53 protein-coding genes and 2 riboswitches (1 of these 55 cut by a window edge) are annotated in these 56,695 nt (G+C 57.8%); of the genes, 28 read left to right on the forward strand and 25 right to left on the reverse strand.

Going from position 1 to position 56,695, the window contains the following annotated elements:
* Positions 1–115 precede the first annotated feature (115 nt).
* Positions 116–769, reverse strand: coding sequence for a hypothetical protein (locus tag QPL98_RS15870; protein ID WP_303293605.1), 654 nt, complete (start codon positions 767–769; stop codon positions 116–118).
* Positions 770–960: 191 nt separating this feature from the next.
* Here QPL98_RS15870 and QPL98_RS15875 point away from each other — a divergent pair, with 191 nt between their 5' ends.
* The 4 genes from QPL98_RS15875 to QPL98_RS15890 all read left to right on the forward strand — a co-directional run bounded on the left by QPL98_RS15875 (position 961) and on the right by QPL98_RS15890 (position 4,686).
* Positions 961–2,157, forward strand: a complete 1,197-nt coding sequence (locus QPL98_RS15875) for an acyl-CoA dehydrogenase family protein (RefSeq protein WP_199453724.1) — start codon at positions 961–963, stop codon at positions 2,155–2,157.
* A gap of 10 nt (positions 2,158–2,167) precedes the next feature.
* The gene (locus tag QPL98_RS15880; RefSeq protein WP_199453723.1) at positions 2,168–3,310 is read left to right on the forward strand and encodes an acyl-CoA dehydrogenase family protein; all 1,143 of its coding nucleotides are present in this window, start codon (positions 2,168–2,170) and stop codon (positions 3,308–3,310) included.
* A 126-nt stretch (positions 3,311–3,436) separates the two neighbouring features.
* Positions 3,437–4,198, forward strand: a complete 762-nt coding sequence (locus tag QPL98_RS15885) for a class II aldolase/adducin family protein (protein WP_199453721.1) — start codon at positions 3,437–3,439, stop codon at positions 4,196–4,198.
* A gap of 32 nt (positions 4,199–4,230) precedes the next feature.
* Positions 4,231–4,686, forward strand: coding sequence for a MaoC family dehydratase (locus tag QPL98_RS15890; RefSeq protein ID WP_058342383.1), 456 nt, complete (start codon positions 4,231–4,233; stop codon positions 4,684–4,686).
* 79 nt (positions 4,687–4,765) lie between these two features.
* Here QPL98_RS15890 and QPL98_RS15895 read toward each other — a convergent pair whose 3' ends face one another.
* From QPL98_RS15895 to QPL98_RS15925, 7 genes are all read right to left on the reverse strand, one after another.
* Positions 4,766–6,424 (reverse strand): long-chain fatty acid--CoA ligase, encoded by a 1,659-nt coding sequence (locus QPL98_RS15895; RefSeq protein WP_199453719.1) that lies wholly within the window; start codon positions 6,422–6,424, stop codon positions 4,766–4,768.
* 25 nt (positions 6,425–6,449) lie between these two features.
* On the reverse strand, positions 6,450–7,247 hold the full coding sequence (gene surE / locus QPL98_RS15900; protein ID WP_228285613.1) for a 5'/3'-nucleotidase SurE: 798 nt from the start codon (positions 7,245–7,247) through the stop codon (positions 6,450–6,452).
* Entirely contained in the window at positions 7,244–8,308 is a 1,065-nt protein-coding gene (locus QPL98_RS15905; RefSeq protein ID WP_199453717.1) for a phosphotransferase, read from the reverse strand. Before QPL98_RS15905 ends, surE begins: the two co-directional genes overlap by 4 nt.
* Positions 8,309–8,389: 81 nt before the next feature.
* Positions 8,390–9,157, reverse strand: a complete 768-nt coding sequence (locus QPL98_RS15910) for an SDR family NAD(P)-dependent oxidoreductase (RefSeq protein WP_031210154.1) — start codon at positions 9,155–9,157, stop codon at positions 8,390–8,392.
* Between the two features lie 34 nt (positions 9,158–9,191).
* The gene (locus QPL98_RS15915; protein WP_199453715.1) at positions 9,192–10,394 is read right to left on the reverse strand and encodes an acyl-CoA dehydrogenase family protein; all 1,203 of its coding nucleotides are present in this window, start codon (positions 10,392–10,394) and stop codon (positions 9,192–9,194) included.
* Positions 10,395–10,460: 66 nt separating this feature from the next.
* Positions 10,461–10,901, reverse strand: coding sequence for a PaaI family thioesterase (locus tag QPL98_RS15920; protein WP_199453713.1), 441 nt, complete (start codon positions 10,899–10,901; stop codon positions 10,461–10,463).
* Positions 10,901–11,695, reverse strand: coding sequence for an SDR family NAD(P)-dependent oxidoreductase (locus tag QPL98_RS15925; protein WP_199453711.1), 795 nt, complete (start codon positions 11,693–11,695; stop codon positions 10,901–10,903). Before QPL98_RS15925 ends, QPL98_RS15920 begins: the two co-directional genes overlap by 1 nt.
* Before the next feature lie 141 nt (positions 11,696–11,836).
* On the opposite strand from QPL98_RS15925, the gene QPL98_RS15930 reads away from it, so the two are divergent.
* Entirely contained in the window at positions 11,837–13,429 is a 1,593-nt protein-coding gene (locus tag QPL98_RS15930; RefSeq protein ID WP_199453709.1) for a class I adenylate-forming enzyme family protein, read from the forward strand.
* On the opposite strand, the gene QPL98_RS15935 is transcribed toward QPL98_RS15930, so the two are convergent.
* Positions 13,426–14,166: an enoyl-CoA hydratase/isomerase family protein gene (locus QPL98_RS15935; RefSeq protein ID WP_199453707.1), complete on the reverse strand. Its 741-nt coding sequence runs from the start codon at positions 14,164–14,166 to the stop codon at positions 13,426–13,428. The genes QPL98_RS15930 and QPL98_RS15935 overlap by 4 nt on opposite strands.
* 167 nt (positions 14,167–14,333) lie before the next feature.
* Between QPL98_RS15935 and dctP (QPL98_RS15940) the strand changes: the two genes are divergently transcribed.
* The 3 genes from dctP (QPL98_RS15940) to QPL98_RS15950 all read left to right on the forward strand — a co-directional run bounded on the left by dctP (QPL98_RS15940) (position 14,334) and on the right by QPL98_RS15950 (position 17,323).
* Positions 14,334–15,380, forward strand: coding sequence for a TRAP transporter substrate-binding protein DctP (gene dctP, locus QPL98_RS15940; RefSeq protein WP_199453705.1), 1,047 nt, complete (start codon positions 14,334–14,336; stop codon positions 15,378–15,380).
* 81 nt (positions 15,381–15,461) lie between these two features.
* A complete protein-coding gene (locus QPL98_RS15945; RefSeq protein ID WP_023008944.1) occupies positions 15,462–16,013 on the forward strand; it encodes a TRAP transporter small permease subunit in 552 nt (183 codons plus the stop codon).
* Positions 16,013–17,323 carry a TRAP transporter large permease subunit gene (locus QPL98_RS15950; RefSeq protein ID WP_199453703.1) on the forward strand — a complete coding sequence of 437 codons (1,311 nt, stop codon included), beginning with the start codon at positions 16,013–16,015 and terminating at the stop codon, positions 17,321–17,323. Before QPL98_RS15945 ends, QPL98_RS15950 begins: the two co-directional genes overlap by 1 nt.
* An 88-nt stretch (positions 17,324–17,411) precedes the next feature.
* Here the strand turns inward: QPL98_RS15950 and QPL98_RS15955 are convergent, their stop codons facing one another.
* The 5 genes from QPL98_RS15955 to rlmE all read right to left on the reverse strand — a co-directional run bounded on the left by QPL98_RS15955 (position 17,412) and on the right by rlmE (position 20,779).
* Entirely contained in the window at positions 17,412–17,555 is a 144-nt protein-coding gene (locus QPL98_RS15955; RefSeq protein ID WP_156509988.1) for a hypothetical protein, read from the reverse strand.
* Between the two features lie 39 nt (positions 17,556–17,594).
* Positions 17,595–17,750 carry a hypothetical protein gene (locus QPL98_RS15960; protein WP_199453701.1) on the reverse strand — a complete coding sequence of 52 codons (156 nt, stop codon included), beginning with the start codon at positions 17,748–17,750 and terminating at the stop codon, positions 17,595–17,597.
* A 597-nt stretch (positions 17,751–18,347) separates the two neighbouring features.
* Positions 18,348–19,064: an ABC transporter substrate-binding protein gene (locus tag QPL98_RS15965; RefSeq protein ID WP_199453699.1), complete on the reverse strand. Its 717-nt coding sequence runs from the start codon at positions 19,062–19,064 to the stop codon at positions 18,348–18,350.
* Positions 19,065–19,250: 186 nt separating this feature from the next.
* Complete coding sequence (locus QPL98_RS15970) at positions 19,251–19,850, reverse strand: trimeric intracellular cation channel family protein (RefSeq protein ID WP_206769654.1); 600 nt, start codon at positions 19,848–19,850, stop codon at positions 19,251–19,253.
* Between the two features lie 40 nt (positions 19,851–19,890).
* A riboswitch (glycine riboswitch) is annotated at positions 19,891–19,989 on the reverse strand.
* Positions 19,990–20,076: riboswitch (glycine riboswitch) on the reverse strand.
* An 82-nt stretch (positions 20,077–20,158) separates the two neighbouring features.
* Positions 20,159–20,779 carry a 23S rRNA (uridine(2552)-2'-O)-methyltransferase RlmE gene (rlmE, locus tag QPL98_RS15975; RefSeq protein ID WP_199453695.1) on the reverse strand — a complete coding sequence of 207 codons (621 nt, stop codon included), beginning with the start codon at positions 20,777–20,779 and terminating at the stop codon, positions 20,159–20,161.
* Positions 20,780–20,959: 180 nt separating this feature from the next.
* On the opposite strand from rlmE, the gene QPL98_RS15980 reads away from it, so the two are divergent.
* Both QPL98_RS15980 and ovoA read left to right on the forward strand, forming a co-directional pair.
* Positions 20,960–21,688 carry an RNA methyltransferase gene (locus QPL98_RS15980; RefSeq protein ID WP_303293606.1) on the forward strand — a complete coding sequence of 243 codons (729 nt, stop codon included), beginning with the start codon at positions 20,960–20,962 and terminating at the stop codon, positions 21,686–21,688.
* A gap of 105 nt (positions 21,689–21,793) precedes the next feature.
* Positions 21,794–23,944 (forward strand): 5-histidylcysteine sulfoxide synthase, encoded by a 2,151-nt coding sequence (gene ovoA / locus QPL98_RS15985; RefSeq protein ID WP_303293607.1) that lies wholly within the window; start codon positions 21,794–21,796, stop codon positions 23,942–23,944.
* 28 nt (positions 23,945–23,972) lie between these two features.
* Here the strand turns inward: ovoA and QPL98_RS15990 are convergent, their stop codons facing one another.
* Complete coding sequence (locus QPL98_RS15990; RefSeq protein ID WP_199453689.1) at positions 23,973–24,731, reverse strand: fructosamine kinase family protein; 759 nt, start codon at positions 24,729–24,731, stop codon at positions 23,973–23,975.
* Between the two features lie 103 nt (positions 24,732–24,834).
* Here QPL98_RS15990 and QPL98_RS15995 point away from each other — a divergent pair, with 103 nt between their 5' ends.
* Positions 24,835–25,830, forward strand: a complete 996-nt coding sequence (locus QPL98_RS15995) for a lipid A deacylase LpxR family protein (protein ID WP_303293608.1) — start codon at positions 24,835–24,837, stop codon at positions 25,828–25,830.
* Between the two features lie 4 nt (positions 25,831–25,834).
* Here the strand turns inward: QPL98_RS15995 and QPL98_RS16000 are convergent, their stop codons facing one another.
* Entirely contained in the window at positions 25,835–27,097 is a 1,263-nt protein-coding gene (locus tag QPL98_RS16000) for an FAD/NAD(P)-binding oxidoreductase (protein ID WP_303293609.1), read from the reverse strand.
* A 243-nt stretch (positions 27,098–27,340) separates the two neighbouring features.
* On the opposite strand from QPL98_RS16000, the gene QPL98_RS16005 reads away from it, so the two are divergent.
* On the forward strand, positions 27,341–27,802 hold the full coding sequence (locus tag QPL98_RS16005) for a hypothetical protein (protein ID WP_153739852.1): 462 nt from the start codon (positions 27,341–27,343) through the stop codon (positions 27,800–27,802).
* A gap of 62 nt (positions 27,803–27,864) precedes the next feature.
* Here the strand turns inward: QPL98_RS16005 and QPL98_RS16010 are convergent, their stop codons facing one another.
* A complete protein-coding gene (locus tag QPL98_RS16010; protein WP_153739851.1) occupies positions 27,865–28,425 on the reverse strand; it encodes a rhodanese-like domain-containing protein in 561 nt (186 codons plus the stop codon).
* A 246-nt stretch (positions 28,426–28,671) separates the two neighbouring features.
* On the opposite strand from QPL98_RS16010, the gene QPL98_RS16015 reads away from it, so the two are divergent.
* The 6 genes from QPL98_RS16015 to QPL98_RS16040 all read left to right on the forward strand — a co-directional run bounded on the left by QPL98_RS16015 (position 28,672) and on the right by QPL98_RS16040 (position 35,083).
* Positions 28,672–29,721, forward strand: coding sequence for a cytochrome-c peroxidase (locus QPL98_RS16015; RefSeq protein WP_153739850.1), 1,050 nt, complete (start codon positions 28,672–28,674; stop codon positions 29,719–29,721).
* A 162-nt stretch (positions 29,722–29,883) separates the two neighbouring features.
* On the forward strand, positions 29,884–30,621 hold the full coding sequence (nfsA, locus tag QPL98_RS16020) for an oxygen-insensitive NADPH nitroreductase (RefSeq protein ID WP_153739849.1): 738 nt from the start codon (positions 29,884–29,886) through the stop codon (positions 30,619–30,621).
* A gap of 106 nt (positions 30,622–30,727) precedes the next feature.
* On the forward strand, positions 30,728–32,242 hold the full coding sequence (gene mqo / locus QPL98_RS16025; RefSeq protein ID WP_199453683.1) for a malate dehydrogenase (quinone): 1,515 nt from the start codon (positions 30,728–30,730) through the stop codon (positions 32,240–32,242).
* Positions 32,239–33,396, forward strand: coding sequence for a Re/Si-specific NAD(P)(+) transhydrogenase subunit alpha (locus QPL98_RS16030; protein WP_113879529.1), 1,158 nt, complete (start codon positions 32,239–32,241; stop codon positions 33,394–33,396). The genes mqo and QPL98_RS16030 overlap by 4 nt, the downstream gene beginning before the upstream one ends.
* Entirely contained in the window at positions 33,396–33,683 is a 288-nt protein-coding gene (locus QPL98_RS16035) for an NAD(P) transhydrogenase subunit alpha (RefSeq protein ID WP_011783921.1), read from the forward strand. Before QPL98_RS16030 ends, QPL98_RS16035 begins: the two co-directional genes overlap by 1 nt.
* 2 nt (positions 33,684–33,685) lie before the next feature.
* Positions 33,686–35,083, forward strand: a complete 1,398-nt coding sequence (locus QPL98_RS16040) for an NAD(P)(+) transhydrogenase (Re/Si-specific) subunit beta (protein WP_153739847.1) — start codon at positions 33,686–33,688, stop codon at positions 35,081–35,083.
* Here QPL98_RS16040 and QPL98_RS16045 read toward each other — a convergent pair whose 3' ends face one another.
* The 4 genes from QPL98_RS16045 to QPL98_RS16060 form a co-directional block, all read right to left on the reverse strand.
* Positions 35,084–35,755: a lactate utilization protein C gene (locus QPL98_RS16045; RefSeq protein WP_113879531.1), complete on the reverse strand. Its 672-nt coding sequence runs from the start codon at positions 35,753–35,755 to the stop codon at positions 35,084–35,086.
* The gene (locus QPL98_RS16050) at positions 35,755–37,197 is read right to left on the reverse strand and encodes a LutB/LldF family L-lactate oxidation iron-sulfur protein (RefSeq protein WP_153739846.1); all 1,443 of its coding nucleotides are present in this window, start codon (positions 37,195–37,197) and stop codon (positions 35,755–35,757) included. Before QPL98_RS16050 ends, QPL98_RS16045 begins: the two co-directional genes overlap by 1 nt.
* Positions 37,194–38,021, reverse strand: a complete 828-nt coding sequence (locus QPL98_RS16055) for a (Fe-S)-binding protein (protein ID WP_153739845.1) — start codon at positions 38,019–38,021, stop codon at positions 37,194–37,196. The genes QPL98_RS16050 and QPL98_RS16055 overlap by 4 nt, the downstream gene beginning before the upstream one ends.
* A gap of 63 nt (positions 38,022–38,084) precedes the next feature.
* Positions 38,085–39,776, reverse strand: coding sequence for an L-lactate permease (locus tag QPL98_RS16060; protein WP_153739844.1), 1,692 nt, complete (start codon positions 39,774–39,776; stop codon positions 38,085–38,087).
* Positions 39,777–39,996: 220 nt separating this feature from the next.
* On the opposite strand from QPL98_RS16060, the gene QPL98_RS16065 reads away from it, so the two are divergent.
* The gene (locus QPL98_RS16065) at positions 39,997–40,782 is read left to right on the forward strand and encodes an FCD domain-containing protein (protein ID WP_153739843.1); all 786 of its coding nucleotides are present in this window, start codon (positions 39,997–39,999) and stop codon (positions 40,780–40,782) included.
* A 115-nt stretch (positions 40,783–40,897) separates the two neighbouring features.
* Here the strand turns inward: QPL98_RS16065 and QPL98_RS16070 are convergent, their stop codons facing one another.
* The 3 genes from QPL98_RS16070 to QPL98_RS16080 form a co-directional block, all read right to left on the reverse strand.
* On the reverse strand, positions 40,898–41,656 hold the full coding sequence (locus tag QPL98_RS16070) for a putative 4-mercaptohistidine N1-methyltransferase (RefSeq protein WP_014420283.1): 759 nt from the start codon (positions 41,654–41,656) through the stop codon (positions 40,898–40,900).
* The gene (locus QPL98_RS16075; protein ID WP_153739842.1) at positions 41,649–42,830 is read right to left on the reverse strand and encodes a mechanosensitive ion channel family protein; all 1,182 of its coding nucleotides are present in this window, start codon (positions 42,828–42,830) and stop codon (positions 41,649–41,651) included. The genes QPL98_RS16070 and QPL98_RS16075 overlap by 8 nt, the downstream gene beginning before the upstream one ends.
* Positions 42,831–42,923: 93 nt before the next feature.
* On the reverse strand, positions 42,924–43,472 hold the full coding sequence (locus QPL98_RS16080) for a glutathione peroxidase (protein ID WP_041654477.1): 549 nt from the start codon (positions 43,470–43,472) through the stop codon (positions 42,924–42,926).
* A 185-nt stretch (positions 43,473–43,657) separates the two neighbouring features.
* On the opposite strand from QPL98_RS16080, the gene QPL98_RS16085 reads away from it, so the two are divergent.
* From QPL98_RS16085 to QPL98_RS16125, 9 genes are all read left to right on the forward strand, one after another.
* The gene (locus QPL98_RS16085) at positions 43,658–46,132 is read left to right on the forward strand and encodes an ExeM/NucH family extracellular endonuclease (protein ID WP_303293613.1); all 2,475 of its coding nucleotides are present in this window, start codon (positions 43,658–43,660) and stop codon (positions 46,130–46,132) included.
* Positions 46,133–46,154: 22 nt separating this feature from the next.
* A complete protein-coding gene (gene nadN, locus QPL98_RS16090; RefSeq protein ID WP_303293610.1) occupies positions 46,155–47,978 on the forward strand; it encodes an NAD nucleotidase in 1,824 nt (607 codons plus the stop codon).
* 131 nt (positions 47,979–48,109) lie between these two features.
* Positions 48,110–49,129, forward strand: coding sequence for an LLM class flavin-dependent oxidoreductase (locus tag QPL98_RS16095; RefSeq protein WP_153739839.1), 1,020 nt, complete (start codon positions 48,110–48,112; stop codon positions 49,127–49,129).
* 13 nt (positions 49,130–49,142) lie between these two features.
* Positions 49,143–49,682 carry a YqiA/YcfP family alpha/beta fold hydrolase gene (locus QPL98_RS16100; RefSeq protein WP_303293611.1) on the forward strand — a complete coding sequence of 180 codons (540 nt, stop codon included), beginning with the start codon at positions 49,143–49,145 and terminating at the stop codon, positions 49,680–49,682.
* Between the two features lie 141 nt (positions 49,683–49,823).
* Positions 49,824–50,852, forward strand: coding sequence for a TRAP transporter substrate-binding protein DctP (dctP, locus tag QPL98_RS16105; protein WP_014420276.1), 1,029 nt, complete (start codon positions 49,824–49,826; stop codon positions 50,850–50,852).
* A gap of 106 nt (positions 50,853–50,958) precedes the next feature.
* Positions 50,959–51,552 (forward strand): TRAP transporter small permease, encoded by a 594-nt coding sequence (locus tag QPL98_RS16110; RefSeq protein ID WP_199453660.1) that lies wholly within the window; start codon positions 50,959–50,961, stop codon positions 51,550–51,552.
* A 36-nt stretch (positions 51,553–51,588) separates the two neighbouring features.
* The gene (locus QPL98_RS16115) at positions 51,589–52,875 is read left to right on the forward strand and encodes a TRAP transporter large permease (RefSeq protein ID WP_011783905.1); all 1,287 of its coding nucleotides are present in this window, start codon (positions 51,589–51,591) and stop codon (positions 52,873–52,875) included.
* Between the two features lie 30 nt (positions 52,876–52,905).
* A complete protein-coding gene (locus tag QPL98_RS16120) occupies positions 52,906–53,349 on the forward strand; it encodes a universal stress protein (protein WP_011783904.1) in 444 nt (147 codons plus the stop codon).
* A gap of 149 nt (positions 53,350–53,498) precedes the next feature.
* On the forward strand, positions 53,499–54,911 hold the full coding sequence (locus tag QPL98_RS16125) for a sodium:alanine symporter family protein (protein WP_153739835.1): 1,413 nt from the start codon (positions 53,499–53,501) through the stop codon (positions 54,909–54,911).
* Positions 54,912–54,913: 2 nt separating this feature from the next.
* Here QPL98_RS16125 and QPL98_RS16130 read toward each other — a convergent pair whose 3' ends face one another.
* A protein-coding gene (locus QPL98_RS16130) for a diguanylate cyclase (protein ID WP_303293612.1) crosses the window boundary here: on the reverse strand, positions 54,914–56,695 show its 3' portion. The gene runs 456 nt beyond the window's last position; 1,782 of the gene's 2,238 nt are visible here — the last part of the coding sequence; the start codon falls outside the window, past its right edge — the gene reads right to left on this strand; the stop codon is at positions 54,914–54,916.

Consider the following 56,695-nt stretch of genomic DNA (forward strand, 5'->3'; position numbering starts at 1 on the left):
TCGGTTGCTCCCGCTCTTTGCTTCCTGACCTCAAAGTCAGAATCTCACCCAGTTATCGCCTCTTGTTGGCGCAGAGGTGGGCTTGACGGGTATATTGGCGAGCGAAGTCACTGATTCAGGTGTTTGAGACAACTTCATTGCCGGGAGCATCAGCCGCGGTGTTGAAATCCATTTCGATGTACGTGGTCAAATCATGGCCGGCAACATCCTCGGTCTTGGTACCAATGCTGATACGAGATTCACGAGCAGAGAAGCCTGTTTTCCAGTCGCTTTCACCTTCATTGGCCGCCTTGGCAAGCGTCCGGGGCAAACCAATGGAGTAACCGTTGCTGATTCCATTACCGTTGGATCCGAAAATCACATCGGCCTTGATGAACCCGCCAAATGAAATCGTGGTGTCACCAATCTTGATGCCTTTGCCATCACGCAACAGATAACGGCTATCGTCCCGCGTTTCAGGGGCAGTCGACACAGCACCTTCCAGCTTTCCTTCCAGAACCTGGATGCGCTCACGCAGCTCTTCCAGTTCTGTGTTGCTCTGCGCCTGGGCAGTTACCGAGCCAAGCATCAGCAGAGGTGCACCAGCCAGGGCTACGGCACGGACCAGCGGATGGGTGGCAAAACGGGTTGTTGTTGTCATCTTGAAAAACCTCGCATCGGAGTTGGTTAGCGTCTTTATTGTTAAATCTACGGGACTGGCACATACCTTCCCGCAATAATTCCGCACAGCGGAACTATTGGTTGTTTGCATTTCATTATGCAGCACCATCTTCCACGCATCCGAATATAGATGAAGATTTTTATATCAACAAGTCCATTTATCTTTTTGCACGTCTACAACGGCGCATTTTTTTGACAGTTGATTCCGTTAGCATTGACATCCACCGTTTGGTTGATGGATCATGGAGCAATTCTGCTATGCGGTATACATTTTCGCTAAGAGCACGGTGAGGGTTACCTATGAACATGAATTACACAGCCGAGGAATTGGCTTTCCGCGACGAAGTTCGCGCATTTCTGAATGCCAAGCTGCCTGCGGACATCGCAGCTAAGGTGAAAGGCTTTCGCAAGCTGAGCAAGGAAGACCACCAGCGGTGGCAAAAAATTCTCAGCGAGCAAGGCTGGTACGCCACGCACTGGCCGGAACAGTACGGGGGTGTCAGCTGGACACCGGTCCAGAAGCACATCTGGGATGAAGAGTCCTGCCGTTACGGCGTGCCCCGCTCCATTCCCTTCGGCGTAAATATGGTGGCTCCGGTCATCATCAAGTTCGGCTCCGAAGAACAGAAGCAGCAATACCTCCCCCGGATTCTGAGCGGCGAAGACTGGTGGTGTCAGGGTTATTCCGAGCCAGGCGCGGGTTCTGACCTGGCTTCCCTGAAAACACGGGCTGTACGCGAAGGCGACCATTACATCGTTAGTGGCCAGAAGACCTGGACCACGCTGGGCCAGCACGCCAACATGATCTTCTGCCTGGTTCGCACCAACACAGAAGTGAAGGCGCAGGAAGGCATCTCATTCCTGTTGATCGACATGAATACCCCGGGCATCACCGTTCGTCCGATCATCACTCTGGACGGCGAGCACGAAGTTAATGAAGTCTTCTTTGAAGACGTGAAGGTTCCGGCCGAAAACCTGGTAGGTGAAGAAAATAAAGGCTGGACCTATGCCAAGTACCTGCTCACCTACGAGCGCACCGGCCTGGCCGGCATCGGCCTGTCCAAGGCAGCGCTGACACACCTCAAGCAGCTGGCCAGCCGTCGGGTGAAGAACGGCAAACCCCTGATTCAGGATCCGACCTTCAGCCAACGTATCGCGCAGGTCGAAATCGACCTGATGGCAGCAGCGATCAGCAACCTGAGAATTGTTGCCTCGGTAGAGGGCGGCGGCGTTCCGGGAGCGGAAAGTTCCATGCTGAAAGTGCGCGGCACCGAGATTCGCCAGGCCATCAACGACTTGGCACGCCGGGCGATCGGGCCTTACGCCATTCCGTTTGTTGAAGAAGAGATGGACCAGGCCTATGACGGCGAATTCCTGTCTGACCCGGATGCTGCTCCTCTGGCTGCCCATTACTTCAACAACCGCAAGCTGTCTATTTTCGGTGGATCAAACGAGATCCAGAAGAACATCGTTTCGAAAATGATTCTGGGACTTTAAGGAGGCGACCATGGATTTCCGACTCAACGAAGAGCAGCAAATGCTGCAGGACACCGTGGCTCGTCTGGTTCGCGGTGAATACAGCTTTGAAAAGCGGCTGGAATACAGCGAAACCGAACTTGGCTTCAGTGAAAGTTTCTGGAAGCAACTGGGCGAACTGGGCCTGATGGCTGTGCCATTCCCCGAGGAACTTGGCGGCTTTGGCGGCACCGGTGTTGAAGTTCAAAGCGTGATGACCGAGCTGGGCCGCGGCCTGTGCATCGAGCCGTACCTTCAGTCTGTGGTTCTGGGCGGCGGGCTGATTAGCCAGGCCGGCAATGAACAGCAGAAAGAACAGTGGCTGGCGGGCATTGCAACAGGCGAAACCCAGCTTGCCGTTGGCCTGCAGGAGCCCCAGAGCTTCTACAACACAAATGACGTAGAAACCACCGCCGAGAAAACCGACAGCGGCTATGTTCTTAACGGCCGCAAAGCGGTCGTAATCGGTGGTCATAGTGCCGACCTGCTGGTGGTTTCTGCTCGCACCTCTGGCAGCAGCCGTGATGCCTCTGGCATCAGCTTGTTTGTCATCGACGCCAACGCTGATGGCCTGGAGCGTCGCAGCTACCCGACTATTGACGGCGCCAAGGGCTGCGACCTGCTCCTGAACAATGTCAAGGTGGGTGCAGACGCTCTGCTGGGAAGCGAAGGCGAAGCGGCCGATGCTATTGAATACCAGGTTGGCCGTGCCATTTCCGCTCTGTGTGGTGAGGCGGTCGGCGTTATGGAAGTCGCCTGTGACCTGACCCTGGACTACCTCAAGCAGCGCAAGCAGTTTGGCGTGCCCATCGGTAAGTTCCAGGTACTTCAGCACCGGATGGCTGACATGATGTCCGAACTGGAGCAGGCTCGTTCAATGGCCATCCTTGCCGCCAGTGTGGCTGATGAGCCTCAGAGCGACGAGCGCCGTCGGGTAATTGCGGCCGCTAAAAACGTAATTAGTCGCAGCGCCCAGTTTATTTCCGAAAAGGGCGTTCAGTCACACGGCGGTATCGGCATGACCTGGGAATACAACTTTGCCCACTACGCCAAGCGCCTGGTGATGATCAACCACCAGCTGGGCGATGATGACTTCCATCTTGAGCGCTATGCCGCTCTGCTGGAAGCCAACTGATACTGAATCAGTGAACCTTGGGTCTGCCTCCACATTCAGTCAGGACCCTCTTTCGGGGTGGCCTATGCCACCCCTTTTTTATGCCTGGAATAACCTTGAGTAATAAATCTCTACGGAGGAACAATCATGACAAAAAACCATCCGGACGAAATGCAGGCTGATCTGAGAAAAGCCGAATGGAAAATAAGAACCGAACTGGCTGCCGCCTATAGACTGGTAGCCCTGTTTGGCTGGGACGACCTGGTGTTCACCCATCTGTCGGCCCGGGTGCCCGGCCCTGATCATCACTTTCTGATCAACCCCTACGGATTGCTGTTCCATGAAATGACTGCCTCATCCCTGGTGAAAGTCGACCAGAATGGCGAAGTCGTGGAAGCCGGCGGGCTGCGCAGGGTTAACCCGGCGGGGTTTACCATCCACAGCGCCGTACATATGGGGCGTGAAGATGCAGGAGCCGTCATGCACCTGCATGCAGCAGATGGTGTTGCAGTATCAGCCCACCGTGATGGCCTCCAGCCCCTGAGCCAGACCGCCATGCTGTGCCTTGAGCACCTGAGTTACCACGAATATGAAGGCGTAGCGCTCAACCTTGATGAGAGGGAGCGCCTGATCCGGGATCTGGGTAACAAATCCATGATGATCTTGCGAAACCACGGCATTCTGACCGTGGGCCACGATGTGCCCGAAACCTTCACTTACCTCTACTTCCTGATGAAGGCCTGCGAGATACAGGTAAAAGCGCAGAGTTGTGGCCCGGTATACATGCCAACCCAACAGGCTATCGACACCACGGCGGATCAATCAGGCTCACTCGGCAAGGCAGCAAAGCTTACCTGGCCCGCCCTTCTGAGACTGCTTGATGCCAGGTCTCCTGGCTACAACGTTTGAGCCCTTCATCAATCCACTATCAGGAAGGTCCTATGATTACTGTTGATATTAATGAACTGGCAGCCTATCAGGGCATGCTGATTGGCCACAGCCCCTGGGTAACCGTGAGCCAGGCCATGATAAACGCCTTTGCCGAAACCACCGGCGACCATCAGTGGATCCATGTGGATGTCGACCGGGCCAGCCGGGAGTCACCCTGGAAGAGCCCGGTAGCCCATGGCTACCTGACGGCATCACTGATCCCCAAGCTCAACAGCGAGGTCATCAAGGTGACCGGTACTTCAGCCACCATCAACTATGGCCTGAACAAGCTGCGTTTTCCGGCGGCGGTGAAGGCTGGCTCGGATATCCGGTCCCGGGTTGAGCTGGCATCCCTGAAGCAGGTGGATGATCACCGCCTGCTGGCCACCTACCAGACCGTGGTGGAAATAAGGAACGAAGACAAGCCAGCCTGCGTACTGGAAAATCTGGCCATGTACGTGGTCTGAGCCTTCCGGTCAGTGCAAAAAGGCGGCAAGCCCTGAGAGTGGGGGGGGGCCGCCTTCCTAACTTCCAGTGTTGTGCAGGCTACTTCTGCCACTCCTGCTCCTGAAGTGTCCGCCACATCAGCTTTCCGGTCGGTGATTTTGGCAACTCATCAACAAATTCAATGATGGTTGGTACCTTGTAGGCCGCCATTTGCTCCTTACACCAACTGATGATGTCATCCTTGGTTGTTGTGTTTTCAGCCTCAGGCGTTAGTACAATACAAGCCTTGACCGTTTCACCACGCTTGGGGTCCGGGGCAGAAATAATGCAAACTTCGTGGATGGATGGGTGACGGTACATCAACCCTTCTACCTCAGACGGCCAGACCTTGAAGCCAGACGCGTTGATCATGCGTTTGACCCGATCCACCATGAAAAAGTAACCATCTTCATCGTAGTAACCCAGATCGCCGGTGCGGAAGAAACGCTTACCATCGATTTCGACGAACGAGGCCTCGGTATCCACGGGTCGATTCCAGTAGCCCAGAGTGACCTGAGGCCCGCAGGACACGATCTCGCCGGTTTCTCCCACGCCTTTTTCTTCAAGTGTGTCGACATCGATAATCCGGCTGTCAACATCAAATACCGGAATCCCCAGGCATTGCGGTTTAGGGTTGTTACCGGGGTTGATGTGGGTAGCTGCCATGGTTTCAGACAAACCGTATCCTTCGATGTAATCAAGGCCTGTCAGCTTTTTGAGCTTTTCCGCCACCGCAACAGGCATCGCGGCACCACCACCCCCGATCATGTTCAGGCTGCTGATGTCGTAGTTACCCAGCTCCGGGTTTGACAGAAAATCCACCGCCATAGTGACGATATTGGTCCAGCCGGTGACCTTGTAGCGCTCAATCAGGCGCGCCGCGGTGGTTCTGTCCCAACGGGTCATGATGACGGAAGTGGCACCCGAGAAGATGGGGCCGTTCATGGAGCCCGTCATACCAGTTACATGGAAGAATGGCAGCGTGGAAAGCTGCACACCATCGGGCGTAGACAGGTTCCAGAATACCCGGTGCACGGCTGTCGCCATTACCGACCGGTGAGTGTGCATGCAGCCCTTGGGTGCCCCGGTGGTACCGGAGCTGTACGGAATAACGGCAAGGTCATCCGGGCCGGCAGTATGTTCACCGGGCTTGTGTCCGGCTTCCAGGGCCGCCTCCCAGGTAACCACTCCCGGTATATCTCTGGACCACGCGGGCGCAGCAACTTCAGCCGGCAACGTCAGGTCGGTTTCCGGGTTAATGTAGGTGTTGTAAGACGCAACAATCACTTGTTCCAGGTTGGTCTCACCAATCAACGGCGCGATGAAGCCCGCCAGTTCCTGGCCCGCCATGCACACCGTGGAGCCAGTATCCGAAATATAATGCTCAAGCTCCGCCGCGCGGTTCATGGGATTCACAGGAATAACCACGGCATCGGCCCGCAGGATGGCATAGTAGGAGATCACATACTGCGGGGAGTTCTGCATATAAAGCAGGACCCGGTCACCCTTCTTGACCCCCTGGGCCTGCAGGTAACCCGCCATAGTATCGACTTCTCGCTTAAGCCGGGCATAGGTCATGGGCGCATCGTAGAAAACGATGGCATTGTGGTCCGGATAGCGCAGTGCCGAGACTTCCAGGTTGGTGTACAGACTGGTTTTCGGCAGGGTCATGGTTTTGGGCAGATCTTTTGGCCAAACCTTGTAGTGGCGTGTAAACATATTCTTGTTCTCCCCCTGGGTTAATTCAGTCAACCGCTTGAGCGGACAAATCAAAATAATCAACAGCCCCGGGCAAGGGCTCGTCATGGCGTAACGGTGAAATGGCAACGGCTTTTTCACGAAGTACGGTCACATCCGCATCCGGCTCCACAATGTGGCGTGAGCTCCGGTCAAAACCAAGCCACCAGTAAGGCAGGCTGCGCGCATCACGGCCAGCGACCAGTGTTGGCTTCTGGATAGAGCCGTTGGACTGCCGACACCATCGGGCTGCGGTAATATCGGCCGCTTCACAGGCTGGAAAGTTCACATTCCACGCCAGAACCTGGCCGGAGCGGTAAAGTCTGCGAATGACAGCTTCAGCAAAGGTTTCCACCGGCGACCAGCGGACGTCGTCCCGGTTCAGGTAAGCCTGGCTCAGCGCAATGGCCGGAATGTTCATGTGGTGTGCACTCAGTACCGCACCAACGGTACCGGAGTACTGGACCGAATCACTGATGTTCGCACCACAATTCACACCGGATAGCACCAGGTCTGGCGGTGTTTCCCCGAACCACTCGGCCAGGGAATACAACACGCAATCGGCCGGCGTGCCAGACACCGAATAACGATTAGCCCCAACCTGATAAACCCGTAACGGACTGTGAATGGATATGCTCTGGCCAGCTCCGCTGCGATCATGTTCCGGCGCCACAACCCAAACCTCATCGGCCAACCGCCGGGCAATGGTTTCAAGGATCGCGATACCCGGCGCATTGATGCCGTCATCGTTGGTAATCAGAATTCGATTGGCAATCTTTCCGTGCATCATCGCTTCTCCGCTCATGGCTTCCGACCTTCACAAGCGATTTGCCAGCCAATATCCGCCAGCAGGCTGGCACGCTTGCCAACCTCCAGCGCATTGGCGTTGGCAGCATTGCCATCCAGAGCCCGCTTGTAAACGCCCTGAAGAATGGCCGCCAGCCGGAATAATGAGAACGACAGGAACACGTGCCAGTCATCGATACCGTCCCGGCCGGTTTGCGCGCAGTACCGTGCAATCGTTTCCTGCTCGCTTGGTATACCGAGCTCCTGCAGATCTTCGCCATTCAGGCCACGCATACCGGGCATATCAGCAGGCAGGTGGTATGGCAGGCAGTAATAGGCAAGGTCTGCCAGCGGATGCCCGAGAGTCGACAGCTCCCAATCCAGGATCGCGATTACTTCCGGGCGATCCGGTGCCAGCATCAGGTTGCCAAACCGGTAGTCACCGTGAGCAATTGAAGTCTCGTCCCTGGCCGGGAGGTTCTCCGGCAGCCAGGACATCAGCTTGTCCATGGCCGGCAGGTCATCCGTCCGGGATGCGAGATATTGCTTGCTCCAGCGAGCCACCTGACGGGACACATAACCCTCCGGGCGGCCGTAATCTGCCAGGCCAATAGCGTTGACATCCACAGAGTGCAAAGCTGCCAGCGTGTCGATGGCTGAGTGATGAGCCCTCATTCGCTCTTCACGCTCCAGCTCTTTGAGTGCTGAATGGGAGTGAATCCTGCCTTCCAGAAAATCCATCACGTAGAAGGGAGTGCCAATGACCTCACTGTCTTCACACAGTTCGCGAGCATTGGGTACCGGAACGGACGTGTGTTCAGCGAGCGCGCGCATAACGCGGTATTCCCGCTCCACCATGTGAGCCGAAGGCAGCGTCTTTCCCGGGGGCTTCTTCCGCAGTACATAACGCCTGTTGCCGGTATCCAGCAGAAAGGTGGGATTGGATTGCCCGCCCTGAAACTGCTTCACGTCCATCTGGTTACCGAATTCCGGCAATGCCTGCTGAAGCCAGTTGAGCAGGCGGGCTTCATCGAATTTGTGGGCTGGCAGAACCGCTACCAGCTCTGGAGTCATGCTCATGATTATCTCTTGTCGTTATGTTCTGGCTACCCCTGGCGCCAGACAGGTGCCCGGCGGCAGGGGTGTTCCGGTTTCCCGGTATCAGCAGATGGTTTCACCACCGTCGGCAACAATCACCTGCCCGGTAATGTAGGCACTGGCCGGGGTCGCCAGGAAAACAGCCAGGCCGGCAATATCGATCGGATCACCGATGCGCCGAAGCGGGGTTTTGTCTTCTGCCCGCTTTACGCGAACCGGGTCCTCCCAAAGCGCTTTGGCAAAATCGGTCTTGATCAGGCCCGGCGCAATGCTGTTCACACGGATACCCTTCGGCCCCCACTCAACGGCCAGGTTGCGCGCCAGGGCAGCTTCTGCCGCCTTGGACACACCGTAAGTGCCGATAGTGGTGTTGCCGCGAATACCGGCAATACTGGACAGCAGCACCACAGAACCTGAGCCCTTTTCGGCCATCTGTGGCAGCACCATATTGGTGAGCCAGAAGGTTCCCTTGACGTTGGTGTCCATGATCTTGTCCCAGGCGTCGTCGGTCATTTCCGCGGTCGGACCATACACCGGGTTGGTCGCGGCGTTGCAAACCAGAACGTCGATGGTGCCCCAGGCTTCGTTAGTTTTGTCGACCAGGTTTTGCAGGTCCTCCTTCTTACCGACGTGGCAAGCGATGGCCATGGCATCAAAGCCCTGGGCCCGCATTTCACTGGCAACCTGCTCACAGGCTTCAGCCTTACGGCTGGAGATCACAACCCGGGCGCCACAGCGGGCCATTTCTTCGGCAATGGCCCGGCCAATGCCCTTGGTGGACCCTGTGATAACAGCCACTTTCCCGGTCATATCAAATAATGGATTAGTCATTTCCGAATCCTTATTACTCTGGGTAACAGCTGTTTCAGCGGTACCGACGCAATTCAAGTTTGGCGACGGAATCCAGGTGAACCTCATCCGGGCCGTCTGCCAGGCGCAGGGTACGGACTTTCGCCCAGGCCGACGCCAGGAAGGTGTCCTGGCTGACGCCAGCACCACCGTGCACCTGTATTGCGCGGTCGATGACCTTCAGGGCCATGCTCGGGGCAATCACCTTGATCATGGCAATTTCCTGACGGGCCACTTTGTTGCCTACGGTATCCATCATATGGGCAGCCTTGAGGGTCATCAGGCGAGCTTGCTCGATGTCGATGCGACTACGGGCAATGTCTTTCCGGATGGAATCAAATTCGGACAGCGGGCGACCAAAGGCCTCACGGGCATTCGCGCGCTTGCACATCAGCTCCAGCGCACGCTCGGCGACACCGATGGTGCGCATGCAATGGTGGATACGGCCCGGCCCGAGGCGCCCTTGGGCGATTTCAAAGCCGCGACCTTCACCCAGCAGGATATTACTGACCGGTACACGCACGTTGTCGTAGTGAATCTCGGCGTGGCCGTGCGGCGCATGGTCATAACCGAATACCGTCAGCGGGCGAATCATTTTCACCCCGGGTGCATCCAGTGGCACCAGAATCATCGACTGCTGCTGGTGCTTGGGAGCGGTGGGATCGGTTTTGCCCATAACGATGGCAATCTTGCTGGTGGTGGTCATGGCACCTGAAGACCACCACTTACGACCGTTGATAACGTACTCGTCACCGTCCCGACGGATCTCGCAAGCAATGTTGGTTGCGTCAGAGGAAGCGACGTCCGGCTCTGTCATGGAAAAGCAGGAACGGATTTTTCCATCCAGAAGCGGCTTCAGCCACTGCTCCTGCTGCTCCGCGTTACCGTAACGGGCAATGGTTTCCATGTTGCCGGTGTCCGGCGCGGAGCAGTTGAATACTTCGGGAGCCATCTCGGAACGGCCCATAATCTCGCACAGATGTGCGTACTCGAAGTTTGTCAGCCCGGCACCCAGATCACTTTCTGGCAGGAACAGGTTCCACAGCCCGGCAGCCTTCGCTTTTTCTTTCAGCCCTTCAATGATCGGAACCGGTGCCCAGCGGTTCTCCGCGGTTGCCACCTGATGGTGATGCTTTTCTTCATTCGGGTAGATATAGGCATTCATGAACTCGGTTAATTCGGCCTGCAGTTTCTTGGCCTTGTCAGACAGCTCGAACATATCCGTTTCCTCTCTGTTCAGTTATTTGCGACTGCTACTAACGCCGGCAATCGCGTTAGCAGGCATTCAGACGGGAACGCCTTCAGGTTTCTCACTACCAGAACGAATCCGGAAAGTGCCCTCACCGATTGCAAGCAGGTTGCCCAGCTCGTCGTGAACTTCACCGGTACTGTTAAAAATCCTGCTTCCACCCGCGCGCTTACGACCGGTCACCCGGATTACGCCCCCGGTGCACTGCCCGGTAAACGTGGTGGTCAGCGAAAGCGTAATGGCTTTGCGCATGCGCCCGGGGTAGGGGCAGTAGGTGCCGGCTTCGGCCATGGCAATATCCAGCAGGGAGGTCAGTACTCCACCATGGATCACACCACCCAGATTCAGGTGATCCGCCTGGATTTCCAGCTCGATCACGGCTTCATTTTCTTCCCACGATACCTGCCGGTAGCCCAGCATGTTGTGAAAACCCGGCAAGTCTTTGCCACCGGTAATGTGCAGACTACTGTTGTTCATCAGACTTTCATTCCAGGCAGGTTGAGGGACGCTGTGTTGCCGCCATCAACGGCCAGGGCCTGACCGGTAATGTAACTGGCATCGTCACTGGCGAGAAAAAGGATGGCGGCAGCAATTTCCGCGGGATCGCCATAACGGCGCAACTCACAACGGGAGCCGAGCTTGTGGGCCTTTTCGTGTGCCCGGGCATAGTCAAAGACTGTCTGAGTCATACCGGTTTCAACCAGCCCGGGACAAACTGCGTTTACCCGCACGTTGTCCAGCCCCAGGTCACAGGCTGCGGTCATGGTCAGGTTGATCACGCCGGCCTTTGATGCGCTGTAGGCATTGCCTCCAGCCCCCGAACGAATACCGGCAACCGATGCGGTATTGACAATGCTGCCCTTCTTGCGGGCCTGCATGTGAGGTGCAACGTGCTTTATCGTCAGCATGGTTCCCAGCAGGTTTACAGCGAGCACTTTCTCCCACTCGTCACGACTGTTCTCGGTGACCGGCGGATGGGCTCCGGAAATACTGGCGATACCGGCGATATTGCACAGCACATCAATCTGGCCAAAGGTTTTCATGGTTTCGGCTACCAGGGCAGTTACCGCAGCCTCATCCGCAACATCTGCCACCCGACGCAGCACAGATACACCATCGGCCATCTGATTCTCGGTTTCGAGCAAGCCGCCCTCGGCGACATCAACAAGCACAACGGATGCCCCTTCGCGACCCAGCCTGAGTGCGGTTGCCCGCCCGATACCACTTCCGGCCCCGGTGACGATTGCCACTCGCTGAACAAATCGCCCCATGAAATTCTCCCTCGCTAACATGATTTATTTTTGTGTGTTCTATTTTGCTTTCCAGATAATTTGTCACGCACAACGGTTATGAGTCAATATAATTGGAAGTTAATTTCATCTAGCAAAACTACAACATCAAAGGATGACAAAATGAAAACGCAATTTGACGAAATGCCCGTATACGCTCCCACTGACTCCGGCGAAGCCATGGAGGCCATCGGTTTTCGTATTCAGGCCTTTGCCAGCGGACAAGGCGACAAGACCGCGATCATCGACGAAAAGGGAGCGCTCAGCTGGGCCGGTCTGCTGCATGAGGTCAACCGCATTGCCAACAAGCTGCGACAAACCGGCCTTAAAAAAGGCGACTGCGTTGCGGCCTTGTCGGAAAACAGCAGGGAAATGGTGGCCCTCTATCTGGGAACCCTGGTGGCGGGTGGCTGCATGGTGCCGCTTTCCGGTATGGCCAGCGGCGAATCCCTGGCTCTGATGATTCGTGACTGCGGCTCCAGGTTCCTGTTCGTTTCCCGTAAAAACCTCGATATCTGGGCCGAAGCCAGCCTCAGGGCCGGCCTGAATCACGATGAGGTGATCGGGCTGGACAACGATGCTGCCGGACAGCATTTAAAGGACTGGCTGGGCTCGATTCCCGCCGAGCCAGACCCGGCGCCGGTAACACTGAACGATCCGTTCAACATCATTTACAGTTCAGGCACGACCGGAACTCCCAAGGGCATACTCCACGACTACCGGTTCCGCCAGCGGCAAATGGTCAGGATGAGCCGGTTCGGGCTCAACGGTGAAGCCGTTAACCTTGTATCGACACCAATGTACTCCAACACCACCCTGGTATCGGTGCTACCGACCATTTTCTATGGCGGCACCCTCGTGCTGATGGCCAAGTTTGATGCCCGTCGCTTCCTTGAACTGGCAGAACAGCACAAAGTCACTCACGCCATGCTGGTGCCCGTGCAGTTTGAGCGCATATTGGCGGTTCCGGACTTCGACCAGTTTGACCTTTCAAGCTTCAAGCTCAAGCTCTGTACCAGTGCGCCGCTCCGGGCCCATGTGATCGCCGAAACCATGAAACGCTGGCCAGGCAATATCCGGGAGGTCTATGGCCTCACAGAAGGCGGCATTTCCACCAGCCTCGACTGCGCTGCCTATCCGGACAAATGGGATACCGTCGGAGTGCCCACCGAAGGGGCTGAAGTAAGGGTGGTCAGCGAAGATGGCAAGGAGCTGCCTCAGGGTGAGATCGGCGAGATTGTCGGGCGCGCGATTTCCATGATGCGGGGTTACGTAAACCGCCCGGAGCAGACCAGGGAGATGCTGTGGCAAAGCCCCGATGGACTTGCCTTTTATCGCAGCGGCGATATGGGCCGCATTGACGAAGACGGCTTTGTTCATATTCTCGACCGCAGGAAAGACATGATTATTTCCGGCGGTTTCAACATCTACGCCGTAGACCTGGAAAAAGTCGTCCTCAGCCATCCTGCGGTATCCGATGCTGCGGTTATCGGCATACCCAGCAGCCAATGGGGCGAAACTCCCCTCGCTCTGGTGGTAAAGAAATCCGGATGCCAGGAAACAGAAGAGGAAATCCGGGACTGGGCCAACCAGCATCTGGGCAAGACCCAGCGCCTCAGTGCCGTAGAGTTCCGGCAGGAACTGCCTCGCTCTACCATTGGCAAGGTCTTGAAGCGGGAGCTAAGAACGCCTTACTGGGATAACAGCGCCGGTTAACGGCGCTGCATGCGACTCAAAGCATTACGGCAGTCGTCGGAACGCAAGCGCTCACTGAACACACCGCGCTCCCGCTCCAATGCCTGCTGCACCTGGTCGCGCCATGGCGCCTTCATTAAACGCTTGCTGGCCCGCAATGCCTCTCGGGGCTTTTCTCCCAGCCTGCCCGCCAGGGCCAGGGCCGAATCCACAGCCTGTCCATCATCTACCACCCGGCTTACCAGGCCACATTCACCGGCCTGGGTGCCATCCAGGGTTTCACCAAGCAACAGCAATTCAGCAGCCATCCGGGAGCCAAGGTGCAATGGCATGGTCACAGTTGAAGCAGCCTCCGGCACCAATCCCAAATCGACAAAGGCAGTTTTGAACCTGGCCGAGCGCCCCGCAAATACGCTGTCGCAATGGAGCAACATAGTGGTGCCAATACCAATCGCCAACCCTTCCACCGCCGCTATCACCGGAGTATCACACGCCATCAATTCTTCAATGAATGCAAGGCCGGCAGAGGGTTTCGGGTTTTCGTCCGTAGCCCGCGCCCGGAAATCATCAAGATCGTTGCCGGCGGTAAACACACCTTCAGCACCCGAGATGACGATGGCATGCACATGCTGGTCAGAACTTGCCTCCCGCACATAACCTGCCAGCTGCTCATACATGTTTCGGTTCAGGGCGTTCTTTTTATCCGGACGATCTATGACAAGATGGATCGTTTTTTCTTGGCTATATTTCTTGATCATGTACATCTCCTGGGTGTCGCCCTCCCCCTCTGAAACAGGAGAAAAACGTCCTATTGCAAATGGCAAATCTTGTGATAAAGTCGAACAACAAAAGTTCACGGTGCAGTCTTATATTCTGCACTGCGAAACACGAGCAATGCAACTATAACAAATACTGGAGCAAACTTATGAGCTTCCTTGCCACATTCAGAAAAAACCTTACTACCTATGCATCCGCGTTAACACTGGGTGTATCCGCTGTTATCGCCAGCGCACCTGTATACGCTGAAAAAACCTACACCTGGAAGGTTCAGTCCCACTGGCCAGGCTCCAGCAGCTCCTACCAGGACAGCCTTGGTCGACTGAAGGATGTGATCGAAGAACGCTCTGAAGGCCGGATCAAGCTCCAGCTGTTTGAAGCAGGCGCCATGTTCAAGGCCACAGAAACCTTCAATGCCGTGAGTCGTGGCATTCTGGAAATGGGTACGATTTCTCCCGGTTATGCCCAGGACAAGATGACCCTGGCCGGCATTGCTTCTGGCCTGCCCTTCGCATTCCGAAACGTTTGGGAAGCCGCGTACTTCCACCAGAACATGGGCTTCGAACAAATGCTGCGGGATGAAGCCGCCAAGTCTGGCGTTTACTGGGCAACCGACAAGGTTTACCCGACCGAAATGGTTACCAGCAAACCCATCAACAGCTGGGAAGACTTCAAGGGGCTGAAAATCCGTTCCTCCGGTGCGCTTCAGAAGTTCCTGACCGAAGCCGGTGCTTCCGCTTCCTATATCCCGGGCAGTGAACTGTACACCGCACTGGATTCCGGCATTGTAGACGGCGCCCACTGGGGCGCTGCCCAGGGTGCTGCGAGCATGGGCCTGTATGATGTTGCCAAATACCACGTTCAGCCTGCGCTGAACATTGCCGGCACCGATGTCATCATCGTCAGTCAGAAGGCCTTGGACAAACTTCCGGAAGACCTGCAGCAGGTGGTGAAACAGGCTCTGGATGAGCAATTCTGGATCCGCACCAACCAGTATCTGTACAAAGAGCGTATCGCCCTGGCCAAAGCCGTTGCTGATCAAGGTGTTGAAGTAAACGTGATGCCTGAAGATGTTCAGCAGAAGCTTGCCCAGACAGCCCAGGGCATGTGGGATGAAGAAGCCAAGCGCAGCGATGAGGCCAAGAAGGCTCTGAGCCTGCTCAAGCAGTTCCTTGGCGAACTTGGCTACCTCTGATCCTAAACGCAACACCACAGGCCCTGATTAACCCCCGGGGCCTGTTTTCTCAGTTCACACCCAAGTCCCCCGGAGAGTGCCATGAGCGTAGTCAGCGCATTCATGAAAGGCGTCACCAGGCTCAACGAGTACGTTGGCCGATGTATAGCCCTGATCGTCTTTCCCATGTTTGTCTTTCTGATACTTGAAGTAGCTCTGCGCTATTTTTTCAATTCACCTTCGGTGTGGACAAATGAACTGACACAGCTGCTGTTCGGTGTATACGCAGTAATGTCTGGCGGATACATCATGGCCCACCGCGGGCACGTGAATGTCGATCTGCTGCACTCGACGCTTAAGCTGAGGGCCCAGGGCTTTGTCGACATTTTCACCTCTATTCTGTTTTTCATTTTCATGCTGGCGCTGGTCTGGTTCAGCTTTGACATGGCCTCTGAGTCGTTCGAAAGCCGGGAAACCTCCTTTTCTGCCTGGAACCCGCCTATCTGGCCAGCCAAGGGAGCCATCTTTGTTGCCTCTGTTTTGATGCTGCTGCAAGGCATTGTGAGGTTGCTGGAGGATATCGCCATCGCATTTAACCTGAGCTATTACGACCCCGCCGAGCGGAAAAGCCATTCTGAAGAAGGAGAAGCATAATGAGCATTGAAGTCATGACGCTTCTTTTCTTTGGTTCGCTGCTGTTTTTCCTGTTGCTTGGCCTGCCACTGGCATTTGTGCTGGGTGGTGTGTCTGTTGTTTTTCTTTATTTCACCTGGGGCTTTGACTCCTTCTACATGGTGGTTTCCCAGATCTGGGGCACCATGGAAAGCTTTACATTGGTGGCCATACCACTGTTTGTATTCATGGCAATGATTCTTGAACGCACAGGTGTTGCGCGAGACTTGTACCGCATGATGTATCTCTGGTTCGGCGGCCTCCGGGGCGGCCTGGCCATCGGTACTCTGGGTATTTGTGCGGTATTTGCAGCCATGGTGGGCATCAGCGGTGCGGCAGTGGTCGCTATGGGTGCGATCGCACTCCCCTCCATGCTCTCCCGGGGTTACGACAAGCAGATGGCACTCGGGGTTATCAATACCGGTGGCGGCTGGGGTGTTCTGATTCCGCCAAGTATCCTGATGATTCTGTATGCCCTGATTACGGGTGTATCCGTAGGCAAGATGTTTGCTGCAGGTGTTATGCCCGGCATTATGCTGATGGTACTCACCACCCTCTATATTGTTGTCCGCTGCGCCCTGCAGCCAGACCTGGCACCAGCGCTTCCTAAAGAAGACCGGGCATCCTGGCCTGAAAAGTTCCGCGCCCTGCGCTCTGTTCTCCTGCCGATCAGCGTGGTGGGAATGGTACTGGGCTCCATCATGGGCGGGCTCACCACACCGACAGAAGCCGCAGCCATAGGTGTCCTCGGTGCGCTGATTTCAGCAGCGGTCTACGGCGAGTTCAAATGGTCGGTACTGAATGAAGCCGCGATCCGTACACTCAAGCTGACCGGCCTAACGATGTGGATTTTGTTTTCGGCCCACGCATTCAGCTCCGCCTATCAGAGCATGGGCGCCCAGGCTCTGATAGAAAGCATCATGGCCATGATTCCAGGCGGAGCCTGGGGAACCGTCATTGCCATGATGATCATCATCTTCTTTCTGGGGATGGTTCTGGATCCTGTCGGCATCATGATGATCACTCTGCCGGTGTTTATCCCGATTATTACTGCCTTAGGCTTTGACCCAATCTGGTTCGGTATTCTGTTCGTGATCAACATGGAGATTGGTTACAAGACACCACCGTTTGGTTTCAACCTGTTCTACCTGAAAGGTGTAGTGCCTCCGTCGGTCACGATGAGCGATATCTACAAGTCGATCATACCGTTTGTGCTGGTAGAAATTGTTGGGATCATCCTGATCATGATCTTCCCGGAGATCGCAACCTGGTTGCCGGAATTACTCTTCTGAGATATCAAGAAGGCCTGAACGACCTCAGGCCTTCTTGCTTTTATTAATTGCAAATCGACCTGTCAGAGTCGCTCACAAGCAAAGGAACTTATTTGCCCGCTCCAATCCAGGGGTCTTCAAGTTGCCCTGCTCGCTGCAGCCAGTTCATAGACCGATGAACCCGCAGGCTGAGATTGGCGGGGCAGCCGCCTCGCTCATCGCGGTGGCACTGCTTGAGAGTGTCATAATTCATGGTTCGGTCTATCCGTTCATACAGTCCTGGTTTTCGGTTTCAATCCTTCACATATTCCCAAATCAGCTTCAACGCTTCTTCCATATGCTCAACCCGGTGGCTGCCACCCTCAAAGCTATAAACCGGAAAATAATCCCCAAGCGCCCCGACGGTGTCATTCCACGGAAGCAGTTCATCCCCCTGATCCAGCAGCAACAGCCCGCTGCCCCAGCGGGTGAAAGAATAGTAGCCAGAAACCACTTCGTCTGTCAGTTGATAGGCCTACCCTGATGATCGACATCCGGGCCTATCCAGGACGTGAAAGTGTGGGCAGAATCCGTCACAGGATTGATGGCGACAACCGGAATACCGGCTTCGGCTCACAGAATGCCCGCCAGCCATCTTCCCATCGACGTCCCAACCAGAAGATCCGGATTCACTTGCATCAGCTTAGCCAAGCTCTCTTCGATAACGTCTTCCGACCCTTGGGCTAATCAATGTCGTTATGAGGACACGACATACGCATTAGCTTGATGACGATATCTTGCTGTGTTCTTGAGCTCATAGTTTAGCCGGCCGTTGGTGCTGAAGAGTGCCCACCTTTTTGCTAGGTAGTACTGACACCATCGGGAATTACGGCTGGCTTCCGGGCTAAAAGAACGTGTCGAACTCAAGCAGCATAACTATGGAGTGGGCGCCCCAGCGATTGGCAGAGGTACAAACACAAGCTACGGTCGCTAAGCGGACATTCGGGTACGACGTTTGACAAAAAGCGTGAATGCCTGGCGAATGGACATTTGCCAGCCAACCTCTTCAGCGATCCGGCCGCGGCAGTTCAGGTAACATGGCCTCTACGTCAATCGAGTAGGTAGCGAAAAAATCTTCCGCCGCCTCAATGAGAGCTTTCTCGGTTTTGAGTATCCCAAGATAGACCGGCCATTCTGAGTCTATCAGTTCCGTGCTGTAACGCTCCGGATCAATGCCCCCCATCATTGTCAGAAACCGGAACTCCGTTTCGTTCATGACGATGTAATCGCAACGTTTGCGCAAAAACATTAGCAGCATCTGCTGTGTGTTGTATCCGTCATGGCGCACCAGCTGAGTCCCTATCCGCCGCTCGAGCTGGTCACTGTATACAAACCATCTACGAAGACAGATGCTTCCCGAGATATCATCGAAGGAATCCGTTGGCATGCCAGGCTGCGCGAACACCCGGTCGCGCCAGGTTAACACCGGCCCTACAGCGTGCATTTGGTCCGGCAAAGGCATCCAGTGCGGGCTGGCGAAAACCGCGTTGGCGAGTCCTCGTTGCAGGGCCCAGATCTGGCGTTTGCGGGCCATCGGGCGGAAGTCGGCTTCGATACCAGTCTCCATGGAGAAGTCTTTGATCACCTCGACCAAAACTCCCTCGCTGAGACCTTTGCCATAATAAAACGGCAGGAAGCCCTCGTCCGAACCCATAATCTGAAGGGTTTGGGAGGAAACCGGGAAGAACCAGAATGCCGTGATGATAAACAGGACTACTCTCATTCGGTCCTCGTTGGACTGATTAATCGGGCAAGGCCGTCGTTTGCCCGACTCTGCCTCGCCAGTTAAAGACAGTTTGGCTCGGATTCTGGCCAGATGCCATGAGAAAGTCGATATCGCGGCGAATCATCCCGGCGGTCGTGTCCGCATCTATTTAGTTAGGGATACTCCAGTTTTTTACACAGAAACCTATTCCCAGCGCGCCTGCGAATAGCTGAACACCGGCAGCGACAACTGCCAGCGGATGGCAGCCATGCGCAAGAGCAGGCCAACACTGAAGGCAGCCAGTAACGTGATGTTCTCGCTCAGGCCCTGGTTCAGCAGCTCCAGATAAAGCAATGCCACCACCAGAGAGACACTGGCATAGAGTTCGTGACGCAGAACCTGCGGCGTGCGGTTACAGAGGATGTCGCGGAGGATGCCGCCGAATATGCCGGTGGTAATGCCCGACATCACCACCACGATGGTGTCGTAACCCAGTTTCAGGGCGACATTGCAGCCAATCACGGTGAAGGCCACCAGCCCGATGGCGTCCAGTACCAGAAACAGCTGGTGCAGGTGGCGCATGAAGCGGGCAATGGCGATAGTGATCAGGCCACCGGTGATGGTCATGTAGATGTAGCGAGGGTGCTGGGTCCAGGTCACGGGAAAGTTACCCAGCAGGATGTCCCGAACGGTGCCGCCACCTAGGGCGGTCAGGAAGGCTATCAGGGCCACGCCGAACAGATCCATGTTCCTGCGCCCGGCGGCCAGCGCCCCGGACATGGCTTCCGCGGTAATGGCAATCATATAGATAGAGGTCAGCACACAGGTCTCCTGCGTTTCTGTGGCCTCTCCCCCTGTCCCTGATACCTGAGAGTTTACAGAGCCCGGCTCCGCTTGCCCCTTCGGTGGACTGTGTCGACAGTCTCTCTCCAGACGGCGTTATCGAATGCCCGCAGTACCTGTGCCTGAGCGTTTATGGGAGTTTGCGCCTTCGGCGGGGCCAGCCGGCCCACTCTCCTGCGGAAGGCGCGCATTATAGGCACACCTTCTGGCTACGTCGAGCGAGCAAAGCTGTGGGACTCCCCGACGCTGCCTGAACCGGCTTGCGCTCTTCAGCCCTTGAAACCCTTGGCCACCAGATACACCTCCCGGGACCTGGCCCGGGACGAATCCGGCTTGCGAACCACCACCTTATCGAAGGACTCGCGCACGGTTTTCACATACTCATCATAGCCTTCACCATGGAACACCTTGGCAACAAAACTGCCTTTGGGTTTGAGCACCTGGCAGGCCATATCCAGGGCCAGTTCCACCAGATACATGGAGGCCGCCTGGTCTGCGGCGTTTACGCCACTGATGTTGGGGGCCATATCCGAGATCACGACGTCGGCACGGGCCCCGTCCAGTATCGCCATGATCTGGTCGAAGACCTCCTGTTCGGTGAAGTCGCCCTGGATGAATTCGACGCCGGCAATCGGATCCATCGGTAAAATGTCAGACGCCACCACGCGGCCCTTGTGGCCCACCAGTTTCGCCGCCACCTGAGACCAGCCGCCCGGGGCCGAACCCAGGTCCACGACCAGGTCCGTGGGCTTGATCAGCCGATCCTTATTGTTGATTTCCAGCAGTTTGTAGCTGGCACGGGAACGATAGCCATCCTGTTGCGCCTGTTTTACAAAGGGGTCGTTTACGTGCTCTTCGAGCCATCGGTTACTGCTTTTCGAGCGTGCCATCGCCTGCCTTCTGTTCACTGCGGGAAAAACGGCATTGTACGCCGCCGCCAGTGACGCCGCAAAAACCAGCCACTTCCTGACAAGCCAGCCACGCACCCGTACAATAGCGACTGAACACATGCCTCATTCAAACCGTCATCGCCCGGCCCCGGCCGTGCCAGGCACCATGGAAAGCAAGCCGTGAAACTGGACGACATCAAAAAGCTGCATCAAAAGAAATACCGCCAATCGTTCGGACAGTTTCTGGTGGAAGGCGAGCATCTGGTACTGGAGCTGGAAAAAGCGGCGAAGCAGGTGCCCCACTGGCGCAACGCCCAACTGTACGTAACCAGCGCCCACGAGCACTGGCCCAGCCCCTGGCCCACGCACGTCATCAGCGACCGGCAGATGGCCCAGCTATCCGATACCAGAACGCCTCAGGGCATCCTTGCGGTGGTGCCACTGCCAGCGGCTGCCAGCGGCCAAACCGCTCCCAAGGAAAAAGCCATCTACCTCCACGAGGTGCAGGATCCCGGCAATCTGGGCACCATCCTGCGCACGCTGGCCTGGTTCGGTGGTTTCCGGTGCCTGCTAAGCCCTGGCAGCGTCGATCCATTCAATCCGAAGGTGGTGCGCGCCAGCATGGGCGCCATATTCCATGTACCGCTGGAAACCGAGGTTGACCTGAACACGCTGGGCCAACGATACGCCCGCATCGCCTGCCTGGACATCGGCGGCGACGCCATTACCACGCCCGAATTCCAGGCCCAGGACTGCTACCTGTTTGGCAATGAGGCCCGCGGCGTGCCGAAGCAAGTCCTGACTGAACTGGGTGCCCACGCCTACACCATCCCCGGTGCGGCCGCTATCGAGTCGCTGAACCTGGCCTCCGCGGTCAATATGGCGGTTTATGAGCTGAACCGCGTCTGAGTCCCCCGGATTAATTCCGGCCTTTACTTGCCAGTCGCTGAACCGGTTACCTATGGTGGAACGTAATCCCGTAGGACATCATTCACTGAAAGGATCGGTTCAGCCATGGAGTTCTCCAACCCGACTGCAATTCTCGAACGCCAACATGCCATCGGTTTAACCCGCACGCCCAATCTGGCCGAGGGAGCCCCGGACACCAAACGCCAGGAAATCGCGCGTTATTTCACAGACACCTTCGACACCTACACGCGCCTGTTCGATTGCCTGGCTGATGACTCCGGCTATTACCAGAAATCTATCCCGCTCCGGCATCCGCTCATTTTCTACCTTGGCCACACCGCCACCTTTTTTGTGAACAAACTGGTGCTGGCCAAGATCCTGAAAGAACGCATCAACCCCAACATGGAATCCATCTTCGCGGTGGGTGTGGATGAAATGAGCTGGGACGACCTGAACGACGATCACTACGACTGGCCCGCTGTCCAGGAAGTGCTGGACTACCGGGCACAGGTGCGCCAGACCGTGCTGGAGTTGATCGAAACCATGCCACTCTCGCTGCCAATTGACTGGGACAGTAACTGGTGGCCCATCGTGATGGGCATCGAACATGAGCGTATTCACCTTGAGACTTCCTCGGTGCTCATCCGCCAGCACGCGCTGGAACGCGTTCAACCGCAACCGGAATGGGCGCCCATCCGGGAAACCGGCGAGGCACCGGAAAACGAGTTGCTCACCGTTCCCGCTGGCAAGGTACACATTGGAAAACCCTACGACGATGCCTTTTACGGCTGGGACAATGAGTACGGCGAGCATCAGGCCGACGTCGCCGAGTTCAAGGCCAGCCAGTACCTGGCGAGCAACCAGGAATTTCTGGAATTTGTCGAGGCCGGCGGCTATCAACAAGACGAATACTGGAGCGAGGAGGGCCTGGCCTGGCGAAGCTTTGCCGCAGCTAAACACCCCACCTTCTGGCGCTGGCAGAATGGCTGGCAACTGCGCCTGATGACTGAAGAGGTGGAGATGCCCTGGGACTGGCCGGTTGAGGTCAACTATCACGAGGCCAAGGCGTTCTGTGAGTGGAAACGTGAGCAAACCGGCAAACCCATCCGCCTGCCCACGGAAGACGAGTGGTATCGCCTCTGTGACGAAGCCGGCGTCCGGGAAGTGGGTGAATCCCCGGCCAACGCCAACCTCCACCTGGACCATGGTGCATCGTCGTGTCCGGTAACGCGCTTTCGCCACGGCCAGTGGTTCGATGTGGTTGACAACGTCTGGCAGTGGACCGAAACGCCCACCTATCCGTTCGACAACTTCAAAGTGCATCCACTGTACGACGACTTCACCACACCCACGTTCGACGGCCAGCACAATCTGATCAAAGGCGGCTCCTGGATTTCCTGTGGCAACGAAGCAAGGCTGGCCTCCCGTTATGCCTTCCGTCGGCATTTCTTCCAGCATGCAGGCTTCCGCTACATCACCTCCGAGGCCCAGGCTGTTCAACCCAACGCCTACTACGAGAGCGACCGGCTACTCACTGAATACGCCGAGTTCCATTACGGCGACAGCTGGTTTGGCGTCGCCAATTTCCCGAAAACCATGGCGGCACTGGCCCTGGACGCTATGGCCGGCAAAAAGACCGGGAAAGCGCTGGATCTGGGCTGTGCCTGTGGCCGGGCAAGTTTTGAGCTGGCGCGCCAGTTTGACGAGGTTGAAGGTGTCGATTTCTCTGCCAACTTCATACGTCTGGGGGTGGAGATGGCCGAGCAGGGCGCCATCCGTTATTCACTGACCGAAGAAGGCGAACTGGTCAGCTACCACACCCGCACCCTGAAAGAACTGGATCTCGAAGATACCGCCGCCAAGGTGGCGTTCTATCAGGGCGATGCCTGCAACCTGAAGCCCCAGTATTCCGGTTATGACCTGGTATTGGCCGCCAATCTGATCGACCGCCTGTACCGGCCACGTCGTTTCCTGGAGTGCATCCACGATCGCATTAACGAAGGCGGGCTGCTGATTATTGCCTCCCCGTATACCTGGCTTGAAGAACACACCCCGAAAGAGGAATGGCTTGGCGGTTTCAAGAAGGATGGCGAAAATCACCGAACGCTAGACGGCATTCGAGAGTGCCTGGGAGAGCACTTCAGGATGGTGGGCGAGCCCCGGAAAGTGCCCTTCGTGATCCGCGAGACCGAGCACAAGTTCCAGCACACGCTGTCTGAAGTGACCGTGTGGGAACGCAAACCCGCCAGGAGCTGAGTGTGATGCCGGCGTTACCAGCTTCTGCTTACGAGGCTGGTAGCGCCGCCAAGGCCGACAGGCCACGCTCGCAACCACCCAGATACCCACCACCGAACAGGTTGTAGTGGTTGAGGTAGTGGTACAGGTTATAGATTTCACGCTTGGTGGCGTAGACCTCAGTGCGCGGGTATACGCGATCGTAGGCACGATAGAACGCCGCGCCGAAACCGCCAAACATCTCGGTCATGGCAAGGTCCGCCTCCCGGTCGCCCTGATACACCGCCGGGTCAATCAGCCAGGGGCCATTACGGTCAAACATCACGTTGCCGTTCCACAGATCGCCGTGCAGCAGGCTCGGATGTTCGCAATGCTGATCCAGCCAGTTGGCCAGGCGGGCACCACAGGTTTCCAGGGTGCGCTCGAACCTGGCTCGCACCCCGGCATCTGAGATCCGGCTGACCTGATACTTCAGCCGCTGCTCCAGAAAAAACCGGCCCCAGGAATCTGTCAGCGTATTGGGTTGAGGTGCCAGGCCAATGAAGTTGTCGCGGCGCCAGCCATATTGATCCCGAGCCAGCAGGTGCAACTGCGCCAGCCCCTCCCCCAACGCAGTGAGGCACTTGTCGTCGGGCGGTGCTGAGTCAATCCGCCTGAGGGTAAGTCGGTGCTGGTTCACCTCCATAACTTCCGGAATACGGAGTGCTTCAACCCCTGCCTGTTGCAACCCGTCCCGAAGAGATTCCAGACCCTCAGCTTCGCAGATCAGCGCATCGGCATAGCCCGTGGTATTGGTTTTAACGTGCATATTGACTCCTGATTAGCGCGGGTATGGATCTGTTTGCGCCATAAAACCGTAGCAGGATTCTGCTAAGATACTTTGCATCCTACCCTCACGGAGTCCATTCCCAGTGCCCATCCGAGCTCTTTTTGCCCGCATTAGCCTCTTACTCGTGCTAGCACCCGCTTCCGCCAATGCGGAACAGTTCAACCTTGCCTGGGACAACGATCTATTCACTGGCAGCGACCGGGGCTACACCAATGGCGTGCGCCTGTCTTACCTTACCAATACAGCCGAAGACTCCGGCGGAGGCTCAGCCCGACTTGCAAGGGCGGGCAGAGATAGTCTGTCATTTCTGCCCGGCGTCGGCGACGCCGACAACAACCATGCAATGAGTGTCAGTCTGCGTCAACTCATGGTGACACCGGCAGACATTAGCCAGGAAGAGCCTCAATTCAATGATATCCCCTACGCCGGTCATCTCTCCCTGAGCAGCACCCTCTGGAGCTGGAGTGCTGACAGTATTACGGGGTACGGCGCTCACATTGGCGTGGTTGGTCCTGAAAGCGGCGCCGAAGCCAGCCAGAAATGGGTACACAAAATCACCGGGAGCGAACGCCCCAAAGGATGGGACAACCAGCTAGGGACCGACGTGGTTGGCGGATTTCAGGCGGCCCACGGGCGCAAACTGTTGCAAGCGGGGCAACGCGGCGACCTTGAACAACAGTTTTCAGCGGTAGGCTCCGGCCTGCTGTCCAGTTTTCGAACCTCCGCGACCGTTGGCGTGATCTGGCGGATGGGCAGAAACCTTCCGGCCAATTTTATACCGGATTACGCCGGCAGCTCCTCTGCCATCGCGCTACCCGGCTCTTTCAGTGACGCGAAAAGCGCCTGGTCAGTATTCATAGGCCTGGGGGCGGAATACATTGCCTATTCTTATCTTGAGGACAATTCCGGGCCCTACCGGTTCAGTGAAGGCCCCCTGCTCGGCCAGTTAGGCCTGGGCGGCACCTGGCAGTGGGACAACCTGCAAGCGGCGCTGATTTTGCGGGCCACGACGGGGGAAGAACAGCGTAACCAGGATAACTTCAGCTTTGGCACGCTGTCATTCAGCTGGGCACTGTAAGCGCCTAGCCCTCCCGGACTTCAGGCTTCGCCAACCACTCACGCCCTTTGAGCATACCGTGCCAGTACAAAGTGGGCAGCTGCTTGGCCTTGAGCCACCAGGCAGCGCGGGTGGCTTTGGTGCCATCGTTCACCCACTGCGGGAAACTGGGCTGAAGCACACCGTTATAGCCAAATTCCGCCAGCACGATGCGGCCGTTCTCTACCGTCAGCGGGCAGGAGCCGTATCCGAGGTAAGCCGCAGGCAGGGGCTGATTCCGTAAACTTGCAATAAGGTTTTCCGCCACGACCGGCGCCTGCTTTCGAACGGCAGCGGCAGTTTTGGCATTACCGGTGCCGCTCACGTCGCCAAGTCCGAATATATTGGCAAAGGTTTTGTGTTGGAGCGTATCGTCCGCCAGATTCAGCCAGCCACCGTCATTGGCCAGAACGGACTCGCGGATGAAACCGGGCGCTCGCTGGGGCGGCACCGCGTGCAGCATATCAAAATCCAGTTCCCGATCCTGGCTGTTACCTTCAGCGTCCGTAAGCCGGAACGTGGCTTTGCGGGCGGGGCCGTTGACCGCCACCAGATTGCTCTGAAAGTTGACCTGAATACCGTATTTATCGATGTATTCCTGAAGTGCCGGGACATAAGCCGGTACACCGAACAGAACCGCTCCGGCATTATGAAATTGAATATCGAGCTGGCCAAGAACTCCGTTTCTGCGCCAATGGTCGGAAGACAGATACATCGCTTTCTGCGGCGCCCCGGCACATTTGATGGGCATGGGTGGCTGGCTGAACAGGGCCCTTCCCTTTTTCAGGGCCTGTACCGTTTGCCAGGTGTATTGCGCCATACCTTGACGGTAGTTGGACGTCACACCATTGGACCCAAGCGCCGATTCCAGGCCATCAATGGCAGACCAGTTCAGCTCCAGCCCCGGCGCCAGCACCAGTGTCTGATAGGAAATACTCGAACCGTCCGCCAGCCTTACCTGATTCTGCTCCGGCATTACGCCCGAAACCGCCTGCTGATACCAGGAGACAAAACCCGGCATCACCTGTGACATGGGCCGGGAGGTAACCTCCGGCTGAAAAACGCCGCCACCGACCATGGTCCAGCCTGGTTGATAGTGATGGGTCGCGGATGGTTCCAGGATCGCGATATCCAGACGGCGGTCCCGTTTGTGCAGGCTGGACGCCACCGAGATACCGGCAGCGCCGCCACCAACGATAACAACGCTGTGGTGCCGATCGGCCCCCGCCGGTTCTGTTCTGCTGTTCATGCCTCTACCCTCTTGTGTTTATTTGCACGGCATTTCATCTTGATACATATCAAATCCTAACACCATTTTAGATATATCGTTATATCATAAAGGAATATATCGCCGCGCAAGGTCTTCCTGTCTCATAGCGCGCAGGGTGGAGAAGAGCCCGGTGACAGACAGAACAGTGACATTGTCACTGAAGCTCCAATAGCCCCGCGTCTAGGATTGGCATGTGAACCATCAAAACTCAGGAGTGACCCAATGACGAATGCCATCAAGACTTTTGTACTGTCGCTGTTGTTCGCGGCTCCACTGACAGCCGTTGCGGAGAATCAAAAGGCGAACAACGGCAGTAAAGAAAACACCGTAGACGAGGTTCTGGTGATTCTTTCCAGCGACTCCCCGCAAACCCAGGGTATGGCGATGGTGCTGTCCAACACCATGGCCCAGAAAGGTGCCAAGGTGAATGTGCTTCTATGCGACGAAGCCGGCGCCCTGGCCCTGAAAACTTATGAGGCCAAGCCCCTGGCACCGAAAAACGTCACCCCGGGCCAGATGTTGCGCGGTTTGATGAAAGCCGGTGGTACGGTGAATGTGTGTGCGCTGTACCTGCCCAACAGCGAACACAGCAAAGAAGATTTGATGGAGGGTGTCGGCGTTGCAACCCCACCGTCGATGGCGAACCAGATGCTGGATCGCAAGACGAGGGTTTTTACTTTTTGACTGAAGTGATTGAATTTCTGTCCTGGAGCGGAGTGGCCGCTCCAGGCTGACAGCCGTGTTGGTCAGGTCCCTGATGCCGGGAAACGATAGATTTTCTCGGGGTTGGCCTTGGTCGACCAGGGCAGGCCAGAATTCTGCCAGCCGTTTTGCACACGGAATCCTTTCTTTTCGCCGTCCTTCACAGTACTGCCCTGGAAGCCGTTGTCGATGTACTTCACGTTGGTAAAGCCACGTTCCAGAAGGTAATCAGCACTGGGCTTGCCGCGGGCGGAACCGGAGCGGCACATGGTGATGATCAGGGAATCCCGCGTCAGTCCCTTTTCCTTCAGCGCGGCATCAACCTGGGCAACAAAATCCTCGTTGATATCCATGGCGAAGACACCTTTCTCATCGTTCCAGCGCGTACGATCCACCAGCTGGAACGGAATGTTTCGGTCCACCGCATCGGTAAAGCCGATGAACATGATTTCCACCGGATCCCGGACATCAATGAACAGCAGATGGTCACCTTGCTCCTGAACCGCGTCCCAGGTCTGCTCCGGAGTCACAGACAGTGCATCTTCCGCTTGGGCTGACATGGCAACCGTCAAAAAGAAAAGCACAGACACAACAATCGGTTTCATAACGCGTACTCCTGCCTACTTTTAAATTTCTTCTGAGTATAACTTTATAACCTAAATGAAAACGGGAGAGCACGGCTTTTCTGCGCGACGAAATGCCGCAGAAAGATCCAGAAATTGCAGACCGGAATCAAACTTGATGAACGTCAAGCTCAGAACCAACTCTCGCGTTTTTGCGATGAACCGCGCTGCCACTCTGTTACGTTGGAACCAGATGGATACCAAGTTGTTCTCAAAGGAGAAAGCGACATGATCAAGCATCCACTGGCAAAAGCACTCACCCTGAGCCTGGGCGTGGCAGCAGGCTCCGCCATGGCGGACAACCTGATGGAGCGGGCCAACAGCATGTTCGAGCCCATTCCCAAATACCCACCGGTGATTGATGGCAATGAACTCACTCAGGCCAAGGTTGAACTGGGCAAGATGCTGTTCTTTGAACCGCGCCTGTCTTCCAGCCATCTGATCAGCTGCAACACCTGCCACAACGTGGGACTGGGCGGTGATGACGAGCTCCCTACCTCTATCGGCCATGGCTGGCAGAAGGGTCCACGGAACTCGCCGACTGTGTTCAACGCCGTATTTAACGCAGCCCAGTTCTGGGATGGCCGTGCCGCCGACCTGGCCGAACAGGCCAAAGGGCCTGTACAGGCGGGTGTCGAGATGAGCAGTACGCCGGACCGGGTGGTGGCTACCCTGAAGAGTATGCCGGAGTACATCGAGCGCTTTGAGGACGCATTCCCGGGCCAGGAAAATCCAGTCACCTTCGACAATATGGCTGTTGCCATTGAAGCCTATGAAGCAACACTGATCACCCCGGAAGCACCTTTCGACAAATATCTGCGCGGCGACACCTCCGCGCTGAACGAGAGTGAGAAAGAAGGTCTGGCGCTGTTCATGGACCGCGGCTGTACCGCCTGCCACAGCGGTGTGAACCTCGGCGGTCAGAGCTACCATCCATTCGGGCTGGTTGCCAAGCCGGGTGCCGAGATCCTGCCAGAGGGCGATAAAGGCCGCTTCTCTGTCACCGAAACCGCGTCTGACGAGTATGTGTTCCGCGCCTCTCCGCTGCGTAACATCGAGCTGACCGCGCCCTATTTCCACTCTGGCGCCGTCTGGAGCCTGGAAGAAGCCGTTGCGGTGATGGGTACGGCCCAGCTGGGCACCGAGCTGAACGATGATGAAGTGAAATCCATTGTCGCCTTCCTCAAGACCCTGACCGGCAATGTTCCGGAAGTAACCTATCCGGTACTGCCACCAAGCACCGTCAATACGCCCAAGCCCGTGGACATGATCCCGTAAGTCACGGGCTCTGCATTCACCCTCGAAGGCGCGCTTTCCCGGCGCGCCTTTTTTGTTGAGGTTGGTCATACTATCCGGACAACTACCCACCTTTGTCCGCTTGTGCGGTTGCTGATGAGCAAGCTATCGTCTGTTTTCTTTCTTAGAGACAGGCTAGAGGCTATGAATCCGACCATTGAACTTCTGAAATCCCACCGCTCTATCCGCAAGTTCAAGGACCAGCAGATCCCACGGGAGTTGTTCGAAGAGCTGATTCGTGCCGGCCAGAGTGCCGCCACCTCCAATCACGTTCAGGCCTACTCCATCATCCATGTGGTCAACCCGGAGAACCGCCGTAAGATCGCCGAACTGGCCGGCGGCCAACCCTATGTCGCCAACAGTTCCGACTTCCTGGTCTTCTGTGCCGATATGAAACGGGCGACCGAAGCCGCTGAGCGGGCCGGTGCCGAGGTGATACGAGGTATGACCGAGCAACTGCTGGTTGCCACCATCGACACCGCCCTGATGGCACAGAATGTCGCCATTGCCGCGGAATCCGAGGGACTGGGACTGTGTTACATCGGAGGTATTCGTAACAACCCGCAGGACGTGAGCGAGATTCTGAAACTGCCGGAACATGTCTACCCGGTATTTGGCATGTGCCTCGGCTACCCCGATCAGAACCCGGAAGTTAAGCCCCGGCTGCCACTTTCCGCGATTCTGAAAGAAGACGCCTACACCGATGCCGATGACACCGCACTGGTGACCCGTTTCGACCAGACCATGAATCAGTATTACCAGGCCAGAAGCAGCAGCAACAAGGACACCACCTGGTCCGAACAGCTGAAGCCACTGTTTACCTCAAAACTGCGCCCGCACATAAAAGCATTCCTGAATGGTCGCGGCTTCGGCACTAAATAGATCGATTTTTTCGATGTATTTGCCTCAGTAAATACGATTCTTGCGGCAACCGCCTTAGACTAAAGTATGCCCCCTTTGTTCGTTTGCTACTGAAAGGGGCATACCCATGGCGGGCTTCGATACCGATATTCTTCTGATTGGCGGCGGCGTTATGAGCGTCACGCTGGCCTCTCTGATTCAGCAACTGGACAGCTCCCGGTCGATCACCCTGGTCGAACAGGGTCAGGAGCTGGCCGGAGAAAGCTCGGACGCCTGGAACAACGCCGGCACCGGTCACGCCGGTTATTGCGAACTCAACTACACCCCCGCCAACCCCGATGGCAGCGTTTCCGTAGAGCGGGCGCTCGCCATCAACGAGCGCTTCGAGCTCTCACTTCAGTACTGGAGCAGCCTGGTTGAGAAGGGGCTCCTGCCCGCACCGGCCAACTTCATTCGCCGGGTGCCACATCTGAGCTGGGTTGAGGGTGCCAGGGCCTGTGAATTTCTGAAAACCCGCCACAGAGCCCTCGAGGGCCAACCGCTGTTTCAGGAGATGGAGTTCAGCGATCAGCCAGACACCCTCGCTCGCTGGCTCCCGCTTATCCACGGTACCCGGCAAGCCTTTGAGCCGGTCGCAGCTACCCGCGTCGCCCACGGCAGTGACGTCAATTTTGGCGCACTGACGCGCCTGCTGGGGCGCTCCCTGGCCCAGCACGCCTGTGATATTCAGCTCCAGTGCCAGGTAACCGATATCAAGCGCGAAGCCGGCGGCTGGCGCGTGAGCCTGCATCACCTGGGCAGCGGCGAGAAACGCAGCATTACCAGCCGTTTTCTGTTCATTGGCGCGGGCGGAGCGGCCCTGTCATTGCTGCAGAAGACCGGTATTCCGGAAATTCGCGGCTACGGGGGGTTCCCGGTATCCGGCCTGTGGCTGGCCTGCGATAACGAAGACATGGCCCTGTCACACAACGCCAAGGTCTATAGCCAGGCACCGGTTGGCGCCCCACCCATGTCGGTGCCCCACCTGGACACCCGGTTTATCAATGGCAAGGCGGCGCTGCTCTTCGGCCCCTTCGCTGGCTTTACCACCCGCTTCCTCAAAAGCGGCGATCGATCGGACCTGATCCGCTCAGTTCGCAGCCACAACCTGCGGCCGCTGATCGACGTTGGCGTGCACAACTGGCCGCTGACCCGATACCTGATCAAAGAAGCTCTCAGCCCCAAATCGGCCCGCCTCGGCGAACTGGCGCGCTTTATGGAGGACCCGGATCCGGCTCAGTGGCAATTGGTGCGGGCCGGGCAGCGTGTTCAGGTTATCAAGCCAACGGCCTCGGGCCGGGGCAGTCTGGAATTCGGCACCGAGGTTTTGAGCACTGAGGACCGATCCCTGGCAGCCCTGCTGGGCGCTTCACCGGGCGCCTCCACCTGCGTCTCCGCAATGCTGGAGGTTATAGAACGTTGTTTCCCGGAACTGATTCAGGGCCAACCGCTGCAAACCCTGCAATCGCTGATTCCGAGCTACGGTCAATCGCTTCAGGCCAACCGCCAACTGCTAGCCGATGTCCGCCGCTACACCCTTAACACCCTGGGACTGAACACCGGGGCAGAACAAACTCAAACTGAACGGAGCCTGTACGCATGATGATAGGGATTCCCAGAGAACGACAAGACGGTGAAAACCGTGTGGCCATTATCCCATCCGGAGTTTCCACCCTGCTGGAGGCCGGCTACGAGGTGGTGGTCGAGAGTGGTGCTGGCAGTGCCGCCCATTTCACCGATGACGACTATCGCCACGCCGGGGCCATCATCGCCGACAATGCCGACGCTCTGTATCGTCAGGCCACAGTCATCCTCAAGGTTCGGGCGCCCTCATCAGAGGAAGCGCGACTGATTCAGCAAGACGCCACCCTGATCTGCCTGCTCGATCCCTGGTTCAACCAGCCGCTGCTGGAACAACTGGCCGGGCAAAACGTGCAGGCATTTGCCCTGGACCTGGTGCCCAGAACCACCCGGGCCCAGTCCATGGACGTGTTGAGTGCCATGGCGGGCATCAGCGGGTACCGCGCCGTCCTCAGCGGCGCCATGGCCCTGCCCCGTTACTTCCCCATGCTGATGACCGCCGCCGGCACCATTCATCCGGCCCGGGTACTGGTTATTGGCGCCGGTGTTGCAGGTCTGATGGCCATTGCCACCGCCCGCCGTCTGGGCGCAGTGGTCGAGGCCTACGACCTTCGCCCTGAGGTGAAAGAGCAGGTGGAGAGCCTGGGCGCCGATTTCATTGAAATCGAAGTGCCTGCATCCGATACCACCGGAGACAGCGGTTATGCCAAAGCGCAGAGCGAAGCGTTCTACACCGCCCAAAGACAGCAACTGGCAGACTGCGTCGCCCGCGCCGACCTGGTAATCACCACGGCGGCGGTACCCGGAAAACCGGCTCCCAAACTGATTGACCAGGAAATGATTCACCGAATGAAGAGCGGCTCGGTCATCGTGGATCTGGCGGCCGACAAAGGAGGTAACGTGGAAGGCACCGTTCTGAACCAGAAGGTGGATGTGGACGGCGTTACCCTGGTCGGCCATGCCAACCACCCCTCCCGCGTACCGGTGCACGCGTCCCAGCTGCTCACCCGCAACATTACCGCCTTTTTGCTCAACATGACCGAAGACGGTCGTGTGGTACCCAAGCTGGAGGACGAGATTGTTGCGGCCACACTGGTGGTCCAGCACGGCAGCGTCCGCCACAACGCCGAGACTCGAGACACTCCGCAAACTTCAACCCAAAAGGACACGGACTGATGGAACTGTTTGCACTCAGCTTTACCATTTTCATTCTGGCATTGTTCGTCGGGGTAGAACTGATCAACAAGGTTCCGCCCACCCTTCATACCCCATTGATGAGCGGCACCAATGCCATCTCCGGCATCGTAATCGTCGGCGCGATCATCAGTGCGGGCAGCACAGAGCTGTCGCCTAATGTCGCCGGCGTTCTGGGCTTTATCGCTGTCACCCTGGCCAGCATCAATATCGTAGCTGGCTTTCTGGTGACGGATCGCATGCTGAATATGTTCAAGCGGAAGGGATAACCATGTTTGCATTGATCAATCTGTCTTACCTTGCAGCTGCTGTCTGCTTCATTCTCGGCATCAAGGGCATGACCCGCCCAAAAACAGCGGTACGTGGCAACCAGCTGGCCGCCATCGGGATGCTGATTGCGGTCGTCGCCGCCCTGTTGCACCAGGAAATCATCAGCTACGCGGCCATCATCGCTGGTATGCTGCTGGGCGGCTCGATCGGCGTCTGGCTCGCAAAACGGACCGCAACCACGGAAATGCCGGAACTGGTGGCGAGCCTGAACGGTATCGGCGGGGGCGCCTCCGTTGCGGTGGCCGCCAGTACCTGGATGCATGCGGTTAACGCCACCGGTGCCGGAAGTAGTGGCTGGACCGCCGCTATTCTGGCCTCCATCGTCATCGGCTCAGTGACCCTGACCGGGTCGGTCGTAGCCGTTCTGAAACTCAAGGGGAATATTGGCGACAGCCGGAACAATCGCCTGTGGCACAGTGTCACGCTGGTTACTCTGATTGCCGCCGTGACCGGAGCGGTGCTGTTTGCCACCAGCGGCAGCACCAGCCCGCTGGCCCTCGCGGCCCTCGTAGGGCTCTGCCTGCTACTTGGCATTGGACTGGTCCAGCCTATCGGTGGTGCCGACATGCCGGTCGTCGTCGCCCTGCTTAACGCCTATTCCGGCCTGGCGGGTGCGGCCACCGGGTTCGTGCTGGGCAACCAGGGGTTGATCATTACCGGTTCCCTGGTGGGTGCCTCCGGCCTGATTCTGACCGCCATCATGTGCAAGGCCATGAACCGGTCCCTGCCCAACGTTCTGTTCGGCGGTGTACTGGGCGGATCAGACAGTACGGCGAGCCAGCAGGATGAAGGGGAGTTCTACGATGGCAAGGTGAAATACGCCACCCCTGACGATCTGGCCCTGTTGCTGGATGGTGCCCGCAAGGTGGTCATGGTGCCCGGATACGGCCTGGCGGTGGCTCAAGCCCAGCATGCGGTGAAAGAACTCGCCAACCAGCTTGAGGGCCGTGGTGCCAAGGTCAGTTACGCGATTCATCCGGTGGCAGGCCGGATGCCAGGGCACATGAACGTGCTGCTGGCCGAAGCTGAAATCCCTTATGACCAGTTGAAAGACATGGACGCCATTAACCCGGAACTGCCGCAGGCGGATGTAGCCATCGTGCTCGGCGCCAACGACGTGGTAAACCCGGCCGCCGCCGAAGACCCGAACTCGCCCATTTTTGGCATGCCGATCCTCGATGTGCACAAGGCGAAAACCGTGGTGGTGGTCAAGCGCAGCCTGTCCGCTGGCTTCGCCGGCATTCCCAACGGTCTGTTCATTCGCGACAACAGCCTGATGGTGAAGGGCGACGCCAAGGAAGTCCTGCAAGCCACCACCAGCGCGATCAAGGAACTCTGATCAGCCGTCCTCAAGGATGAGGACCACCAGCTCCTTGGGGCCATGGGCCCCATAGGCAAGCACCTGCTCGATGTCCGCCGTCTTGGACGGACCAGATACCAGCAACAGGTTCGTGGGCAGACCCGCGGACCAGTTGTGCTTCTGCATCATCCCATACAGGTTGTCTTCCACCTCACTGGCCTTGAGCAACGCGATATGCAACGGCGGCAGAAGACTCATCAGCCGCGGCTCGTGACGATCCGGCCACAGTACCAGTGAACCGGTGGCAGCAATCCCGCCCACCGTGCCCGTCACGCTGGCATCCACCTGCCAGAACAGCTCCTCCTTCCATTCCTCAATCGGACGGTCATAGACCAACAGCTCCGGTCTGGGCTCCGCACGCTGCCAGTGCTCCGCCAGCTGCTTGCCGTGCCCGGTACCCGGGGCATAAAGCACATTCTTCAGGCCGCGGCTCTCCAGCAATTCCTGAACCTTTGAGGGCCACTCCTCGGTCGTCAGCTGGTGGATTTCGGTGTGCACCGCTTCCATCAGAGAACGCAGGCGAGTAATCCGGTCCTCCGGCGCATACTGCCAGGGGCGGGTTACCAGACCCTCATCGAAATCGTCCGGCCGGGGCGTGGTGCCGGCCAGACCGGCACGGAGCTTGTTGAGAATATTGCTGCGGGCACTCATCACCGGTCTCCCTGATTCAAATGGGCTTTGGCCAGATCATGCAAAGACCGCCGGGCCGGTACCGGCGCCGAGTGGTTCTCGGTCCAGGGGCCGACGTTTTTCGGTGCAAGTTTGCCAAAACGGGTCGCGCCCCACAGGAACAGGCGGTAAAACACCGGCGCCGTATTCAGCCTGGCCCAGAAGCGCCAGATTGCCCGCTCCTTGCGGGAATACTTGGCGCCGCCATCTTTCACTTTCGGCTGTTCGGCGGGGTTCTTCACGTTTTCCTGGCGCAAGCGCTGCAGCATTTCCGGGATCGGAATCTTCACCGGACACACCTCACCACAGGCGCCACACAATGAAGACGCGCTGGGGTGGTCCGGTACCTTGTGCAACCCGACCATGTGCGGCGTAATAATCTTGCCGATCGGCCCCGGATAAACCTCACCGTAGGTGTGGCCACCCACACGGGTATAGACCGGGCAGTGGTTCATGCACGCACCGCAGCGGATACAGTTTAATGTCTGGCGCAGCTGGGCATCGGCGAAAGCACCACTGCGGCCATTGTCCAGCAGAACCAGATGCACTTCTTCCGGACCATCCAGCTCATCCGCCTTGCGCGGGCCGGAAATCATGTTCACGTAAGTAGTGATCGGCTGACCCAACGCGGAACGGGTCAGCAGCGACAACAGGGGCACCACGTCCCGCAGGTTCTCTACCACTTTTTCGATGCCGGTGACGGCAATGTGCACTGGCGGCGCCGTGGTGCTCATGCGGCCATTGCCTTCGTTCTCCACCAGCAGCAAGGTGCCGGTTTCGGCAATGGCGAAGTTGACGCCGGAGACCCCAACATCCGCTTCAAGGAATTTCTGGCGCAGGGTGCGGCGACCAATCTGGATCAGTTCGTTCACATCCTCGGTCTCATCCACGCCCAATTTGTCGTGGAACAGTCTGGAGACCTGAAAGCGGTTCTTGTGAATCGCCGGCATGATGATGTGGGAGGGCTTTTCGCCATCCAGCTGGACGATGTACTCACCCATGTCCGACTCCAGGCACTCGATGTGGCGTTCAGCCAGGTAGTCGTTCATTTCCATTTCTTCGCTGACCATGGATTTACCCTTCACCACCTGAGAGCCCTGCTTCGCCTCAATGATGGAGTGGACAATCCGGTTGGCCTCCTCGGTAGTCTCGGCCCAGTGAACCTTGACACCGTTATCGGTCAGCTTCGATTCCAGCTGCTCAAGCAAATCCGGCAACCGGGACAGCGCCCGGGCCTTGATATGGTTGCCGAGTTCCCGCAGTCCTTCACGCTCTTCCTCGTCCGGAAAAGCATCGGCCCGCTTTTTCATCAGCGAGTCCATGGCGACGCGGAAGTTGGTGCGCAGCTGGTCGTCAGCCAGGGCGCCCACCGCTCGGCCACGGAAGCTGTCGGTGAGTTCTTTAACCGGTATTCGCTGGCTCATGATTTCACCTCTCCACTCACCCGCTCCCACAGAAAGCTGGCCAGATGCCGGCCCCGGAACGTCTGTTTCTGTTTTTCCAGGGAGCCGTTGATGTTGAGCAGGCAGCCGCCATCAGCGGTTACCATTTCCGCTGCACCGGATTCCCGCAACGAACGGGTTTTATCGAGCACCATGGCCCCGGACACTTCCGGCATGCGCACAGAGAAGGTGCCACCAAAGCCGCAGCATTCGCTTTCATGATCGTGGTCCAGCCGCTCGACATTCGCCAGCTTGCCCAGCAACTCCCGCGCATGCAGGTGGGTGTTCATTTCCCTGCGGGCGGAACAGGAGGTGTGCAAGGCAATCTGTGTGGGCTGGCCGAGATCCTGCCAGTCCACCTTGCATACATGCAGCAGAAACTCGGTCAGCTCGAACGTTCGTTCAGCCAGATCTTCCACACGTTTAAGGGTATCTGGTTCTTCTGCAAAGACTTCCCGGTAATGCTGTCGGAACATACCGGCACAGGATCCGGACGGCACCACCACCGGCAAGCCGTTGTCGAGTAGATTGAGCTGTGCCCGCGCCACCTCCCGGGCCTCGTTCACGTAGCCGGAGGTCCAGGCAGGCTGACCGCAGCAGGATTGCTCGTGTGGAAAATGCACGCGAATGCCTTCCCGTTCCAGCAGGCGGATAGCATCCAGCCCGGCCTCGGGAAAGAACAAATCCACCACGCAGGTGCCGAACAAAATGACCTCGGCCGGCTTGGCCGGATACGTTCGTGGCCTGGAGCGCTCTGGAGCCACGCGGGTAGCATTGGGGGCGGCGTCGTAAAACAGCTCACTCATCAGTCATTGCCTCCGGGCGGTCCGGCCGGCAGCCGGCCACCCGTTGTGGTTATCCCAGTGTTTTCAGTTCAGTAACGGGTCCGTCAGCCCCAGGCCGTAGGCGGCCAGCAGCGCAATCGAACCGGTCATCACCAGGTAGTATAGGGTCGGCCACACCGTCTTGCGCAGTGTCTGACCTTCACGGCCCAGCAACCCGACCGTAGCAGATGCTGCCACCACGTTATGGATGGCCACCATATTGCCTGCCGCAGCACCCACGGCCTGCACCGCCACCATCAGTGCGGTGGACAAACCAAGGCTCTCGGCAACGCCAAACTGGAACTGGCTGAACATCATGTTGGAGACCGTGTTGGAACCGGCCAGGAACGCACCGAGCGCACCCACCGTGGGGGCCAGCAACGGGTAAATGCCGCCAACCGCATCGGCAGCCCAGGTGGCCATGGCCAGCGGCATGCTCGGCAGGTCCGACAGGTTAACGCCGGAGTTGATCAGTATCCGCACCATAGGCACGGTGAACAGCAGCACGAAACCGGCACTCAGCAGCACGCCACCGGATTCTTTCACCGCCGAATTCAGCGCTTTCAGGTTCATCCGGTGGATGAAGAAAGTTGCCAGCACTACCATCACCAGAATACCGCCCGGCAGGTAAAGTGGCTGGATCCCGGCATTAATACCTGCTTCTCCCAGGATGTTGGAGAACGACACGCCAACGCTGGTGAAAGCTTGCTTGATCGGTTCAACGGTGCGGCTCAGAACCAGTACCACGCCGACCAGCACGTAGGGTACCCACGCCCGGAAACCGCTCATCGGTTTGGCGGCGATGTCTTCCAGTTTCATCTCAATGCTGCCCAGCCACTCACTGGGCCAGTCTTTGCTGTCGGCAAAATCCCAGGTCCGCTTCGGAATCAGGAAGCCTTTTTTGGCGGCAGTGGTCACAATCGCCAGACCAATCAGGCCACCCAGCAGAGACGGGAACTCGGGCCCCAGAATCACCCCGGTCAGGGCGTAGGGCACAACAAACGCGATGCCGGCAAACAACGCAAATGGCAGGACCTCCAGCCCCTCTTTCCAGCTTTTGTTCTTGCCGAAGAAGCGGGTCATCATCGTCACCATCAGTACCGGCATAACGACACCGACAATGGCGTGGGTGATGGCCACTTCCGAGGTGATCAGCTGCAGGTAGGTATCCCAGTTGGAGCCCAGGGCTTCCAGTCGCTCGGTAATGCTGGCCCGATCCAGCCCCGTTGTCACCCCCACCACAATCGGGGTGCCCACGGCACCAAAGGATACCGGCGTGCTCTGCACCATCATGCCCAGCATGACCGCGGCCATGGCAGGAAAGCCCACCGCAACCAGCAAGGGCGCGGCGATGGCCGCCGGTGTACCGAAGCCAGACGCACCTTCAATAAAGCTGCCGAACAGCCAGACAATGATGATGGCCTGAATACGGCGATCCGGGGTGATGTTGGTAAAGCCAGCCCGAATCGTGGTGATGGCACCGGAATGTTTCAGGGTGTTCAGCAGCAATATCGCGCCGAAGATTATCCACAGCAGGCCAATCGTAATCACCAGCCCTTGCAGGGTGGAGGCGAGGATACGGTTCAGGGTCATATCCCAGGCGCCGTAGCCGATCAGCGCGGTGACCAGAAATACCACGGGCATGGCATGGCGGGCGGGCCAACGCATGCCAATCAGCAGCACTCCAGCCAGGAGAATGGGCGTAAACGCCAATAGGGCGAGCAATCCGGACGACATTATGTTCTCCAGGGTCTTGTTGTTGGATTCTGTTTTTGGATAATTGGTATTACCAATTTACAAACCTGTGCCGAGTACGTTATTTGAGCAGGCCTTGTGGTGTCAAAACCGCCCACTCATACATTAGTCGTATTGCCTTGAAGTTTTGTTGTAAAAACAAGCGTAGACGCAGGTAAGATTTATTGGTATGACCAATTTTTAGACACACAAGTGAGGCATCATGCCCATCAATCAGATTGCTCCCAAGCGGCTGGCCGACACCATTGTCGAGCAGCTGGAGACCATGATTCTGGAAGGAACCCTGGAGCCGGGGCAGCGCCTGCCGCCGGAACGGGTACTGGCGGAGCAATTCGGCGTATCCCGCCCGTCACTCAGAGAAGCCGTGCAGCGCCTGGCGGCCAAAGGCCTGCTGAAAAGCCGCCAGGGCGGCGGCAATTATGTGGCGGAGAATCTGGGAAGCAGCTTCAGCGACCCACTCATCCCGCTACTGGAAAAGCACCCGGAAGCACACCGGGATTTGCTCGAGTTCCGTCGCACACTGGAGGGCGACTGTGCCTTCTACGCGGCCCTGCGCGCCACGGAAGTGGATCTGGCACGGCTGGGCAAAGCCTGGGAAGAGCTCCACGCCTGCTACCAGAATTCCACTGCCCACAATCTGGAAGAAGAAGGGGCTGCCGATGCCCGCTTCCACATGGCTATTGCTGAAGCCAGTCACAACGTGGTGCTGCTGCACACCATGCGCAACCTGTTCAGCATGCTCAAGAACAACATTGTCACCAACATCGGTGGCATGTACTCCCGCGAGGTTCAGACCCGCCAGGGCCTGATGGACCAGCACCAGAAGCTGTATAACGCCATCGTTGAAGGCCGGGAAGAAGACGCCAGGGCCATCGCCGGGGAACACATACAGTTTGTGCAGCAAACCATATCGGAACGCAGCGAAACCGCGCGACGGCGTGAACGGGCGTTGAGAAGGGAAGGGAGCGGCGAACACCGGGCTCCATAAAAAAGCCGGGGCAAGCCCCGGCATAAGCAATCACACGATGCATCAACACAATGCATGTCGTCCTGATGAGCCTTCACACTAACCGGAAGAGATGACGCTTGTGTGACAGGGCACGCTAATCCGGCAACTTCTCCCAGATTGTGAGCTCCGAAAAACTGTGCTGGAACTTGTTGCGGGTCTCCCGGATCACGAAGGGCAGGCTCCGGGGCTCTGCCAGCAAGCGGAAACGGGGGGATAACGCCGCCTTGAGCCCATCCAGGGTGGTGAATGGCTCACCGTCTTTCAGGAAACCACCGAGCCAGTCCTGCCTGGGCGTGTACTCCTCCAGCCAGGTATAGGGTGAAGCAATCACCAGCAGCCCCAGCGCATTGATACGCTCATGGATCTGTTCCAGAAACAGGCATGGGTTGTAGAGACGGTCAATCAGGTTGCCGGCCAGCACCAGATCGTAGTCCCGGTAATCAGCGCCGAGATTGCAGGCATCGCCCTGATGGAACGCCACGCGGCGGGCAGCCTCAGTCAGACCCAGGGCTGCCAGTGACCGCTCCTGGTAGCTGACCAGCTCGCCCTCTTCGGGCCGCGCATACCGCGCAACCCCCTCCCGCACCACCTCACGGCATTTGCCGATAAAGGTTTCCGAATAATCGACCCCATCGACATGGTCAAACTGGCGGGCCAGCTCCAGCGAGGTACGTCCTACCGCACAACCGATATCCAACGCCCGGCAGGTGGCGCGGCCATCCAGCGCTCCAAGCGCGGCATCGGCCAGTTCTTTCGCGAAGTTGGCTTCACCATGCCAGCTTTCACCGAAGTGAAACTCCAGATACTGGGCCAGGGTGGTGTTGCTTTCGTAGTAGCCGGACGGCTCATTCATGATTGTCTCCTGGCGCCGACAGGCCTTTCCCTTGTTCCGTCGACCTTGGGTAAAACGGTTGTACCAACGGCGCAAGCCCTTTGGCATCATCTATGAACAGTTGCAGGTGCGGGAAAGGTATTTCAATGTCCGCTTCGTCCAGGGCCTCTTTAATCTTCTCAAGCACATCAGCCATAATTCTGGGCTGAACCTCCAGATTGTCCGGTGTAATCCAGATCTTGACCTCCAGATCGACTGAAGAGTTGCCCAGGGTCTTGACCACCACTCGCGGCTCCATACCCGGCCCCTGCAAGACTTCAGAGTGCGCCAGCAGAACCGGCATTATCACGTCCCGCGCTGCCCTGGCAGACTCCTTGTAGGCAATGCCAACTGGAATGTTCAGGCGCGTCGCCCCTTCGGCGCTGTAATTGATGATCTCCGAGGACGCCACGTTATCGTTCGGGATCATGGTAAAGATATTGTCCCGGGTACGCAGCCAGGTGGTCCGCAGGGCGATCTTCACCACCTTACCATCCTGGCCGTTGATGGTGACCCAATCGCCAATCCGGAAGGGGCGCTCAATCAGCAACGTAATACCCGCAATAAAGTTCGACAGCGTGGACTGGGCCGCAAACCCGACGGCAATCCCCACGATCCCCAGACCCGCGACGATGGAGACCACATCGAAACCGAACTGGGACAGCACCGTAACGGCCGCGAAGGTAACGGTGAGCACCGAGAACAGATTCTCGACCAATTGGCGGATAGAGGGTTCCAGACGGTAGCGATTCATCGTCTCCCGCAGCAGACGACCAATCGCCAGCCAGCCCACAAAAAAGCCCAACGCCATCAGGCCCGCCCTGGCCATGCCCTTCAACAGCTCCGGCGAGGCCTCGAATTGCGCCATAATCACCAGCAATCCGCCCAGCCCGAACAGATAACGGATGCCAGTGCGCAACTGACCAAACCAGGGCTTCGAGCTGCGTCGGCTGCCGACGACAAGGCGTACCAGGCTGATCAGAATGGCATAGACCAGCAACAGAATGCCGAGGTAGATCACCGAAATCAGCAGTTGACTGAGAACATGCCCGGCCAGGGCCACCCAATCGGTCTGTCCGCCCGCGAGAGCGTCCAGGGTAGCCGAGAGATTCTGTGCTATCTGGCTTCGTACGGATTCAAACAGGGCTTCTGCCATAGGGCATCCTTTTCCAAACACTGCATACTACACCCGGAGCGGTGAACAACCTTTGCCTTCAGAATAGACTGCTATCCGCAAACCGGCCGGGGATTACAGAACCGATTCCAGGGCCTGAATCAACCGGGCATCTTCGGGACGCACCTGGCTCGGGAAACGGGCTGCCACCTTACCCTCACGATCGATCACATACTTGGTGAAGTTCCAGCTTGGCGGCTGGCTCTGGCGATTGATTTCCTGAAACACCGGATTGGCCTGCTCACCGGTCACTGCGCTCGGCGCGATCATGGTAAAACTCACACCAAAGTTCACAAAACAGACCTTCGCGGCTTCTTCTTCGGAATCCGCCTCTTGCCGGAAGTCATCACTGGCAAATCCCACGACCGTCAGCCCCCGATCCTTGTACCGCTGGTGCAGGGCCTCCAGGCCTTCAAACTGACCGGTATAACCACAACGGCTGGCTGTGTTCACCACCAGCATCGGCTTGCCAGCAGCCACCTCGCACAGATTCACCGAATCCCGGGAGTGCAGTTTGCGCTGCTCGTGGTCCAGGAAATCCGGGCAATCCCGGGCAACGGCAGGCACCGTCAACCCTAGCAGTAAAAGCACACTCACACACTTCAAGACTGTCCAACGCATCATCGGCCCTCCTGTCGACAGATCCCCTGTATACGCACTGGATTACCAAACTGCTCAGGCGCGTTGTCCACATTGACACAAACCGGCAAAGCATCCTTCACAAAACTCTCATGTCATCGTCACACAGCACGGTCAGATTGTGGTGTCAAAACACACAACATAACCGAAACAAGGACAGTACCATGACGATGAAACCAACGCTGCTGGCAGCCGCCATCGGCGGCCTTCTGGCATCGACAACACAGGCATCGCTGGTCATCAGCGAGTATGTCGAAGGCTCCAGCAACAACAAAGCCATTGAACTGCTCAACACCGGCAATGCGGTGGTGGATCTTGCTCCCTGGGAGCTGCAGGTTTTCTTCAACGGCAGCGCCACCCCCGGGCAAACCTTCAACCTGGAGGGTTCGATTGCTCCGGGCAGCAACTTCGTTTTCGCGCATAGCGCTGCTGACCCGGCCATTCTCGCTGTGGCGGATCAAACCACCGGAGCCGGGCTGTTCAACGGTGATGACGCTGTCCTGCTCCTGAACGGCGGCACGGTTGCCGACAGTATCGGCCAGGTCGGCACAGACCCCGGCAGCTACTGGGGCTCCGGGGATACCCGCACTCAGGATCGCACTCTGCGCCGCCGTGCAGGCACCCTGGCCGATACCGATGCCTACGATGATTACGACCCGGCCACAGTCTTTGACGGCTTTCCCCAGAACAGCTTCGACGATCTCGGCGTCGCCGGCAACGATGACGATAACCCGGACCAGCCACCGACTGCGCCGGATCTGACCTGTGGTGCTCCCGCCACCCGCATTTCGGACATTCAGGGCGAAGGCGATATCAGCCCGGTTGCCGGCCAGCACGTGGTGATCGAAGCCGTAGTTACGGCCGCCTTCAACACCAACGATGGCCTTGGCGGCGTCTTTGTGGAGGAAGAAGCCTCAGACCGCGACGACAACCCTGCAACCTCCGAAGGCCTGTTTGTCTATGCGCCAACTCTGAACGCCGAGCCCGGCCAGCGCCTGCGGCTTGCCGGTGAAGTGACCGAATACGACGGCCTGACCGAATTGACCAACCTGAGCGGTACCGAAAACTGTGGTAATGCGGAGCTTCCACCGGCGGCGCAGATCTCCCTGCCCTGGGCCGATGCCACTGCTCCGGAAGCCTTTGAAGCCATGCGGGTACAATTCAGCGCGCCTCTTGTGGTGAACGACAACTACGACCTGGGCCGTTACGGCAGCCTGACCCTCGGGAGCGGTCGCCACTTTATCCCCACCAGTATCGCTGAGCCCGGAGCGGATGCCGCACTGGTGGCTGATCTGAATGCGCTGGACCGGATTATCCTGGACGACGCCAGTAACCGCCAGAACCCGGCCATCGTGCCCTACCCGACACCGCAACTGAGCGCCAGCCAGACCGTGCGCGCTGGCGACACCGTTCAGGATCTTGCCGGCGTTCTCGACTACCGTTTTTCGGAATGGCGTCTGCAGCCGACCGCGAGCCCGTCCTTCAGCCAGGCAAATGCACGTGTAACCGAGCCCGGCCTTGAGGATCGCGGTAACCTGGTGGTGGCTTCTTTCAACGTGCTGAACTTCTTCAACGGTGACGGCATGGGTGGCGGATTCCCGACGGCGCGGGGCGCAGACAACCCGGAAGAACTGGCCCGCCAGACCGAGAAGCTGGTCAGTGCCATGGTCGCCCTTGATGCCGACATCATCGGCCTGATGGAAATCGAGAATGACGGCTACGGCCAGACCAGTGCCATTGCCGAACTTGCCGGGGCCCTGGGTTCCCAATGGCAGTGGGTCGATCCCGGCCTGGCACAACTGGGCAATGATGACATTGCCGTTGGCCTGCTGTATCGCGCCGACCGTGTCGAGATCGTTGGCACCGCCGCCACTCTGAGCGCGGCTCCTTTTGATCAGTTGAACCGCCAGCCCCTGGCACAAACCTTTCGGCTGAAGGATTCAGACGATGGCGTCACCATTGCCGTCAACCACTTCAAGTCCAAAGGCTGCGGCAGTGCCGAAGGCAGCAACGCTGACCAGAACGATGGTCAGGGCTGCTGGAATCCAGTACGGACCCAGGCCGCCCAGGCGCTGGCATCCTGGCTGGCAGACGATGCCACCGGAACCGGCGAACCGGATGTGTTAATCATCGGCGATCTCAACGCCTACGCGAAAGAAGACCCCATTCGCGCCCTGGCCAGTGCCGGCTATACCGATCTACTGGCGGCCTACGTTGGCGAGCAGGCGTATTCCTACGTGTTCTATGGCCAGGCAGGCTACCTGGACCACGCTCTGGCCAATACCGCCCTGGCCGGCAAAATTGCCGATACCACCGTCTGGCCGATCAATGCCGATGAGCCCCGAGCCCTGGACTACAACACCGAGTTCAAGACGCCGGAGCAGCAGGCCAGCTTCTACGCACCGGACGCTTACCGGGCCTCTGACCATGACCCTGTGATCGTTGCCCTGAATCTCGATACCAGAACCCCCGCAGACCGCGCCGACCTGAACGGCGATGGCCGCGTTAACGGCCGGGACCTGTCCCGCCTGGTGCTGGCGATGCTGTTCGGCAAAGCCACAGCTCCGGCTTACGACATTGACGGTGACGGGCGCATTAACCATTACGACCTGATCGCCCTGATTCGCGTGCTGACCAGCCGCTAACCCCCACAACGGAGATAGAGTAATGATTCGGCAAGGACTCTGGCTGGCAATCCCGCTGATTGCCCTGACCGGCTGTAACAGTGATAACGACGACGCGCCCGCCACGGAAACCGAGCGCTTTACCGTTAACATCTTGCATATCAACGACCACCACTCCCATCTGGAAGCGGGCTCACAGTCCCTGGATATCGCTGGTGAAGAAACCGAATTCAGCGCCGGCGGCTTCCCCCGGGTGATCGCCAAGATCAACGAACGAACCGCCGAACTGGACAACGTGCTGAAACTGCATGCCGGAGATGCCATGACCGGCACCCTGTACTTCACCTCCTTCGAAGGTGAGGCCGATGCCGAGCTGATGAACCAGGTTTGTTTTGATGCCTTTGCACTGGGCAATCACGAGTTTGATCGTGGTGACGAAGGGCTGGTGAAATTCCTCGACTACCTGGCGGCAGGCAGCTGTAACACGACGGTTCTCGCGGCCAACGTCAAACCGGCCATCGGCACCCGTTTGGCCCCGGTGGCCCAGGACGATTACATCCAGCCGTACACCATCAAGAACATTGATGGCCAGCAGGTGGCCATCATCGGCATCGACATCGCCACCAAAACCCGCAACAGCTCAAGCCCGCTGGCAAGCACTGAGTTTCTGGACGAAACCGAAACCGCCCAGGCCATGATCGATGAGCTGAACGACCAGGGCATCGACAAGATCATCCTGCTGACCCACTACCAGTATGCCAACGATCTGGCACTGGCCGAGCGCCTGTCTGGAGTGGATGTCATTATCGGCGGAGATTCCCACACCCTGCTTGGCAACTTTGACGCCTACGGCCTGAGTGCCTCCGGCCCCTACCCCACCGAAGTGACCAATGCCGACGGCGACAAAGTGTGCGTGGCCCAGGCCTGGCAGTATTCGCGTGTGCTGGGTGAACTGAGCGTGACCTGGGAGAACAATGGCACTGTTTCCTCCTGCTCCGGAACGCCACACCTGCTCCTGGGCAACCCCATCATCCGTGATGACGGCACCGACGATGGCTACCAACCCCAAGGCGAGGAACTGGCCGCCATTCGGGCAGCCATCGAGGCGGACCCGCAACTCAGCCTTGTGACGGACGACCCGACCGGCGCTCAAACCCTGGCCACGTACGCCAACCAGTTGGACAGCTTCCGCAATCAGGTCATCGGTACCGCATCCGAGGACCTGTGCCTGGCCCGAATTCCCGGCCGGCCATACGGCGATGACACCTGCGCCAACGAAGACCCGAACCGTGGGGGGGATATCCCGAACCTGGTGGCTCAGGCCTTCCTGTTCCAGAGCAAGAATGCCGATGTTTCGATCCAGAACGCCGGCGGCGTTCGCACCGACATTCTGGCCGGCGATATCACCATTGGTGATGCCTACAACCTGCTGCCGTTTGCCAATACCCTTACCGATCTGACCATGACCGGAGCAGAAATCAGACAGGTGCTGAATGAAGCAGTGGATTTCGCCCACGTTGAAGGCGGCTCCACGGGTGCCTACCCCTATGCCGCCGGTCTGCGCTGGACCGTCGACATGACCAGGCCTGCTGGCGAACGCCTTTACGACATCGAAGTTCGGCCCCGGAGTGAAACCACCTGGCGCGCTCTGACCGACGCTGAAACCCTGAACGTCGTCACCAACAGCTTCACCGCGGCTGGCCGTGACGGCTACCTGACCTTCGGAACCGTCAGCGAGGATGGCCGAGCCACGGATACCTTTCTGGACTATGCCCAATCCTTCGTCGATTACGTCAAGGAAGAGGTAACCCTCAGCAAGCCCGTCCAGGGCGAGTACTCCACTCAGATGTACACGCCAGCACCGTAACGAGTGCTTGCAGGAGCATCCGGCACTAACGGATGCTCCTGCCCCTCCTGTCATTACCCTTGAAGAAACCGTCCGCTGGCGTCATTGTGAAACGCTGAACACCGTTGTTTCTTCACAGGTACCGGAACCCCATGTCCAGAACACCCGATTACTCCCTGCTCGAGCTGGCCTCCGTGCGCGAGGGCGACTCCGTAGCAACGACACTGGCCAACAGCGTGCGTTACGCCCAGCATGCGGAGGCACTTGGCTTCAAGCGTTTCTGGCTGGCAGAGCACCACAATATGGAAGGGATTTCCAGTTCCGCCACCTCGGTATTGGTGGGGCACATCGCTGGCAAAACCGGGAGTATCCGGGTGGGCTCCGGCGGTGTCATGCTGCCGAACCATCCACCGCTGGTGATTGCCGAGCAATTCGGCACCCTGGAATGTCTCTATCCGGGCCGAATCGATCTCGGCCTTGGCCGCGCGCCGGGCACCGATCCGGTCACCGCCCGGGCACTGCGACGGGATGGTCTGGGCGCCGAGCAATTCCCGGAAGACGTAGCCCGTCTGCAGAACCTGCTGGGACCGCTGCAACCGGGCCAACCGGTGAAGGCCATTCCCGGCGCCGGCACCAATGTCCCCATCTGGCTTCTGGGCTCCAGCCTGTACAGCGCTCAGCTGGCGGCAATGCGGGGCCTCCCTTATGCCTTCGCCGGCCACTTCGCACCGCGGCTCTACCGGGAAGCCCTGAAGGTCTATCGAGAGAACTTCGAGCCCTCGGAGCAGCTGCGACAGCCCTATGCCATGCTGGCCATTCCCGCTATCCCGGCGGCCTCAAAGGACGAAGCGCGCCATCTGGCCACCACCAGCTACCAGCGCATTCTGGCCCTGTTCCGCGGGCAGCCCCTGTGGATGCGACCGCCGGTCGAATCCATGGACGGGCTCTGGAATCCGGCCGAGGAGGCCGGGGTGCGGGACTTCCTGAAACTGCAGATCATGGGCAACAGCGAAGACCTGCGCCAGCAACTCGACGACCTGCTGGCCGACATTCAGGTAGACGAACTGATGTTTACCATTGATATTCACGACCCGGACAAACGCCGGCAGGCCCTGGATATCCTGGCCGAAACCCGTTCCCCGCAAACTGACTCCGACGCAACCATCAACTAGGCAGAACCTGATCATGGCGCAACCGGCATTCCATGTTTTTCTCTCCCACGGTCTGGAAAGTGGCCCCGGCAGTACCAAGATCCAGGCCCTGAAAACGGTGGCTGAAACGTTTTCAGGCGTTTATGCCGAGGCGGTGGATCATCGCAGCACTAAAGACCCTGCCGAACGCCTCGCGCAGATGCGACACGCCATGGCAGCTGTCGGTGCAAAGCCCGAACAGACCATCCTGGCAGGCTCCAGCATGGGCGGCTGGGTCTGCGCCCGGACCAGCGAACAGACGCCGGTCAGGGGCTGTTTTATGCTGGCACCGGCACTGGCGCTACCGGATTATCCGGAGTCCAACCCGGTGATCGGCGCCCGCCACGCTCGCATTATCCACGGCTGGAACGACGATGTGGTACCGGTAATGCCGGTTCTGGAGCTGGCCCGGAGGCAGCAGATTGAAGCCCTGGTCCTACCCGACGGACATCGGCTCGAAAACAGTGTCCAGCGGGTCGCAGAGGAGTTCAGAAGGTTCCTGTTCCTGTGTGTTGAAAACCCGAATCCATCCTGAATTCATGCACTTGCAATTTGGCTTAATCGGCTATTGGCGCGCAGGTTATTTCCCCCGTTTCCTTGCGAAAACCGCTTTGATTTGCCAGTCTTTAATAATGTAACAATGGATTAACGTAAAATAACGAGCGGAGACAACCCGATGAGCAGCACAAGTAAATTCAGGAAACTGGCTGGTATTTCAGCGCTGGCATTTGCCGGCCTGACCGCGGCAAATGCCGTGAATGCCGCCAACTGGCGCTACGCCCATGAAGAATACGAAGGCGACGTTCAGGACGTATTCGCATATAAGTTCAAGGAATACATTGAAGAGAATTCCGACCACACCCTGCAGATTTACCGTTTCGGTGAGCTGGGTGAGTCTGACGACATCATGGAACAGACCCAGGCCGGCATCCTGAACTTTGTAAACCAGTCTCCTGGCTTTACCGGCTCCCTGATCCCGGAAGCGCAGATCTTCTTTATTCCGTACCTCATGCCCACCGACATGGATACCGTGATCGAGTTCTTCCGCGAGAGTGAGGCCATCAATGAGGACTTCCCGGAGCTGTATTCTGAAAAAGGTCTTGAGCTGCTGAAGATGTACCCGGAAGGGGAAATGGTAGTGACCGTTGATGAGCCGGTGACCTCTCCGGAAGACTTCAACAACAAGAAGATCCGGGTAATGACCAACCCGCTTCTGTCCGAGACCTACTCTGCGTTTGGTGCCACCCCAACCCCGCTGCCATGGGGTGAAGTATACGGTGCGTTGCAGACCAACATGATCCAGGGTCAGGAGAACCCGATTTTCTGGATTGAGTCAGGTGGTCTGTATGAGGTTTCCCCGAACCTGGTATTCACCGGCCACGGCTGGTTCACCACCGCCATGATGGCGAACCAGAACTTCTACGAAGGCCTGTCTGATGAGGACAAGAAGCTGGTTCAGGATGCCGCTGATTACGCCTTCGAGGAAATCATCGTGCACATTGATGGTCTGGCGGACGAGGCCCTGGAAAAGATCCAGTCCAACAGCGACGAAGTTACCGTTACCCGTCTGACTGACGAACAGATCGAAGCCTTCAAGGCCCGCGCGCCACAGGTGGAAGAGAAGTTCATCGAAATGACCGGTGAGCGTGGTAAAGAGCTGCTGGAGCAGTTCAAGGAAGATCTGAAAGAAGTTCAGAACGACTGAACCTCGCCAAACGGTTGCCCCCGCTCCGGCGGGTGGCAACCCAGCTTTAACCCCGCCCCGCCGGGGATTCTTCCCGCCGGGAGCGACATGTTCTGGAGCAGAATCCATGTCCGAGAATTCCCCGGAGATCGAAGACGATACCGGTCACTATGAGTCCGGCTTGCCTGGCTTTCTGGGCACGATTGACGTCTGGATTTCAAAAATCGAAGCCCTCATGCTCGCCGCTGGCGTGATTCTGATGGCGGTAAACACCTGCGCCAATGTTATTGCCCGTTTCGTGTTCAGTGAGGGCCTGTTTTTCTCCGGTGAAATCAACCGGATTCTGATCATTCTGATTACCTTTGCCGGCATTGGCTACGCCGCCCGGCACGGCCGCCATATCCGCATGTCCGCCATGTACGATGCCTTCCCGACCAAGGGCCGTAAGGTACTGATGATCATCATCGCCCTGTTTACCTCCGTGGTCATGTTTTTCCTGTGCTATTACTCCTTTGAGTACATCCAGACCCTGTACAGCCGAGGTCGGATTTTGCCAGCGCTTGGTTTTGAGATTTGGTGGATTTACATCTGGGCCCCTGTCGGTTTCGCCATTACCGGCATCCAGTACCTGCTGACCGCCATCAAGAACTTCACCACCAAAGACGTGTACCTGTCGACGGGTGTGGTGGATGGCTACGCCGATACCGAAACCGAAGTCTGAAGCAGCGTGAACCCATAGGTTAAGGAAAGACACACCATGGCAACTATTATGATGATCGTCATGATCGGGCTGCTGCTTCTGGGCTTCCCGATGATGATTCCGCTAACCACTGCTGCCGTCATCGGCTTCGTTATGATGTTCGATGGCTTCGGGCAGATGGGCACATTCATCCAGCAGATGATGGGTGGCATCCGGCCAGCGTCGTTGATTGCGGTACCCATGTTCATTCTGGCGGCCGATATCATGACCCGGGGCCAGTCTGCGGACCGCCTGATCAATATGGTCATGGCCTTTATCGGCCACATCAAAGGTGGCCTCGCCATCAGTACCGCCACCTCATGCACCCTGTTCGGGGCGGTGTCTGGCTCAACCCAGGCCACCGTGGTCGCAGTGGGCTCACCGCTGCGCCCGAAAATGCTCAAGGCTGGCTACTCCGATCCCTTCACGCTGGCTCTGATTATCAACGCCAGTGATATCGCCTTCCTGATCCCTCCCAGCATCGGCATGATCATCTACGGGGTCATCTCGGAAACCTCCATTGCCGAACTGTTCATTGCGGGCATCGGCCCGGGCATCCTGATTTTGTTCATGTTCTCGATCTACTGCCTGATCTACGCCTACAAGAACGATGTTCCGACTGAAGCCAAGGCCAGCTGGAAAGAACGGGCGATGTCAGTCAGGGATGCCTCCTGGCCCCTGATGTTCCCGGTGATCATTGTCGGTGGTATCTACGGTGGTATTTTCAGCCCCACCGAGGCAGCTGCAGTCTGCGTGCTCTACGCCTTCTTGCTGGAATTTGTGGTCTTCCGGTCGCTGAAACTGAACGACATTTACAAGATTGCCAAATCCACCGGGCTGATCACGGCTGTGGTGTTCATTCTGGTGGCCGTGGGTAATGGCTTCTCCTGGATCATTTCCTTTGCCCAGATTCCCCAGGCCATCCTGGAAGCGGTGGGCGTCAACGAGGCCGGACCTGTGGGCGTGCTGATTGCCATCTGTGTGGCCTTCTTCATCGCCTGTATGTTCGTCGATCCCATCGTGGTTATCCTGGTGCTGACACCGATCTTTGCGCCCGCCATTCAGGCCACCGGGCTGGATCCGGTGCTTGTCGGTGTGCTGATTACCCTGCAGGTGGCCATCGGTTCTGCCACGCCACCCTTTGGCTGCGACATTTTCACCGCCATTGCCATCTTCAAACGGCCCTACATGGAAGTTATCCGGGGTACGCCTCCGTTCATATTCATGCTGGTGGCGGCTGCCGGCCTGATCATCGCCTTCCCGGATATTGCCCTGTTCCTGCGTGACATCGCGTTCAGGGACTAGATCCACAGCCACTGATCAAAGGAGAACAACATGTTTAAACGGATTCTGGCCGCTGTGGATGGTTCCAAAACCTCACTCAAGGCACTGGATAAAGCCATTGAACTGCAGAAACTGATCCCGGACGCCGAGATCTACATCCTCTGTGTGTACAAGCATCACAGCCTGTTTGAGGCGTCGTTGTCTATCGGAAGGCCCGACGACATGGACATCCCGGACAAGGTGCTGTCTGAGTATGCCAAAGGCGTAGTGAACCACGCCAAGGAGCTGGCCAAGGAGCATGGCGCCACCAAGGTACGCGGTTTCGTCAAAGCCGGCCGGCCCTCGAAGGTGATTGTGAAATTTGCCCAGGACAAGGAGGCCGACCTGATTGTAGTGGGCACCAAGGGCACCAACAGCGACAAGGATGGCACCTTTCTGGGCAGCGTCTCGCACCGGGTTGCCTCCCAGGCCAAGTGCCCGGTGCTGGTGGTCTGAACCGGCGAAACCCTCCCCGCAGTACCGCCGGACAGCATATTCCTTGCTGTCCGGCAATCACGGATTTCCGCAGTCTGCTTGATTTTTCACCGTGCTAGACTGCCTCGCCTCGGATTACTTCTCATTCACAAATCACAAGGCGTCTAGCCATGACTGCAATTGTTGATTTTCTCAACTCGATCCTCTGGGGCTATGTCCTCGTCTATGGCCTGCTTGCCGTCGGTGTATTCTTTACCATCCGTCTGGGCTTCCTTCAGTTCGTCAATTTCGGCGAAATGGTCCGCGCCATCCGTGGCTCCCGGGAAAGCGATGTACACGGGATTTCTCCGTTCCAGGCCCTGTGCACCAGCCTGGCTTCCCGGGTGGGTACCGGTAACCTTGCCGGGGTTGCGGTTGCCCTGTACCTGGGCGGCGCCGGTGCCATTTTCTGGATGTGGATGGTAGCCCTCGTCGGTATGGCCACCGGTTACGCTGAAAGCACTCTGGCCCAGCTGTACAAGGTTCGCGACGGCAAGGGCCAGTACCGGGGAGGCCCGGCGGTGTACATTGCCAAAGGCCTGAAAGCGCCCTGGGCCGCGGCCATTTTCGCGGTCTGCCTGATTATCTCCTTCGGCCTGGTTTTCAACGCCGTACAGGCCAACTCCATTGCCGATGCCATGCAGGGCGCCTTTGGTGCGCCCAAGCTGGGTGTCGGCGTGGTCATCGCGGCTTTTGCCGGCATTGTCATCTTTGGCGGTCTGCGCAAGATCGTTCGCTTCGCTGAGTTTGTCGTGCCGTTCATGGCCGGCGCCTACGTACTCCTGGCGCTGGGCGTGATGGCCCTGAACATTACCGAAGTCCCGGGCATTCTGGCGCTGATCGTAAAAAGTGCTTTTGGCCTGGAAGAGGCCGCCGGCGGCGCGGCAGGCTCCGTTACCGCTGCCATGCTGAATGGCATCAAGCGCGGCCTGTTCTCCAACGAAGCCGGTATGGGCTCGGCACCCAACATTGCCGCGACCGCAACCCCGGCTCCGCACCATCCCTCTTCACAGGGTCTGGTTCAGGCATTCGGTGTCTTTATCGATACCATCATTGTCTGTACGGCGACCGCCGTGATGATCCTGTTGGCAGGCGTTCTGGAGCCGGGTTCCGGTGTGACCGGCACCCAGTTGACCCAACAGGCCATGGAAGTACACCTGGGTGAGTTCGGGGGCTACTTTATCGCCATCGCGATTCTGTTCTTCGCCTTCACCTCCATTGTCGCCAACTACACCTACGCCGAGAACGCTTTGATCTACCTGCGCGGTGGCAACACTCTGGGCTTGACCCTGTTGCGGCTCGCTGCGCTGGGCATGGTGATCTGGGGTGGCTACGAAGCGGTGGTCACGGTATTCAATGCGGCGGACGCATCCATGGGGCTGATGGCCACCATCAACCTGATTGCTATCGTTCTGTTGTCCGGCACGGTTGTGAAACTGACCAAAGACTACCTGGCTCAGCGCAAGGAAGGCCTGGTGCCGCACTTCAAGTCCAAGGACTATCCTGAGCTGCACGAAAAGATCGACAGCAATATCTGGCATTGATGTCAGAGCGTGGCCGCAACTACTCGGTTGCGGCCCGCTTCCTTGGCCTGATAGAGCGCCTTGTCGGCGGCCCGGAACAGCTCGTCATACTCCGCGCAGTTTTCCGGCCAGCAGGCAATACCGGCTGAAATGGTCAGGCTGCCCAGGTTTTCATTCCGATGCTCCACCTGCTCGGCTGCAATGGCCGCCCGCAACTGCTCGGCCCGCTGACGGGCTTCCTCAAGGGATGCCCCCGGCATCAGCACCGCAAACTCCTCACCGCCGTAACGACATACGGTATCACTGCCGCGAAAGTAGGTACCGAGCACGTCACCGACCATTCTTAGCGCCTGATCGCCGGCCTCGTGGCCGTGGCAGTCATTGAACTGTTTGAAGTGGTCGATATCGAAGATCAGCAGGCAAAGCGGCCTGTCGGATCTGGCCGACACTTCCCGCTCATGGCGAAAGAGTTCATCAAAGTAGCGACGATTTTTCAGGCCGGTCAGACTGTCCTCATAGGAGAATCGTTGCAATTCAGCCCGCAAGGCCAGACCAGACAAGGTAATGCCAATTTTCTCAACCGACTGGTATACCCAGGCAATCACCCGTGCGATGCCATAGTCTTTCACCACTGGCGGCAGATCCGGGCGCTCCAGCATCAACACCCCTTCAGGCCGATTGCCGGAGCGGGCAGACTCTACCCGCAGGAAGAAACACATTTGAGCCGGTAAATCGTAGCTACGCACCGGCAGTACGGTTTCAGTCAGGGCAGAAAGATTCGACCCCAGTGACGCCGGGAACACGTCCTCCGGGGCGCTGCCCCAGTGAACCACGCGGTCGTAATGCCCATCGACGCCTCTTCGATAAAAGCAACCGGTCATGGGCAGGTAGAGTTCCGGCATGGCTCTTAACAGGGGCTCGAAGGCTTCCTCAATGCCGGCGCAATCCTGCAGGGCAGCAATGACATCCGCCAGCTTCTGGCTTTTCTTGCTTTCCAGTGCCAGCAACCGGGCCCGGGCAACTTCCCTTTCTGCCAGTGACTCAGCGCGGGCGGTGCGCTCCTGAACCTTCTGTTCCAGCCGGATGTTCAGTTGCTGGAGCTCTTTCTGGGTCTTGCCGTAGTGCCAGACCGAAATGCTGACCACCGCCAGCGAGAAACCCAGCGCGCCCCAGCTCACCGGCACCCGGCCCCAGGGCAGGAACCCGTGAGCAACGGCCATATCGACGATCAGCAGCACGGCCAGCACACCACAGGCCACCACCAGCACCTGCTGCTCCCGGAACAGCACGCAGAAGCGAGGCAATACAGCCCCAGCCATCAACACCAGGGAGACCAGAAGCAACACATCAAACACCGGGAAGGTCGACGAAAGGTCGACCGCGCCGACCAACGCCAGGGCCAGGGCGCTCACCGCCAATCCAAGATGAATCCACACCAGCCAGCTGATCAGCGCCGGGCGCGCAGCGCCCAGCCATTGCCGCAACAACAAGGCCAACGCCATAGGAATCAGGTAGTAAGAGCCGGCCGCGAGGTAGTCCCACAACAAAGGTTTGTAAGCAATCAACAAGCTCGCCTGGCTCTCAGCCAACAGCATCACCGAGGTCAGGAATGAAAACAGAGCAATGCTGGCGAAACTGCGCTGGCCCCTTTGGATTACGGCGAACACCAGAGCCAGAAAAGCTATCAGAGCCGACAATGCCGAGACTACCAGTTCCTCAGCAGATCCCCCGAGGAGGTATACCGTCAGATCGGCATGATCGGTAATCCCGACCTCCCCCCATAACCCTATGTCGGTGTAATTCGA

The sequence above is a fragment of the Marinobacter sp. ST-43 genome (genome assembly GCF_030541085.1).
GTDB lineage: Bacteria > Pseudomonadota > Gammaproteobacteria > Pseudomonadales > Oleiphilaceae > Marinobacter > Marinobacter nauticus.

What these genes read in the sequence shown, in the direction of transcription:
- QPL98_RS15870 (WP_303293605.1), bottom strand. Translation starts at nt 769, where the DNA reads ATGGTGCTGCATAATGAAATGCAAACAACCAATAGTTCCGCTGTGCGG.
- QPL98_RS15875 (WP_199453724.1), top strand. Translation starts at nt 961, where the DNA reads ATGAACATGAATTACACAGCCGAGGAATTGGCTTTCCGCGACGAAGTT.
- QPL98_RS15880 (WP_199453723.1), top strand. Translation starts at nt 2,168, where the DNA reads ATGGATTTCCGACTCAACGAAGAGCAGCAAATGCTGCAGGACACCGTG.
- QPL98_RS15885 (WP_199453721.1), top strand. Translation starts at nt 3,437, where the DNA reads ATGACAAAAAACCATCCGGACGAAATGCAGGCTGATCTGAGAAAAGCC.
- QPL98_RS15890 (WP_058342383.1), top strand. Translation starts at nt 4,231, where the DNA reads ATGATTACTGTTGATATTAATGAACTGGCAGCCTATCAGGGCATGCTG.
- QPL98_RS15895 (WP_199453719.1), bottom strand. Translation starts at nt 6,424, where the DNA reads ATGTTTACACGCCACTACAAGGTTTGGCCAAAAGATCTGCCCAAAACC.
- surE (WP_228285613.1), bottom strand. Translation starts at nt 7,247, where the DNA reads ATGAGCGGAGAAGCGATGATGCACGGAAAGATTGCCAATCGAATTCTG.
- QPL98_RS15905 (WP_199453717.1), bottom strand. Translation starts at nt 8,308, where the DNA reads ATGAGCATGACTCCAGAGCTGGTAGCGGTTCTGCCAGCCCACAAATTC.
- QPL98_RS15910 (WP_031210154.1), bottom strand. Translation starts at nt 9,157, where the DNA reads ATGACTAATCCATTATTTGATATGACCGGGAAAGTGGCTGTTATCACA.
- QPL98_RS15915 (WP_199453715.1), bottom strand. Translation starts at nt 10,394, where the DNA reads ATGTTCGAGCTGTCTGACAAGGCCAAGAAACTGCAGGCCGAATTAACC.
- QPL98_RS15920 (WP_199453713.1), bottom strand. Translation starts at nt 10,901, where the DNA reads ATGAACAACAGTAGTCTGCACATTACCGGTGGCAAAGACTTGCCGGGT.
- QPL98_RS15925 (WP_199453711.1), bottom strand. Translation starts at nt 11,695, where the DNA reads ATGGGGCGATTTGTTCAGCGAGTGGCAATCGTCACCGGGGCCGGAAGT.
- QPL98_RS15930 (WP_199453709.1), top strand. Translation starts at nt 11,837, where the DNA reads ATGAAAACGCAATTTGACGAAATGCCCGTATACGCTCCCACTGACTCC.
- QPL98_RS15935 (WP_199453707.1), bottom strand. Translation starts at nt 14,166, where the DNA reads ATGATCAAGAAATATAGCCAAGAAAAAACGATCCATCTTGTCATAGAT.
- dctP (WP_199453705.1), top strand. Translation starts at nt 14,334, where the DNA reads ATGAGCTTCCTTGCCACATTCAGAAAAAACCTTACTACCTATGCATCC.
- QPL98_RS15945 (WP_023008944.1), top strand. Translation starts at nt 15,462, where the DNA reads ATGAGCGTAGTCAGCGCATTCATGAAAGGCGTCACCAGGCTCAACGAG.
- QPL98_RS15950 (WP_199453703.1), top strand. Translation starts at nt 16,013, where the DNA reads ATGAGCATTGAAGTCATGACGCTTCTTTTCTTTGGTTCGCTGCTGTTT.
- QPL98_RS15955 (WP_156509988.1), bottom strand. Translation starts at nt 17,555, where the DNA reads ATGAATTATGACACTCTCAAGCAGTGCCACCGCGATGAGCGAGGCGGC.
- QPL98_RS15965 (WP_199453699.1), bottom strand. Translation starts at nt 19,064, where the DNA reads ATGAGAGTAGTCCTGTTTATCATCACGGCATTCTGGTTCTTCCCGGTT.
- QPL98_RS15970 (WP_206769654.1), bottom strand. Translation starts at nt 19,850, where the DNA reads ATGATTGCCATTACCGCGGAAGCCATGTCCGGGGCGCTGGCCGCCGGG.
- rlmE (WP_199453695.1), bottom strand. Translation starts at nt 20,779, where the DNA reads ATGGCACGCTCGAAAAGCAGTAACCGATGGCTCGAAGAGCACGTAAAC.
- ovoA (WP_303293607.1), top strand. Translation starts at nt 21,794, where the DNA reads ATGGAGTTCTCCAACCCGACTGCAATTCTCGAACGCCAACATGCCATC.
- QPL98_RS15990 (WP_199453689.1), bottom strand. Translation starts at nt 24,731, where the DNA reads ATGCACGTTAAAACCAATACCACGGGCTATGCCGATGCGCTGATCTGC.
- QPL98_RS16000 (WP_303293609.1), bottom strand. Translation starts at nt 27,097, where the DNA reads ATGAACAGCAGAACAGAACCGGCGGGGGCCGATCGGCACCACAGCGTT.
- QPL98_RS16005 (WP_153739852.1), top strand. Translation starts at nt 27,341, where the DNA reads ATGACGAATGCCATCAAGACTTTTGTACTGTCGCTGTTGTTCGCGGCT.
- QPL98_RS16010 (WP_153739851.1), bottom strand. Translation starts at nt 28,425, where the DNA reads ATGAAACCGATTGTTGTGTCTGTGCTTTTCTTTTTGACGGTTGCCATG.
- QPL98_RS16015 (WP_153739850.1), top strand. Translation starts at nt 28,672, where the DNA reads ATGATCAAGCATCCACTGGCAAAAGCACTCACCCTGAGCCTGGGCGTG.
- nfsA (WP_153739849.1), top strand. Translation starts at nt 29,884, where the DNA reads ATGAATCCGACCATTGAACTTCTGAAATCCCACCGCTCTATCCGCAAG.
- mqo (WP_199453683.1), top strand. Translation starts at nt 30,728, where the DNA reads ATGGCGGGCTTCGATACCGATATTCTTCTGATTGGCGGCGGCGTTATG.
- QPL98_RS16030 (WP_113879529.1), top strand. Translation starts at nt 32,239, where the DNA reads ATGATGATAGGGATTCCCAGAGAACGACAAGACGGTGAAAACCGTGTG.
- QPL98_RS16035 (WP_011783921.1), top strand. Translation starts at nt 33,396, where the DNA reads ATGGAACTGTTTGCACTCAGCTTTACCATTTTCATTCTGGCATTGTTC.
- QPL98_RS16040 (WP_153739847.1), top strand. Translation starts at nt 33,686, where the DNA reads ATGTTTGCATTGATCAATCTGTCTTACCTTGCAGCTGCTGTCTGCTTC.
- QPL98_RS16045 (WP_113879531.1), bottom strand. Translation starts at nt 35,755, where the DNA reads ATGAGTGCCCGCAGCAATATTCTCAACAAGCTCCGTGCCGGTCTGGCC.
- QPL98_RS16050 (WP_153739846.1), bottom strand. Translation starts at nt 37,197, where the DNA reads ATGAGCCAGCGAATACCGGTTAAAGAACTCACCGACAGCTTCCGTGGC.
- QPL98_RS16055 (WP_153739845.1), bottom strand. Translation starts at nt 38,021, where the DNA reads ATGAGTGAGCTGTTTTACGACGCCGCCCCCAATGCTACCCGCGTGGCT.
- QPL98_RS16060 (WP_153739844.1), bottom strand. Translation starts at nt 39,776, where the DNA reads ATGTCGTCCGGATTGCTCGCCCTATTGGCGTTTACGCCCATTCTCCTG.
- QPL98_RS16065 (WP_153739843.1), top strand. Translation starts at nt 39,997, where the DNA reads ATGCCCATCAATCAGATTGCTCCCAAGCGGCTGGCCGACACCATTGTC.
- QPL98_RS16070 (WP_014420283.1), bottom strand. Translation starts at nt 41,656, where the DNA reads ATGAATGAGCCGTCCGGCTACTACGAAAGCAACACCACCCTGGCCCAG.
- QPL98_RS16075 (WP_153739842.1), bottom strand. Translation starts at nt 42,830, where the DNA reads ATGGCAGAAGCCCTGTTTGAATCCGTACGAAGCCAGATAGCACAGAAT.
- QPL98_RS16080 (WP_041654477.1), bottom strand. Translation starts at nt 43,472, where the DNA reads ATGATGCGTTGGACAGTCTTGAAGTGTGTGAGTGTGCTTTTACTGCTA.
- QPL98_RS16085 (WP_303293613.1), top strand. Translation starts at nt 43,658, where the DNA reads ATGAAACCAACGCTGCTGGCAGCCGCCATCGGCGGCCTTCTGGCATCG.
- nadN (WP_303293610.1), top strand. Translation starts at nt 46,155, where the DNA reads ATGATTCGGCAAGGACTCTGGCTGGCAATCCCGCTGATTGCCCTGACC.
- QPL98_RS16095 (WP_153739839.1), top strand. Translation starts at nt 48,110, where the DNA reads ATGTCCAGAACACCCGATTACTCCCTGCTCGAGCTGGCCTCCGTGCGC.
- QPL98_RS16100 (WP_303293611.1), top strand. Translation starts at nt 49,143, where the DNA reads ATGGCGCAACCGGCATTCCATGTTTTTCTCTCCCACGGTCTGGAAAGT.
- dctP (WP_014420276.1), top strand. Translation starts at nt 49,824, where the DNA reads ATGAGCAGCACAAGTAAATTCAGGAAACTGGCTGGTATTTCAGCGCTG.
- QPL98_RS16110 (WP_199453660.1), top strand. Translation starts at nt 50,959, where the DNA reads ATGTCCGAGAATTCCCCGGAGATCGAAGACGATACCGGTCACTATGAG.
- QPL98_RS16115 (WP_011783905.1), top strand. Translation starts at nt 51,589, where the DNA reads ATGGCAACTATTATGATGATCGTCATGATCGGGCTGCTGCTTCTGGGC.
- QPL98_RS16120 (WP_011783904.1), top strand. Translation starts at nt 52,906, where the DNA reads ATGTTTAAACGGATTCTGGCCGCTGTGGATGGTTCCAAAACCTCACTC.
- QPL98_RS16125 (WP_153739835.1), top strand. Translation starts at nt 53,499, where the DNA reads ATGACTGCAATTGTTGATTTTCTCAACTCGATCCTCTGGGGCTATGTC.